This window comes from Mesorhizobium sp. M1365, from assembly GCF_040317865.1.
In the GTDB taxonomy this organism is placed as follows: domain Bacteria; phylum Pseudomonadota; class Alphaproteobacteria; order Rhizobiales; family Rhizobiaceae; genus Mesorhizobium.
Genome location: NZ_JAMYLG010000026.1, coordinates 1 through 54,813 on the forward strand (window position 1 = coordinate 1; position 54,813 = coordinate 54,813).

General features: G+C 60.1%; 56 protein-coding genes and 8 pseudogenes (1 of these 64 only partly in view). 37 read left to right on the forward strand and 27 right to left on the reverse strand.

Annotated features, from left to right (window positions below; translation table 11 throughout):
- Nucleotides 1-148 precede the first annotated feature (148 nt).
- Both istB and NKH04_RS22965 read right to left on the reverse strand, forming a co-directional pair.
- Nucleotides 149-922 carry an IS21-like element helper ATPase IstB gene (gene istB / locus NKH04_RS22960; RefSeq protein ID WP_353045021.1) on the reverse strand — a complete coding sequence of 258 codons (774 nt, stop codon included), beginning with the start codon at nt 920-922 and terminating at the stop codon, nt 149-151.
- 16 nt (nt 923-938) lie between these two features.
- A pseudogene (locus NKH04_RS22965) lies at nt 939-1,673 on the reverse strand (Mu transposase domain-containing protein); the annotation flags it as partial.
- A 586-nt stretch (nt 1,674-2,259) separates the two neighbouring features.
- Here NKH04_RS22965 and NKH04_RS22970 point away from each other — a divergent pair.
- Complete coding sequence (locus NKH04_RS22970) at nt 2,260-2,520, forward strand: hypothetical protein (RefSeq protein ID WP_352542276.1); 261 nt, start codon at nt 2,260-2,262, stop codon at nt 2,518-2,520.
- A 277-nt stretch (nt 2,521-2,797) separates the two neighbouring features.
- Here NKH04_RS22970 and NKH04_RS22975 read toward each other — a convergent pair whose 3' ends face one another.
- Entirely contained in the window at nt 2,798-2,974 is a 177-nt protein-coding gene (locus NKH04_RS22975) for a DUF982 domain-containing protein (protein WP_352542277.1), read from the reverse strand.
- 564 nt (nt 2,975-3,538) lie between these two features.
- Here NKH04_RS22975 and NKH04_RS22980 point away from each other — a divergent pair.
- Complete coding sequence (locus tag NKH04_RS22980; protein ID WP_352922206.1) at nt 3,539-3,772, forward strand: hypothetical protein; 234 nt, start codon at nt 3,539-3,541, stop codon at nt 3,770-3,772.
- A gap of 52 nt (nt 3,773-3,824) precedes the next feature.
- Nucleotides 3,825-4,079: a DUF982 domain-containing protein gene (locus NKH04_RS22985; RefSeq protein ID WP_352542334.1), complete on the forward strand. Its 255-nt coding sequence runs from the start codon at nt 3,825-3,827 to the stop codon at nt 4,077-4,079.
- 351 nt (nt 4,080-4,430) lie between these two features.
- Here NKH04_RS22985 and NKH04_RS22990 read toward each other — a convergent pair whose 3' ends face one another.
- Nucleotides 4,431-4,886 carry a Ros/MucR family transcriptional regulator gene (locus NKH04_RS22990; protein WP_352816273.1) on the reverse strand — a complete coding sequence of 152 codons (456 nt, stop codon included), beginning with the start codon at nt 4,884-4,886 and terminating at the stop codon, nt 4,431-4,433.
- Nucleotides 4,887-5,226: 340 nt separating this feature from the next.
- Between NKH04_RS22990 and NKH04_RS33260 the strand changes: the two are divergent.
- Nucleotides 5,227-5,492, forward strand: a pseudogene (locus NKH04_RS33260) (hypothetical protein).
- Nucleotides 5,493-5,569: 77 nt separating this feature from the next.
- On the opposite strand, the gene NKH04_RS22995 reads toward NKH04_RS33260, so the two are convergent.
- The 7 genes from NKH04_RS22995 to NKH04_RS23025 form a co-directional block, all read right to left on the reverse strand.
- The gene (locus tag NKH04_RS22995; RefSeq protein WP_352542280.1) at nt 5,570-5,812 is read right to left on the reverse strand and encodes a DUF982 domain-containing protein; all 243 of its coding nucleotides are present in this window, start codon (nt 5,810-5,812) and stop codon (nt 5,570-5,572) included.
- A gap of 76 nt (nt 5,813-5,888) precedes the next feature.
- Nucleotides 5,889-6,134, reverse strand: a complete 246-nt coding sequence (locus NKH04_RS23000; RefSeq protein WP_353045022.1) for a DUF982 domain-containing protein — start codon at nt 6,132-6,134, stop codon at nt 5,889-5,891.
- Nucleotides 6,135-6,320: 186 nt separating this feature from the next.
- Nucleotides 6,321-6,539, reverse strand: a complete 219-nt coding sequence (locus NKH04_RS23005) for a hypothetical protein (RefSeq protein ID WP_352542282.1) — start codon at nt 6,537-6,539, stop codon at nt 6,321-6,323.
- 277 nt (nt 6,540-6,816) lie between these two features.
- Nucleotides 6,817-7,011, reverse strand: coding sequence for a hypothetical protein (locus NKH04_RS23010; RefSeq protein ID WP_352542283.1), 195 nt, complete (start codon nt 7,009-7,011; stop codon nt 6,817-6,819).
- A gap of 154 nt (nt 7,012-7,165) precedes the next feature.
- Nucleotides 7,166-7,462 carry a DUF982 domain-containing protein gene (locus tag NKH04_RS23015; RefSeq protein WP_352542284.1) on the reverse strand — a complete coding sequence of 99 codons (297 nt, stop codon included), beginning with the start codon at nt 7,460-7,462 and terminating at the stop codon, nt 7,166-7,168.
- Nucleotides 7,459-7,692 carry a hypothetical protein gene (locus NKH04_RS23020; protein WP_353045023.1) on the reverse strand — a complete coding sequence of 78 codons (234 nt, stop codon included), beginning with the start codon at nt 7,690-7,692 and terminating at the stop codon, nt 7,459-7,461. Before NKH04_RS23020 ends, NKH04_RS23015 begins: the two co-directional genes overlap by 4 nt.
- Nucleotides 7,693-7,763: 71 nt before the next feature.
- Nucleotides 7,764-8,024 carry a hypothetical protein gene (locus NKH04_RS23025; protein WP_352542286.1) on the reverse strand — a complete coding sequence of 87 codons (261 nt, stop codon included), beginning with the start codon at nt 8,022-8,024 and terminating at the stop codon, nt 7,764-7,766.
- Between the two features lie 166 nt (nt 8,025-8,190).
- Here NKH04_RS23025 and NKH04_RS23030 point away from each other — a divergent pair, with 166 nt between their 5' ends.
- Nucleotides 8,191-8,454 carry a DUF6894 family protein gene (locus NKH04_RS23030; protein ID WP_352542287.1) on the forward strand — a complete coding sequence of 88 codons (264 nt, stop codon included), beginning with the start codon at nt 8,191-8,193 and terminating at the stop codon, nt 8,452-8,454.
- A gap of 179 nt (nt 8,455-8,633) precedes the next feature.
- Here NKH04_RS23030 and NKH04_RS23035 read toward each other — a convergent pair whose 3' ends face one another.
- The 3 genes and pseudogenes from NKH04_RS23035 to NKH04_RS23045 all read right to left on the reverse strand — a co-directional run bounded on the left by NKH04_RS23035 (nt 8,634) and on the right by NKH04_RS23045 (nt 10,251).
- Nucleotides 8,634-9,350: a thiamine pyrophosphate-dependent enzyme gene (locus NKH04_RS23035; protein WP_353045024.1), complete on the reverse strand. Its 717-nt coding sequence runs from the start codon at nt 9,348-9,350 to the stop codon at nt 8,634-8,636.
- Between the two features lie 167 nt (nt 9,351-9,517).
- A pseudogene (locus NKH04_RS23040) lies at nt 9,518-9,784 on the reverse strand (thiamine pyrophosphate-binding protein); the annotation flags it as partial.
- Nucleotides 9,703-10,251, reverse strand: a complete 549-nt coding sequence (locus NKH04_RS23045) for a thiamine pyrophosphate-binding protein (RefSeq protein ID WP_353045025.1) — start codon at nt 10,249-10,251, stop codon at nt 9,703-9,705. The gene NKH04_RS23045 and the pseudogene NKH04_RS23040, both read right to left, overlap by 82 nt.
- Before the next feature lie 616 nt (nt 10,252-10,867).
- Between NKH04_RS23045 and NKH04_RS23050 the strand changes: the two genes are divergently transcribed.
- Together NKH04_RS23050 and NKH04_RS23055 are read left to right on the forward strand one after the other, a co-directional pair.
- Nucleotides 10,868-11,257, forward strand: coding sequence for a hypothetical protein (locus NKH04_RS23050; RefSeq protein ID WP_352816267.1), 390 nt, complete (start codon nt 10,868-10,870; stop codon nt 11,255-11,257).
- A gap of 186 nt (nt 11,258-11,443) precedes the next feature.
- Nucleotides 11,444-11,575 (forward strand): hypothetical protein, encoded by a 132-nt coding sequence (locus NKH04_RS23055; protein WP_352816265.1) that lies wholly within the window; start codon nt 11,444-11,446, stop codon nt 11,573-11,575.
- Between the two features lie 463 nt (nt 11,576-12,038).
- Here NKH04_RS23055 and NKH04_RS23060 read toward each other — a convergent pair whose 3' ends face one another.
- The 3 genes from NKH04_RS23060 to NKH04_RS23070 form a co-directional block, all read right to left on the reverse strand.
- Entirely contained in the window at nt 12,039-13,064 is a 1,026-nt protein-coding gene (locus NKH04_RS23060; protein WP_352542291.1) for an ABC transporter permease, read from the reverse strand.
- A 23-nt stretch (nt 13,065-13,087) separates the two neighbouring features.
- The gene (locus NKH04_RS23065; RefSeq protein WP_352816263.1) at nt 13,088-14,626 is read right to left on the reverse strand and encodes a sugar ABC transporter ATP-binding protein; all 1,539 of its coding nucleotides are present in this window, start codon (nt 14,624-14,626) and stop codon (nt 13,088-13,090) included.
- A gap of 73 nt (nt 14,627-14,699) precedes the next feature.
- Nucleotides 14,700-15,629 (reverse strand): sugar ABC transporter substrate-binding protein, encoded by a 930-nt coding sequence (locus NKH04_RS23070; protein ID WP_352542293.1) that lies wholly within the window; start codon nt 15,627-15,629, stop codon nt 14,700-14,702.
- 464 nt (nt 15,630-16,093) lie between these two features.
- Here NKH04_RS23070 and NKH04_RS23075 point away from each other — a divergent pair, with 464 nt between their 5' ends.
- The 14 genes from NKH04_RS23075 to NKH04_RS23140 all read left to right on the forward strand — a co-directional run bounded on the left by NKH04_RS23075 (nt 16,094) and on the right by NKH04_RS23140 (nt 32,812).
- Nucleotides 16,094-17,212, forward strand: coding sequence for a LacI family DNA-binding transcriptional regulator (locus NKH04_RS23075; protein WP_352816259.1), 1,119 nt, complete (start codon nt 16,094-16,096; stop codon nt 17,210-17,212).
- An 80-nt stretch (nt 17,213-17,292) separates the two neighbouring features.
- The gene (locus tag NKH04_RS23080; RefSeq protein ID WP_352816257.1) at nt 17,293-19,395 is read left to right on the forward strand and encodes a hydantoinase/oxoprolinase family protein; all 2,103 of its coding nucleotides are present in this window, start codon (nt 17,293-17,295) and stop codon (nt 19,393-19,395) included.
- Between the two features lie 14 nt (nt 19,396-19,409).
- Entirely contained in the window at nt 19,410-21,224 is a 1,815-nt protein-coding gene (locus NKH04_RS23085; RefSeq protein WP_352542296.1) for a hydantoinase B/oxoprolinase family protein, read from the forward strand.
- A 75-nt stretch (nt 21,225-21,299) separates the two neighbouring features.
- Complete coding sequence (locus tag NKH04_RS23090; protein WP_352542297.1) at nt 21,300-22,208, forward strand: aminotransferase class IV; 909 nt, start codon at nt 21,300-21,302, stop codon at nt 22,206-22,208.
- An 18-nt stretch (nt 22,209-22,226) separates the two neighbouring features.
- A complete protein-coding gene (locus tag NKH04_RS23095; RefSeq protein ID WP_352542335.1) occupies nt 22,227-22,991 on the forward strand; it encodes an SDR family oxidoreductase in 765 nt (254 codons plus the stop codon).
- 71 nt (nt 22,992-23,062) lie between these two features.
- Nucleotides 23,063-23,809, forward strand: a complete 747-nt coding sequence (locus NKH04_RS23100; protein WP_353045026.1) for an SDR family NAD(P)-dependent oxidoreductase — start codon at nt 23,063-23,065, stop codon at nt 23,807-23,809.
- 861 nt (nt 23,810-24,670) lie between these two features.
- Entirely contained in the window at nt 24,671-24,904 is a 234-nt protein-coding gene (locus NKH04_RS23105) for a DUF6894 family protein (protein ID WP_352542299.1), read from the forward strand.
- Nucleotides 24,905-25,140: 236 nt separating this feature from the next.
- A complete protein-coding gene (locus tag NKH04_RS23110; protein ID WP_352542300.1) occupies nt 25,141-26,355 on the forward strand; it encodes an ROK family transcriptional regulator in 1,215 nt (404 codons plus the stop codon).
- Complete coding sequence (locus NKH04_RS23115; protein ID WP_352542301.1) at nt 26,352-27,611, forward strand: M20 family metallopeptidase; 1,260 nt, start codon at nt 26,352-26,354, stop codon at nt 27,609-27,611. Before NKH04_RS23110 ends, NKH04_RS23115 begins: the two co-directional genes overlap by 4 nt.
- Before the next feature lie 33 nt (nt 27,612-27,644).
- Nucleotides 27,645-28,706, forward strand: a complete 1,062-nt coding sequence (locus NKH04_RS23120; protein ID WP_353045027.1) for a substrate-binding domain-containing protein — start codon at nt 27,645-27,647, stop codon at nt 28,704-28,706.
- A 60-nt stretch (nt 28,707-28,766) separates the two neighbouring features.
- Entirely contained in the window at nt 28,767-29,828 is a 1,062-nt protein-coding gene (locus NKH04_RS23125; protein WP_352542302.1) for a substrate-binding domain-containing protein, read from the forward strand.
- Nucleotides 29,829-29,863: 35 nt separating this feature from the next.
- A complete protein-coding gene (locus NKH04_RS23130; protein ID WP_352542303.1) occupies nt 29,864-30,838 on the forward strand; it encodes an ABC transporter permease in 975 nt (324 codons plus the stop codon).
- A 12-nt stretch (nt 30,839-30,850) separates the two neighbouring features.
- Nucleotides 30,851-32,050 (forward strand): alanine racemase, encoded by a 1,200-nt coding sequence (locus tag NKH04_RS23135; RefSeq protein ID WP_352542304.1) that lies wholly within the window; start codon nt 30,851-30,853, stop codon nt 32,048-32,050.
- A gap of 9 nt (nt 32,051-32,059) precedes the next feature.
- Nucleotides 32,060-32,812: an ATP-binding cassette domain-containing protein gene (locus NKH04_RS23140; protein WP_352458022.1), complete on the forward strand. Its 753-nt coding sequence runs from the start codon at nt 32,060-32,062 to the stop codon at nt 32,810-32,812.
- A gap of 104 nt (nt 32,813-32,916) precedes the next feature.
- Here NKH04_RS23140 and NKH04_RS23145 read toward each other — a convergent pair whose 3' ends face one another.
- Nucleotides 32,917-35,307, reverse strand: a complete 2,391-nt coding sequence (locus NKH04_RS23145) for a thiamine pyrophosphate-binding protein (RefSeq protein WP_352542305.1) — start codon at nt 35,305-35,307, stop codon at nt 32,917-32,919.
- Nucleotides 35,308-35,435: 128 nt separating this feature from the next.
- On the opposite strand from NKH04_RS23145, the gene NKH04_RS23150 reads away from it, so the two are divergent.
- Complete coding sequence (locus tag NKH04_RS23150; RefSeq protein ID WP_352542306.1) at nt 35,436-35,909, forward strand: Lrp/AsnC family transcriptional regulator; 474 nt, start codon at nt 35,436-35,438, stop codon at nt 35,907-35,909.
- A 134-nt stretch (nt 35,910-36,043) separates the two neighbouring features.
- On the opposite strand, the gene NKH04_RS23155 is transcribed toward NKH04_RS23150, so the two are convergent.
- On the reverse strand, nt 36,044-36,244 hold the full coding sequence (locus tag NKH04_RS23155; RefSeq protein WP_352816249.1) for a hypothetical protein: 201 nt from the start codon (nt 36,242-36,244) through the stop codon (nt 36,044-36,046).
- 145 nt (nt 36,245-36,389) lie between these two features.
- On the opposite strand from NKH04_RS23155, the gene NKH04_RS23160 reads away from it, so the two are divergent.
- Nucleotides 36,390-36,659: a carboxymuconolactone decarboxylase family protein gene (locus NKH04_RS23160; RefSeq protein ID WP_352996976.1), complete on the forward strand. Its 270-nt coding sequence runs from the start codon at nt 36,390-36,392 to the stop codon at nt 36,657-36,659.
- 418 nt (nt 36,660-37,077) lie between these two features.
- On the opposite strand, the pseudogene NKH04_RS23165 reads toward NKH04_RS23160, so the two are convergent.
- Nucleotides 37,078-37,492: pseudogene (locus tag NKH04_RS23165) on the reverse strand (ATP-binding protein); the annotation flags it as partial.
- A gap of 69 nt (nt 37,493-37,561) precedes the next feature.
- Here NKH04_RS23165 and NKH04_RS23170 point away from each other — a divergent pair.
- The 3 genes from NKH04_RS23170 to NKH04_RS23180 all read left to right on the forward strand — a co-directional run bounded on the left by NKH04_RS23170 (nt 37,562) and on the right by NKH04_RS23180 (nt 40,007).
- Entirely contained in the window at nt 37,562-37,858 is a 297-nt protein-coding gene (locus NKH04_RS23170) for a hypothetical protein (protein WP_352542307.1), read from the forward strand.
- Nucleotides 37,848-38,438 (forward strand): type II toxin-antitoxin system VapC family toxin, encoded by a 591-nt coding sequence (locus tag NKH04_RS23175; RefSeq protein WP_353045028.1) that lies wholly within the window; start codon nt 37,848-37,850, stop codon nt 38,436-38,438. Before NKH04_RS23170 ends, NKH04_RS23175 begins: the two co-directional genes overlap by 11 nt.
- Before the next feature lie 696 nt (nt 38,439-39,134).
- A complete protein-coding gene (locus NKH04_RS23180) occupies nt 39,135-40,007 on the forward strand; it encodes a ferritin-like domain-containing protein (protein ID WP_352542310.1) in 873 nt (290 codons plus the stop codon).
- Nucleotides 40,008-40,375: 368 nt separating this feature from the next.
- Here NKH04_RS23180 and soxR read toward each other — a convergent pair whose 3' ends face one another.
- Nucleotides 40,376-40,801 carry a redox-sensitive transcriptional activator SoxR gene (gene soxR, locus NKH04_RS23185; protein ID WP_502895522.1) on the reverse strand — a complete coding sequence of 142 codons (426 nt, stop codon included), beginning with the start codon at nt 40,799-40,801 and terminating at the stop codon, nt 40,376-40,378.
- A gap of 94 nt (nt 40,802-40,895) precedes the next feature.
- On the opposite strand from soxR, the gene NKH04_RS23190 reads away from it, so the two are divergent.
- From NKH04_RS23190 to NKH04_RS23200, 3 genes and pseudogenes are all read left to right on the forward strand, one after another.
- Entirely contained in the window at nt 40,896-41,618 is a 723-nt protein-coding gene (locus NKH04_RS23190; RefSeq protein WP_352542311.1) for an SDR family NAD(P)-dependent oxidoreductase, read from the forward strand.
- Nucleotides 41,615-42,739 carry an S-adenosylmethionine:tRNA ribosyltransferase-isomerase gene (locus NKH04_RS23195; RefSeq protein WP_353045029.1) on the forward strand — a complete coding sequence of 375 codons (1,125 nt, stop codon included), beginning with the start codon at nt 41,615-41,617 and terminating at the stop codon, nt 42,737-42,739. Before NKH04_RS23190 ends, NKH04_RS23195 begins: the two co-directional genes overlap by 4 nt.
- Nucleotides 42,673-42,944 (forward strand): annotated as a pseudogene (locus NKH04_RS23200) (type IV secretory system conjugative DNA transfer family protein); the annotation flags it as partial. The gene NKH04_RS23195 and the pseudogene NKH04_RS23200, both read left to right, overlap by 67 nt.
- Nucleotides 42,945-43,167: 223 nt before the next feature.
- Here NKH04_RS23200 and NKH04_RS23205 read toward each other — a convergent pair.
- Nucleotides 43,168-43,818: pseudogene (locus tag NKH04_RS23205) on the reverse strand (OB-fold nucleic acid binding domain-containing protein); the annotation flags it as partial.
- Here NKH04_RS23205 and NKH04_RS23210 point away from each other — a divergent pair.
- From NKH04_RS23210 to NKH04_RS23225, 4 genes and pseudogenes are all read left to right on the forward strand, one after another.
- Nucleotides 43,819-43,932: pseudogene (locus NKH04_RS23210) on the forward strand (elongation factor P); the annotation flags it as partial.
- 232 nt (nt 43,933-44,164) lie between these two features.
- Nucleotides 44,165-45,205, forward strand: coding sequence for a glycosyltransferase family 2 protein (locus tag NKH04_RS23215; RefSeq protein WP_353045030.1), 1,041 nt, complete (start codon nt 44,165-44,167; stop codon nt 45,203-45,205).
- Complete coding sequence (locus NKH04_RS23220; RefSeq protein WP_352996920.1) at nt 45,180-45,872, forward strand: class I SAM-dependent methyltransferase; 693 nt, start codon at nt 45,180-45,182, stop codon at nt 45,870-45,872. Before NKH04_RS23215 ends, NKH04_RS23220 begins: the two co-directional genes overlap by 26 nt.
- Nucleotides 45,850-46,305, forward strand: coding sequence for a GtrA family protein (locus tag NKH04_RS23225; protein ID WP_352542315.1), 456 nt, complete (start codon nt 45,850-45,852; stop codon nt 46,303-46,305). Before NKH04_RS23220 ends, NKH04_RS23225 begins: the two co-directional genes overlap by 23 nt.
- On the opposite strand, the gene NKH04_RS23230 is transcribed toward NKH04_RS23225, so the two are convergent.
- The 3 genes and pseudogenes from NKH04_RS23230 to NKH04_RS23245 all read right to left on the reverse strand — a co-directional run.
- Complete coding sequence (locus NKH04_RS23230; RefSeq protein ID WP_353045031.1) at nt 46,302-46,844, reverse strand: hypothetical protein; 543 nt, start codon at nt 46,842-46,844, stop codon at nt 46,302-46,304. The genes NKH04_RS23225 and NKH04_RS23230 overlap by 4 nt on opposite strands.
- A 76-nt stretch (nt 46,845-46,920) precedes the next feature.
- Complete coding sequence (locus NKH04_RS23235; RefSeq protein WP_353045032.1) at nt 46,921-47,808, reverse strand: hypothetical protein; 888 nt, start codon at nt 47,806-47,808, stop codon at nt 46,921-46,923.
- 466 nt (nt 47,809-48,274) lie between these two features.
- Nucleotides 48,275-48,394 (reverse strand): annotated as a pseudogene (locus NKH04_RS23245) (phosphatidate cytidylyltransferase); the annotation flags it as partial.
- A gap of 334 nt (nt 48,395-48,728) precedes the next feature.
- Here NKH04_RS23245 and NKH04_RS23255 point away from each other — a divergent pair.
- From NKH04_RS23255 to NKH04_RS23265, 3 genes are read left to right on the forward strand one after another with little or no spacing between them, the layout of a single operon-like run.
- The gene (locus NKH04_RS23255) at nt 48,729-48,929 is read left to right on the forward strand and encodes a hypothetical protein (RefSeq protein WP_353045033.1); all 201 of its coding nucleotides are present in this window, start codon (nt 48,729-48,731) and stop codon (nt 48,927-48,929) included.
- A complete protein-coding gene (locus tag NKH04_RS23260; protein ID WP_353045034.1) occupies nt 48,916-49,335 on the forward strand; it encodes a hypothetical protein in 420 nt (139 codons plus the stop codon). Before NKH04_RS23255 ends, NKH04_RS23260 begins: the two co-directional genes overlap by 14 nt.
- Nucleotides 49,325-49,813 (forward strand): hypothetical protein, encoded by a 489-nt coding sequence (locus NKH04_RS23265; RefSeq protein ID WP_352503494.1) that lies wholly within the window; start codon nt 49,325-49,327, stop codon nt 49,811-49,813. Before NKH04_RS23260 ends, NKH04_RS23265 begins: the two co-directional genes overlap by 11 nt.
- A gap of 221 nt (nt 49,814-50,034) precedes the next feature.
- Here NKH04_RS23265 and NKH04_RS23270 read toward each other — a convergent pair whose 3' ends face one another.
- Complete coding sequence (locus tag NKH04_RS23270) at nt 50,035-53,460, reverse strand: acyl-[ACP]--phospholipid O-acyltransferase (protein WP_353045042.1); 3,426 nt, start codon at nt 53,458-53,460, stop codon at nt 50,035-50,037.
- An 894-nt stretch (nt 53,461-54,354) separates the two neighbouring features.
- Complete coding sequence (locus NKH04_RS23275; protein ID WP_352816230.1) at nt 54,355-54,702, reverse strand: hypothetical protein; 348 nt, start codon at nt 54,700-54,702, stop codon at nt 54,355-54,357.
- A 103-nt stretch (nt 54,703-54,805) separates the two neighbouring features.
- On the opposite strand from NKH04_RS23275, the gene NKH04_RS23280 reads away from it, so the two are divergent.
- A protein-coding gene (locus tag NKH04_RS23280) for a hypothetical protein (protein ID WP_353045035.1) crosses the window boundary here: on the forward strand, nt 54,806-54,813 show its beginning. Its footprint extends 268 nt past the window's final position; 8 of the gene's 276 nt are visible here — the first part of the coding sequence; its start codon is at nt 54,806-54,808; its stop codon lies off the right edge, out of view.

Genomic DNA, 54,813 nt, shown 5'->3' on the forward strand with positions numbered 1-54,813 from the left:
CACTTTGGAAGCATGCGGGCTACTTGCCGTCGTGTTGTCCTTTATTATTACCGTTCTGTTGGTTGGTCTCATCCTTGGCTGAACCATGCCCTTGCCACCGGCGACACTATGCCCGGCAATTGGCGAAGGTTGTGGCCAGTTCGAAGGATTAACCATTCGTGCTAAGCGTTTTGGCGCCGGTCAAGAGCGGCGGTGTTTTTTGCTTTCTCATGCTGTCGCCTTCGAGGGTGACGCGATGGGCGTTGTGGACGATCCGGTCGAGAATGGCGTCGGCGATTGTCGGCTCGCCGATCATGGCATGCCACTGGGCGATTGGCAGTTGCGCGGTGATCAGCGTCGATTTCCGGCGGTAGCGTTCCTCGAAGATTTCCAGCAGATCGAGACGCGGCTGGTCGGTCAGGCTGTGGGTGCCCCAGTCGTCAAGGATGAGCAGTTGCACCCGAGCCAGCTTGTCGATGAGACGGGGAAAGCGGCCGTCCAGACGCGCCAGGGCGAGATCCTCAAACAGACGTGGCATGCGCAGGTAGAGCACGGAATGATCGAGCCGGGCGGCCTGACGTCCGAAGGCGCAGGCCAGCCAGGTCTTTCCGGTGCCGGTCTGCCCGGTGATGATGAGGTTCTCATGCGCCTTCAGCCAGGCGCCATGGGCGAGCGATAGCGTATTGCGCCGGTCGAGCCCGCGATGTGCGGCGAAGTCGATGTTCTCGATGCAGGCGTCGACAAAGCGCAGCCTGGCAACGGCGAGATGGTTGGTCACACGCTTGTCGGCACGCCTGGCGGCTTCACGATCGAGCATCAGGCCAAGCCACTCGTCGCGACTGAGATCGTCGGCGTTGCTCTGGTCGGCCAGGTCCCGATAGGCGGCGGCCATTCCGCCAAGGCCGAGAGCCTGCATCTGGTCGAGGGTTGGATGTGTCAGCATGGTTGGTTTCCTTCCTTCACTGATAATAGGAGCCGCCGCGGATGTTGGTGTGCGATGGCGTGGGTTTGGCCGGCTCGGCCGCGGGCGGCACGCGGTCGAGGCCGGATTTGAGGATGGCGTTGACGGAGGAGTAGGTGATCGCATTGATGGCCAGCGCCCGCTCGCAGGCCGCCTCGAGCCGATCCCGCTCGTAGCGACGGGCCAGCGAGAGGATGCCAAACGCGGAACGGTATCCCTGCTCGGGATGGGGACGGTCGCGCATCATCCGCTCGACCAGGATGGCGGTGTTGGCGCCGATCCCGGCTGCCTGCCGGATCAGGTTCGCCGGCGTCGTGTTGGCATAGCGCTGATGCGCCTTGGGCATGTGCTCGTTGACGGTGACATGGCCGCAGCGCTGCGAGCGGCGGACATGGCTGGCGACGCGCTTGTGATCATGGAAGAGCTCGACCACCCGGTGGGTGAGCCGCACATCCACGCGCCGCCCGATCAGCGCGTGCGGCACCGAGTAGAAGGTCCTGTCGATCTCGACATGGTAGTCGGGATGCACCTTGGCCGATTTCCACTCCGCATATTCGAACGGCGCCGGCGGCAGCGGCGCCAGAGCCGACCGCTCGATCTCCTCGAACAGTTCGCGGCGGCTTTTGCCGACATGGCGCATGGGGCGGTTGTTGAGATCCTCCAGCAACCCCGCGATTGCGGCGTTGAGATCGCCGAGACTGAAGAAGCGCCGGTTGCGCAGCCGGGCCAGGACCCTGCTCATGCGTCAGGCGCAGGATTGATCGTAGGTCTTTCACTGTCGTTCGTCTCGCTTGCTTCCGTCTTGGCATGGCCCCTCTCAACCCGATGATGAGAGGGCAAAATGCCAGAACGGCGCTCCCGAGAACCGACCGTTATCCGCCCTGAAAACTGTCTGGGAATTAGCGGAATCACGGTCCCGTAATTACTGAAATCGCTGTCCGCGAATTAGCGGAATGGGTGTCCGCGAATTTCTGAAACACGCAATCCGCCAGCAATCGGCGCCCACCGACGCGTGGACTACCGAGATCAAAGGGACGGATGCGGAGGGCAAGCGTGTCGAGGACAACGCGTGAACAGTCGCTCCCGATTTATTCCTGGCCTTTTCTGTACTCAATCTCTGAAGCCACCCACCCTGCCGGTTGCCGCCACCGATGCACATGCCAGCGTGCCAATGCGCACGACCGAGTGCGCTGGTGTAGCGAAGCTTGCGCAGCTACCGCGTGCTCATGCACCACAGCCTAAGCCTCATGCTAATCACCCAGCCGGTTGAGTGGAGCAGGTACAAACGTCCGCCTGTAGAATGTCCTTCTTGCCTATTATTGCAGACGCTCTACCTCGTCCCGATGATTTGGGCTGCCGCTGGAAGGTTCTGCGATGCCGGCGAAGTCGCCAATCCACCGCCGATGCACGACTTGGTCATTCTGCGGCTGGTCAAAGAAACGGGGATCACCGTCGAACAGGCGCGCGATCTCATCAACCTATTGGGCAACCTCAACTGGGACTCGCTCTTGCGAGAAGCCCGATTCCTTACCAGCGCCGCTGAGGCGATAGGCACTCAGTCACGGATATTGAAATATTGAAAGCGCCACAAAATCCGCTAATCTCAACTGGGGTCGCCTTTGCTTGCCACGGGGTGACCACCTAGCCTAACCCCGCTCCGGCCAAAGGGTCCCCCGCCCTCGCCCCAACGCCGGAGCGGGGCTTTGGTTACCCTGGGCCTTGTCAGGCGCATCGTGGTCCTTGCCACGATGGCCAGTAGCCACGGAGTCGGTGCGGTACTTCATTGTCGCTCAACGTCGGCATTACGATTTCGATTGTCGCGCTAAGGTGGGGATCGTGCCTCAAGCGTCCGTCCCGTCAAGGATCACCCGCGACCAGCATCTTTTTCTCGATGGCGGCAGCCTTGAAACCGATGCGGGCGTCGTCGGGTGATAGCTCGCCGGCTAGTGCCGCCATGCACACCCTTTCCGCTTTATTCCATTTAGGACCGCGCTTGGTCCATCTGACCACCGCCAAGCTTACCACCTCGACCATCTGACTATCTTGTCGTTGGCAAGTTGGGGACGTCTATGACTGCACTGATTTTTCGCGTTTTTATTCGTGGTGATGGTCACCTGCCTGGCTGCGGCTTGACGCTTGACGTTGCCCAGTTTCTATCCATTTTGAGTTCGTTTCCGGCGTGGGTTGTGCCCTGCTGGGCGGGTGAAGCGATTCGAACGCCCAGCTTGCGCGTGCTGTCTTTGTCAACCGCAGAGTATGCTTCCGGTGCTCCAGTCACTGGAGCACAACGGCTGGACGCATCGCTTCTGAGCCATCAGGGCGTCTCCTGCATGGTTGTGGAGCGCCATTCGCCAACATCAGGATGCCGATCCTTGTCTTGGGCATGAAAGCCACGTAGGCGCCGAACCCGTTTGTGGAGCCGGTTTTGTTGAAAGGTTTCGGCTCCGAAGGAATCTCCACCGGCGTAGTTGCGTCGCGGCATTGCCCTCCGTGATCATCGTGCCAGAGTGACCGAGCTCAGACAGATATGAGATTCTTGCAGTTGAGGAGGGGTTCTCCGCAACTCGGGTTGCGAAGCTCAAATCATAGGAGAACCACATGCAGGTTTTTCGCCTGCCCGGTCATCTTATACGCAACGCCGGGCGGGCGTCGCGGCTTCTCGGCGCGAAGACCCCAACTATCGAAGCTGAGAGAAGACGCAACGCGGTGGCGCGCGATGCTCAGGTGGCTGAAGGGTCTTTGTCGCTCTTGATCGCTCTGCTTCAACTCCGGCCCAAGCCGGTCGCCGCTAGAGCGCGGATTGTTCACGGTCGACTACTTGCCGAAGTTTGATGTGGCGCAAAGGATCACCGGAAGCTAACATATCTTGTTCTTGGAGGCTGTCGTGCGTACGAGACGTTTCAGAAAGCCCGTCGTCGTTCAACCCGGCCGGATCGATCGCGACAGAGTTGTTGCATCAGTATCCGACGCGGCCGAAGTTCTATTGAGGGATTGGCCGAGGCCGGCGGGCAAGTCGCGGCTCGCCGCAATCGAAGCATGCCTTGCCGTAATCCGTGGAGAAAAACCACCAAGGATAGCGCGCCAGGCGTTCATCGCTGCGGCCAAGGAGGCCAGGATACTGCTCGGGGAAGAAATTTAGGCTTGCCCAGCACCCGTATGGGCATGCCCTTGAAGCACGGAGCGCTGCTGGATTCAGCGGCTTTGTTGCTTAGTGGCATCGAGCAGAGTGTGACGTATCGATGTAGTGCGATTTTGTCGATATGATTTGATTGTCTGTCGAGGGCGACGATGTATCGGCTCGACTTGTCGATCGCACATTGATCGACCTCCCCTGCCCCGTCAGGATACGAGGACGTGAAGACGCAAGCCGTGCAGAAGCTTGTGTTGTGGCGTGAGCGGCGCTTACTGAACCGCGAAGCCAGGCAGCTCATTCTCAGCCAGGCCACCTAGACCATCTAGACCTAATGGCATGGCCCGAATTCGTGCACTGTCAGGCTTTGGCCTTGCGCTTTGCTGGTGCTTTCTTTGGCGGCGTTTTGTCAACCGCCTTGCGGCCGAGACCGGCAGCTTTGGCAAGTGCAGACCGCTGAGCCGCATAGCTGGGCGCTACCATAGGATAGTCCCACGCCAAACCCCACTTGGCTCTGTACTCATCAGGTGTCATGCCAAGCAAGCCCAGGTGGCGCTTCATCGACTTGAACTTGCGCCCGTTCTCAAGGCTTATAATGTGATCGGGAAAGATCGACTTCTTAGGATTTACCGCGGGCGTCAGTATTGGCGATGCTGCAGCGACCGGCTCAGCCAGGCCAGACAACGCAGAATTAACACTGGCGATCAAATTCGGCAGATCCGCCACGGGCGTTGCGTTGCTCTGGACATAGGCTGCGACGATATCTGCTGTCATCCCTAGCAGATCAGCCCTTCGCTGCCCAATTGCTTCATCCATCAAAATCGTTCCCTTGTTGATCTCCGGCGTTCCTATTTGGAAAATTCGGCCTGCGCAATTGCAAACAATGATTATTTGACGCTAGATTACTCCAAGGCCGACTGTGCTGGTCATCGCCTGCGACACGCGTGTGTGCGGCCGATTCCCTTCAGGTGTAGCACCCTCATTCACCCGAATGCGATCAGCAGATCGTTGGCTGAGGCAGCAACGCTTTTTTCTCCCCACCTAGTTGGTGCGTGAGGACGATGATCCCGCATTTACTCTATGTCGAGTCGGCGCTTGTTTCGCCTGTCACTTTCATGCCCTCTGCTTAGGCTTCACCAATCCGAAAGGCACCAACATGTCAGACAGCTTCCTTCTTCAGCAGAAGGCCCCCAAGCTGATTGTCGTCACCGCCTTCGAGCCGCGATGAGAGCGGCGACTTCCAGGCAGCCTATGGGCCAGCCGAGCAGCAGACCGAAGACCGAGCGATAAGGACCGCCAAAGCTCTGGCGACGAAACATGCCGATGTCATTGCGTGGTCGCGTGATGCTAACCCGGCGCTGGACGAATACGGCGAGCCGACGACGCTCTTTGGTTCGGAACGACGTGCCCGACATGGAGTGACGATTAGGCCGGTATCCCCAAGGCTCCCCTGAACTTCTCCTCAGGGTGTAGCCGAGGGGCACAGGGACACAGGAGACCTAACCAGAGGAGCGTAACACCCCCTCCTCCTTGGCAGCAGCCTCGAAAGCCTGACGGACCTCTTCCGGAATCACACGGTCCTGGAGGGCTTCTATGCATAGTTGCACAGCCTTCCTCCACTTAGGTCCCATCCTGGTCCACTTCATAAGTTCCTCGGCGGCATCCTCGACATTGTTGCACGCGTAGGTGGCCCCACGTCGGTCGGTGACGTACACCGGAGGGGAGAACCAATGGGTTGCCATTGGGTGGAAATTGGAGGGGACTCCCTCAGTAACCAGCTTCCGATCGCGAGTTTTGATAAACTTTCAATCACCAGCTCTAATCTGAGGACCGTAACGTCCCCTCCTCTTTTGCAGCAGCCAGGAATGCCTTACGAGCCTCCTCAGGTTCCATCTCGTCGAATATCACGGCCATACAAACGCGCACCGCGAGGTGCCACCAAGGGCCATGCTTGGTCCACTTCATCAGCTCCTCGCCGGCCGTCTCGGCGTTGTTGACGTTGCGGATGATCCCGGGACGCTCGGTCTTGACCGGGACCGGAGGGTTGAACCAGTGGCGAGCCATGCGGTCACTCTTTGTCGACCTTATCAAGTTCCTCCAGCAAATACCTTTGCTCAGCCGGCAGTTCCCGTTGTACAGGCAGATTCAGCAGGTTGCGAAGGTAATTGCGGATTACCTCTGACCGTTGGAATTGGCGCAGGGCGGCGCGCCTCCGTCGCCATGCCACAGTGACTGAAGTTTGGCTGACAGCTACTCGCGACCGTCGAAAGCCACGTAGAGGCCCATGGCCGTTGCTGCCTCGACTATCGCCTCGGTTAATTCTTCGTCGGAGGCTACCAAATAAGGCGCAGCCTCCCGCGCTTCGCGTAGCGCCACTTTGATCGAGACCGTGTCGCCACGGTCCGCCCTGTTGAGGAGTACGTTGATTGCTTGCCCTAAAAGCGGACCTACCCTTTGCGCGACGCTCATCCAGCCCTCCCCAGGCACACGCCGAAGTGGACTTTACTCCCTGCCTGAGCGACATCAAGGCCATGTACGAGTCGTACAAATTGGCACGGTGCTAGGCCGCAACAGTCAGCATTTTTTAGCTGGAGTTTCTGATCGGATGATCGGGTAATTGGCTCGCGCGAAAACCCCCGTACCCCTCTCGACCTATAGAGCGCGCCCCGATTCGCCTTTCGTCCCAACCTGGGTGCTGTCGGTCCTGCCGTAGACTGGAGGGGACAACCAATGGCTTGCCATGCGGCTATTCACGAAGATCGAACCCGACAAACAGGCCAAAGGCTGGGGCAACATTGACAATAAGCTCCACCAACTCGCAGTCAGTTTCCGCCAGATGTGGCCCGTCTCGGCGCACCGCTGCAATAGTGTCTTTTATGGAGATGATTTGGCCGCGACGGGCCTGTAGGATCAGCTGTTCAACAAGCTCATGTGCAGTCATTATGTCGGGTCGGCGGTTTCGTCAAAAACTTCATACGAGGCCTCCCACCTCGGCGAGAACCCAAGCGGCCATCTTATGGGTCACTCCACGGAAAAATCAATCTTCAAATCATACGAAATAAAGGACTGAATATTGGGAGAAATTTCAGCCCCTCCTACGGGGAAAGACACATCTTGGCTTCCTTAGCGGCAGCCTCGAAGGCCTTTCGTACCACCTGAGGGTCAATCGGATCGCCCTCCAGATCTGACAGGCAGAGGGTCACCGCCTTTTGCCAGCGAGGTCCTCTGCGGGTCCACCTCTTGAGCTGCTCAAGGGCTGCCTTGGCATTGTTGCAGCCACGCCTGTCGCCGGTTTCAGTCTTCACGAACACCGGAGGGACGAACCAATGGGTTGCCATGGGGGTAAGTAGGGCGGCACGAACCCGCCGACCATCCGAATCATGGTGGGTCATGCTCGGTCCCTTCTCGGCAGGGAGCGGGCAACAAACCGAAGGTGTTCGTAGAGAACGGCCTCGTCGAACTCGCCGTCCGAGAAAAGTGCCATTGCGCTCACGCTCAGGCGCTCCGCCTGCTCGCTTCCTACTGGAATGTCTTGCTCGGCGCATACACGATCAAAGACCTGCTTCAACAGAACCAGGTCGCCAGGATAGGCCGTACCACTAGTTGAGCTGCTGCTGGTCATAGGCTGTCACCATTGGGGCGGACGCGCGGTGGGCTCTCCTGCCAGAGCCGAATGCCCGAGCCCCTAAACCTTCAAGTCGCGCGACTCAGAGCAGATGAAACTACAGCCGCTTCCGTTCCCGGCAGTTCGAACAGCATGGGCAGGTGGCGACACTCGGCTTCGTCCACGATCAGCTCCTCGATAGTCGCGATGGAAAGATGGCTTTTGAGGCGCAGCCGGACAACCGCCGCCAGTTTGTGAACGGGCACTGGCACCGCCCCCGCGTGATCGTCTAGCAGACTATTGACCTCAGCAACTACCTTCGGATCGACGGCGTGGGGCAATGGCAGCATAAGAGCGCTCCTTTCGGAAGTAATTCTAAGCCGATCGCGGCGATGAGTCTTGGCGCGTACGTTTTTAACCAAATGTCGCGGACATTGGAGGTCAGTCCACGGTTGTTATCGGTCGGCGTGATTTAGAGCGACAAAGGCCTGCTGACCAACCAATTGCTAGGCAAGCGTGAACCATTCCCGCCATGGTGTGTTTGTAGGAATGCCTCGCTTTTTCTTCTTCACCGACACCGGCCAAGTCTTCCCAGACCTGGAAGGCACATATCTGCCCAACCTCGAAGCTGCAAACCAAGAGGCGGTAAGAGCCTTGGTCGAAATCACCAAAGATAAGCTGCCGGATGGTCTCTATCGAGAGTTTGTGATGAAGGTACGCGACGAAAGCGGCCACAGGTTCGCAGAGGCAATGCTCAAGTTTGAGCTGCGGGAGCGCTAGACGTCTTCAAAATGCTTTCGGCCTGGGACAAGTCTGAAATAGTAGCTGCTCGATTGAATGAGCGCCGCGCGCGCGCAGACATCGAAGACCTTCGGCAGACCATCGACGAAACCCGCCGTGTAATCGCAGCTTCGCGTAAGCTGTTGGACCGGCTAGCCGAAGACCACCCGGCCATCTTGTCAGTAAGCAGCTCCTGCCGGCCTACCAAGGCGCGTTGACGTTGCGGGGCGTCCTGTAGGGTCAGTTCCGAAAATGCAGCCCAGGGCCGGTTTCAGCTTGTCGGCGCTCTCGACGCGCCAGGAGTCGATGCCGAAGCTCTTGGCAATTTCAGCGAATTGCGGCGAGTAGGCGCCGCCATTGCCCATATTGAATTCGCTGGCGGCATGGCGGCCGAGGATCTTTCGCTGTCCGCTGCGGATCGCCATGTAGCCGGAATTGTTTTGCACGACGACGATGATCGGGATGTTGTGCATCGCTGCCACCGCCATCTCTTGCATCGACATCATGAAGTCGCCGTCACCGAGGATGACGCAGACCTTTCGGTCCGGGCAGGCAAGCTTGGCGCCGAGGGCAGCCGGCAGCGCCCAACCCATCGAGGAGTAGCTGCCGGAGGTGATGTGCGTGCGTGGCTCGTAAACCGGATAGCTCTGTTTCACGACGCCTTGCGTGTTGCCTGAGCCGACGAGAAGAATGTCCTCGCGACCCATGATTTCGCGAAGTTCCTTCAGCGGACGCTGCATCGTGAAAAGGGAACTGGTTGCTGTCGCGACGTGCGGGAGCTGCGTTTCCCAATCAGTCTTCTCACGAGCGACCGCGTTGTGGAATGCTTCCCGCCGGGCAAGTGCCTTGTTTGACTGCTCGGACGAAATGGTATCGATGATATCGGCAAGCGCCATCTTGGCGTCGGCAACAAGTCCGACCGCCGTCGGGCAGTTCTTGCCAATCTCCTGATGGTCGATGTCGATATGGACAAGCTTCGCCGGCGGGATAGAGAAACTAACGCCTTTGCGCCAACTGGACGCCGATCGGTGAAGCGGCAGCCGACGGAAACAATGAGGTCCGCCCCGGCAGCGATATTGTTGCCGGCCGAAGTTCCCGTCTGGCCTACTGCTCCTGCGTAAAGGACATGACCTTCCGGGAAGGCACTCTTGCCGTTCCAGGTCGTGACAACCACGGCGCCGGTCTTTTCGGCCAGCTTCCTCACTTCCGGTGCTGCTTCCGCCGTGATGGCGCCGCCGCCAACCACGATCACCGGACGCTCGGCCGAAAGCAACGCCGTGGCGGCAGCCTCGACTGCCCGCTGGTCAGGTCGGGCGCGGCCCATCGCCATGCAACGTCGTGGATGTCCACCTCGGCTGCTTCCGACTGGATATCCATCGGCACTTCGACATGCACCGGACCCGGATGACCGCTGAGCATGCCGTTGAAGGCTCGATGCATTATAAAGGGCAACTCATCAACGCGACCAGCCTCGAAAGATCGTTTGACGGCGCCGCTGGCGATCTGCGGGAAAAAATTGGTGCGGTGACGATCGAGCTCCTGCATGACCCCGTGGCCTCGCATATGCGTCGCCGGCCCGCCTGTGAAGAGCGGGACCGCCGTCGAGTCGGCGTAGGCCGTTGCGAGGCCGATGATGGTGTTGGCGGCGCCGGGGCCAATCGAAGTCATCGCCGCCATCGGCTTGTCCGAGGCGCGCCAGTAACCATCGGCCATATTCACCGCGCATTGCTCGTGCATCACCTGGATAACCGGGATTTCGCTGCCCTTATGCAAGAGGCCTCGAGCATCGCCCAGCATCCGTGCGCGGGGATGGCTGCCACATATTTTATGCCGTACTTCTTCAACGCAGTCGCGATGACCTGGCCGCCAGTAAGCTTCATGCCTGCAGGACTCCCCTCGCCAGCGGTCTGCCGTGGCACGTCTTCACGCGCAGGCATGCATTTGCTCCGCTCTTTTGTGATTTGCCTTCCATGTGCACGACCATTCCTCTGGTAGGTCGGCCCGGATCGGCTGAATGCCCTGCGATATGACTTCGCCGACAGACAACTCGCAATTTCTCAATGATTTCTAATGTGACGCAATCTGAAGCGCCCAGTGCGTAAGATGCTGTCGGTGCATGCTGACCCGCGTTCGGCGACGGTGCCCGGTTTCCGCAACGAAATCGGATCGGCCGCTTGAATTTCGACGCCAGACCCTCTGTCCGCTGTTGGATCGACGACTCAGCCGGTGTCGCGGATGGTGCAATACCGGCCGGCGACGCGAGTATTGCGTCAGATCGCGCTGATCGAAGCGCGCCTGCGAAATTGCGGATGCCCCCTCTTTCTGTCCTGTTGACCGTCAGTCGTTGCGCCTTTTTCGCGACTGCCATCGCAGGACGGCATCGCCCCATGGTCCCGAGAGATGTGGGAATCGAATGAGTATTCATCGGGGTAGCGGCCTGCTGCAGCATCGACCTCTGAATTTCACGGACGATTTTGTCGCCGCCGATTTCTTTGAAAATGGCTCCGGCCTGCACATCGAAAGCGGCATAGTCGTCAACCTGTCGAGCACCCGGCTGGCCCTCGATGATGCGATCAAGACTTCAATTGCGCCGTGGCGCTCGGCCATGCTGTCGAAGGCGATGATCGAACAGAGCGGCCGGATCGAAAATTTGCAAGACAGTCGACCTGAGTGGTGTCATGTTCCGCGGCTGGGACTGGCTCGGCAACCGCATCCGGTCTTTCCCGCGCCAGATTCCGCTCTTCATCTCACCGCAGCACACGGTCGGCGAAGTCGAGCTCGACCCGCTGTTCTTTTCCGGTGAGATCGCCGTGGAACGGCAATTGCAGCGCTTCGTGCTCAAACTAACCTCTGGTGGTCACCCGCTGGAACCGACTGGTTCATTCACCACAACCCTCCCTTCCTCGAGGTCCACACGCAGATATTGGGAACCGGCCGCATGCAGAAATTCCGGGAGAAAGACCAGGCAACGCTTTATTGAGATGTCCCCATGGTGCCGGGCTTTGCCTATGAGGCGTTTTGCCGGGTCAGCGGAACGAACCAGTGGCAATATCCGTGGCATCGCTATTTCGCCGACGCCGACGCGGTTTGGTTGGCTATCGAACTGCACCCGATCAGCTGAGTTGATCGTTATGGTGAGCGACTGTGGGCAGTTCTTGCCGTGGGCTCGAATCGTCCAGTCAATGGTAGAAAATGTCCAACCGCATCAGATCGTTCACTGACTCGGCAACTGCCCTCAGGGTCGCCCCGCGCCTCCCCGATGCTCTGGCAGCGGCCCGTTTTGTAAGATCCGACGCACGGCTCGCCCCATGCTTGTCGACGAGGCGACGAGCAAAGTCGTGAACCCTGGCCAAATATCGCCACCTTTGAGATATGCATTCGACTAATGAGCCGACGTCAAAATGCTGCAGTTCCAAACTGTGTAGCGCTTTGATTTGCATTTTCGATCTCCATCGATGGAATTTTTGAGAATTGACCTAAAGTCCTTTTGTGCTTGCGGAACCTCCTTGCCTTGGTGGGTTTCATCTGAACGGCTTTTTATTGTACCTTTTTGGAAATAGACGCCCTTCGACCGCGAGCTCGATCTAGGAGCGCTTCTGCCGATTCCGGTAGACATCAATGGTCACGGCCGTGACGATGATCAGGCCCTTGACGATTTCCTGATAGTAGGCGTCGACCCGCAAAAACGTGAATCCTGACGACATCACGCCCAGGATCACCACGCCGATTACGGTGCCCCCTATCCGGCCGACCCCGCCGGCAAGCGACGTTCCGCCGATCACGGCTGCGGCAATCGCATCGAGCTCATACATGTATCCCATGCCGGATTGAGCCGTCTGCGCGCGCGCTGCGGTGACGATGCCGGCGAGCCCGGCAAGCATTCCGGCGATCGCGTAGACCTTAACCAGATGCCTTTCGACATCTATGCCGGAGACCCGCGCTGCCTGGACGTTCGCGCCGATCGCATAGGTGTACTTGCCGTACCGGGTGTAGCGAAGCGCAACATGGAAAATTGTTGCGACGACTATGAAGACAAACACCGGCCAGGCAGCCGAGCCGATGGCGGTGAATTGATCGGTCAGCCCCGAAATGGGCTGGCCCTTTGTATACCATTTCGAAATACCCCGAGCCGAAACCATCATTCCGAGCGTTGCGATGAACGGCGGGATGCGGGCATAGGCAACAAAAACGCCGTTGGTTATGCCTGCAATCAAACCGATCAAGACACCAACGGCGATCGGGACGATCGCCGGCAAACCGGTCAGTGATGGATAGAGAGCTTTCGACCATTCCGCGGATTGCGCAAACCCAGCCGCCATCATCGCACTTGCCGCCACGACGGACCCCGAAGAAAGGTCGATGCCGCCGGTAATGATGACCTGCGTCACGCCGATTGCGATGATCCCCACCACGGACACCTGGAGGATGGTGATCGTGAGGCGTTGCGGATTCCAGACGAAACTCTGCCCGATCAAAAGCCAGCCGCACACCTCGCAGAGAAGAACGATCCCCACCAGGACCAGGAAGATATTGAGCTCCTGAGGTTTTCGCCAACCGTCAAAGCTGCCACGGTAATCAGGAATGGCGGCGGCTGTTGTGTCTTTTCCCATCGTGCAGTTCCTCTATTCCTCGCTTATTTCGAAGCGAGTTCCATTATTTTGACCTGCGTCGCCTCATCTCGGTCCAGAACGCCGGTGATCTTTCCTTCATGCATCACCATGACCCGATCGCTCATTCCAAGGATCTCCGGCATCTCCGAGGAGATCAGAATGACGCCCGCGCCCGCGCTGGCGAGTGATGAGACAAGGGCGTGAATCTCAGCTTTGGCAGCAACGTCAATGCCGCGTGTCGGCTCGTCCAGGATTAGGATGCCCGGTTTGGTCAAAAGCCAGCGTCCGATCAGCACCTTCTGCTGATTGCCGCCCGATAGGTTTTCGACCGTGGTGTGGATTCCGGAGCTCTTGACGCGCAACGCCTTGCTCATCTCGTTGCATGCCGCGGCAATCACCTTGGCTTGGACGAAACCGGCTTTGACGAATTGGCTTTGAAGAGCCGCAATCTGCATGTTCTCGAGAATGTCGAGGACGAGAAAACAGCCGCTTTGTTTTCTGTCTTCTGTCAGGAAGGCCATTCCATTGGCGATCGCATCGCGTGGCGATTTCAAATCGACGCGTTGCCCCCTTATCCGTGTCTCGCCGCTGGTGGCGGGCGTCACCCCGAAGATCGTCTCGGCAACGTTGGACCGCCCCGACCCGATCAAGCCGGCGAGGCCCAGTATCTCGCCCGCCCGCAGATCGAAAGAGACCCCCGAGAAGACGCCGCGCAAAGTGAGGTCCCGAACCGAAAGTAAAACATCATCGGTCGGAACATTCTTCTTCGGAAACAGTGTTGAGATGTCTCTGCCAACCATCATGTGGATGATCTCATCCCTGCAGGTGGCCGCCGCCGCGTGGGTGCCGATATATTTGCCGTCACGAAAAACGGAGATCTCGTCTGATATTTCGAAGATCTCGTGCATCTTGTGTGAGATATAGACGATGCCGATGCCCTGGTTTCTCAGGTCGCCTATTATCTCGAAGAGGTGGGCCGACTCGCGCTCTGTCAGTGCCGAGGTGGGCTCGTCCATGATGAGGACGCGCGAGCGATAGGAAACCGCTTTCGCGATTTCCACCATCTGCCTGTTGGCAATCGACAGATGGCGAACTTCCGCCTCTGGATTCAGGTTGATTTTCAACTCCGCCAGAAGATCATAAGATAGGCGATTCATGCGCCGATGGTCGATGATCCCAAATCGGTTGCGCGGCTCTCGGCCTATCCAGATGTTCTCCGCGACCGTCATCGAGGGCATCAGGTTCAACTCCTGATGGATCATGCCGACACCCTGCGCCAGCGCATCGAGAGGCGTTTTGAACTGAGCGGAAACGCCATCGAGGAGGATCTCTCCCGCATCGGGTTGATATATCCCTGCCAGGATCTTCATCAGGCTGGATTTGCCCGCGCCGTTCTCACCCATCAGTGCATGGACGGTACCCCGTCTGAGTTGAAAGCTCACGTCGTCGAGAGCCACTACGCCCGGAAACGACTTGCTGATCCCGGTCACGCTCAGCAGGCAGGGCTGACGCTTGTCCTCAAGACAAGGTGGGGTTGAGGTAGCGGCGACTGTGGTCTGCATCGAAGTCGTCCCAAATCCAGATCGAACGGAACAGTTCGCGCGCCGATCGTCGACCGGCGCGCGATGCTGGCGATCAATTCCTTTTCAGGTATTTGTCCATGTTGTCCTTGGTGACGAGTTCGAGCGTGGTGAAGACCTTCTTGTCGGTCTTCTCGCCTCGCGCCAGCTTCAGAACTGTGTCGAGCGCGCCTTTTCCTTGGCTGATGGCGTCCTGGAAAACGGTCACCTTGAGGTCGCCTGATTTCATGGCTGTCAGGGCGTCCTGCGTTGCATCGATGCCGGCAACGACATAATCGCCGGTTGATCCCCCGCTTGCCTTGATGGCCTGAAGCGCACCCAGTGCCATCTCGTCGTTGTTAGCAATGACAGCGTTGAAGTTGAGACCAGCTGACATCCAGTTTGTGGTCAGGTCGAGCGCCTGCGTGCGAGACCAGGTCGCCGTCTGCTCTTCGACGATTTCGATGCCCTTGCATTCGTCGGACTTGAAGACCTCGTGCACCGCCTCGGTGCGGCCACGCGCAACCAGCGTTCCGAGTTCACCCATCAGAATCACGGCCTTGCCCTTGCCATCCAGCAAACGACAGACCTCGCGCGCCTCCAGGCTGCCTGCCTGGATCTGGTCCGAGCCGACGAACGCCTGCTTCTCCGGCAACTGATCGACGTTGGAAGGCTGATTGTTGGCGAAGACCAGAGGGATTCCGGCTTTGTCGGCCGTCTTGGACATCGCGACGCCGGCATCGGCCTCTACCGGGATCACGATCATCCCATCGACCTTGGCGGCAATAAAGTTTTCGATCTGGCTTTGCTGCCGGGCGATGTCGCCCTGCGCATCCTCGATCAACAACGTCACATTCCCAAGGTCTTTGGCGTGTGCCTCCAGGCCGCTGCGAAGAATCGCAAGAAAATTGTCGTCGAACCGCTGCATGCTGAAGCCGATCGTTTCGGCGTGAGCAGGGACACCGAGTAACGTTAGACAAGCGGCAGCTAGCAAAATCTTTTTCATGTTCCGTCTCCGTCGGTTTTTGATGATTGAAAGTTTGTCATTGCCGACTTCGCCCCGGTACCCGTCGGACTAGCGGCGGCATCGCAAAAAACGATCGTGCAAGTTTCAGGCGTCGCGTTGCCCTTTGCCAAACATGTTCGGCGCCGTTCAGCCTGCTGCGAAGCTCTTCGGCTTGCTTACAGTAGGTAAAACGATACACTAGATTTTTTTCATCTGTCAACTGCCACTTGAGGAGTTTGCCTCCCATCAGAGTCAGGTGATTCCTGCAAACCCCATAATACCAGCGGCATTACCTCCGATAGCCTCAGATCGACCCTCGATTGACACAGACGATTTTTAGTGTACCGTTTTACCGACTTTCTCGATCGCACAGCTGCGGGGCCGGACTCGCGACCATCGAGGTTTCGTTCTCCTTCGGGAGTCGTAGAATGAGGGTCTCTGGGACCTTGGGAGATTTGAACGTCATGCCGCCGAAGAGTGGATCGCCCACAGATGCTGCGGACCGCGCCACCATTCAGGACGTTGCGAAAGCGGCGAGCGTATCGGTGAGCAGCGTCTCGAATTACATGAACAATCGATTCCATCGGCTCGGGACGGAGACCCGGACGCGGATTGCGACGGCAATTGCCGAGCTTGACTTCCGACCAAACCAGGCAGCGCGCCAACTAAAGACTGGCAAGGCCCGGGTAATCGCCCTGGTCGTGCCCAGCATTGTCAACCCGTTCAATGGCCAAATGGTGTTCTCGATAGAACAGGCTGCGGTGAAGGCGGGTTACAGGGTTCATCTGTGCAACACCATGCGCGATCCGAAGCTCGAGAAAGAGTTTTTGGACAATCTGGCTGCCATCGGCGTTGCCGACCTCATCACCATTGCACCCCTGAACACCAGGCGCGGTTACTACTCGGCGTGGAGCGATCTTTCGATCGTTGCCGTGGACGCCAACAGGCTCGATTTGAAGCTTGCTCGGCTCGATACGGTCAATCTCGATCATGAGGCGGCAATCGGGATGGCTGTGGAGCATCTGTTTGCTCTCGGTCATCGGCGGATAGCCTATGTGACCGATCCCCTCATCACCCACAGCCGGGTGATGAGGTTGTCCGGTTTCAAGAAAGCAATGAAGGATCACGAACTCGACGACAGTCAGGCTGTCGTGCTCGAGCGTCACCAGAGCGCACTTGATATCGCAGACGCTCAGATGGTCGAGGTCGGTCGTGATGCCGCTTCCGATGTGGCGGCGCTGTCGCCCAGGCCCACGGCCATTATCGCGTTCAACGACATGATCGCGTTGGGCCTGCTGGCGACTTTCCGTTCCGCCGGCATTGCCGTTCCAAAGGACATGTCGATTATTGGCGTGGACGATGCCTGGATCAGCCAGCTGTCATTTCCTGCACTGACGACCATACGTCAGCCTATCGAGGCGATGGCCAGCGCTGCCGTCGAGCGTGTTCTCAAACCGAATGCGGAGCCGGCCAACGCCGGCTCCGACGCGATTTTTCTGCCCGAACTCGTCATTCGAGACACATGTGCGAAGCCACAGGAAGATGCCGCCACGCATGTCCGGAAACGACACTTAGAACAGTAGCGCCAAACAGCGCCCTTCTGCCAACAACCCCAGAATATCCGGCCGGATACATCCGCGCTGGCACGAAAGAGGCTTGCCTTATGAATACCCACGCCACCCAGATCAAACCAAGCGCAAATCATATCAGGATGGCGTGCGACACCGGCGGTACTTTCACCGACCTTGTCGTTGAAGATGGCAACGAGATAAGGCTGTTCAAAGCATCGACGACGCCTGATGACCCAGTGCGCGGCGTGCTCGATGCCTTGGATCTCGCTGCCAGGCACTACAGAATGAGACTCGGAGATTTCCTGAGCCGTGGCGCCATGTTCGTCCACGGCACCACCCGGGCTATCAACGCGATCATCACCGGCAAGACGGCGAAAACAGCCTTCATCACGACCAAAGGTCATCGTGACATCCTGGTCATGCGCGAGGGCGGGCGCATTGAGCCTTTCAACTTTACGGTCGCCTACCCTGAACCCTATGTGCCTCGGCGGTATACGTTCGAAGTGGATGAACGCGTCGATGCTCGCGGCAAGATCGTCGAGGGACTACACGAAACCGACTTCATCGCGACAATCAAAAAACTGCAGGCGCTGAAAATCGAAGCCGTTGGCGTTTGCCTTCTGTGGTCGGTTGTCAACCCGGTTCATGAGCGGCGTATCGCAGAACTGCTTAAGGAGCATCTACCGGATGTTCCATACACGCTCTCGCATCAGTTGAATCCAACCCTGCGCGAGTATCGTCGAGCTTCCGCGACCGTCATTGACGCCTCGCTGAAACCGCTGATGTTTAAGTATCTCGATGGCTTGACCAACAGGTTGCAAGACGCCGGTTTCAACGGTCGAACACTGATGATTACCTCAAGTGGCGGCATCATGGATGCGACGGCAGTTGCACGGGCTCCGATCCACTCGATCAATTCGGGACCGGCGATGGCGCCCGTCGCCGGCCGCTACTACGCAGAGCGCGATTTTGGCAATGCCATCGCGATTGTCGCGGACACGGGTGGGACCACCTTTGATGTCAGCCTGGTGCGTGACGGGCGCATCCCCTGGAGCCGCGAAACATGGATTGGCCAGCGCACACGTGGCCATATGACCGGCTTTCCATCTGTCGATATCAAGAGTATCGGCGCCGGAGGCGGCTCGATCGCATGGGTCGACAATGGCGGAATTCTGCAGGTCGGTCCGCAGAGCGCGGGCTCGACGCCGGGGCCCGTCGCTTACGGCCGCGGAGGAACCGAGCCCACCGTCACGGACTGCGCCTTGATCCTGGGTTATATCGATCCGGACTTCTTCCTGGGCGGCGCCATGGTCCTCGACCGGGAGGGGGCGACCCGGCAATTGCAATTGAAAGTCGCCGAACCGCTCGGCATCAAAGTTGAGGAAGCCGCTGCCGCTGTGTTGAGGCTTTCAACCGAAAAGATGGTCGGAGCGATCGAGGAGATCACGGTCAATCAGGGCATTGATCCCCGCTCGGCCGTCATGATCGGCGGCGGCGGCGCCGCAGGACTTAATGCAGTCGCAGTTGCCAGGCGCCTTCAATGCGCTGGTGTCCTCATTCCCGAAGCAGGTGCCGTAATGAGCGCGGCCGGGGCCCTGATGTCGGAGCTTTCGTCGGACTATGCGCAACTGCAGTTTACAACCAGCGACAGATTTGCGGCTGACAAGATCAACGAGGTTCTGGCAGAGCTACGGAAGCGATGCCTTGAGTTCGCGGAAGGGCCCGGCGCCGGGGCACTCGACTGCCACATCGAGTATTCCGTAGAGGCGCGGTATCCGCATCAGATCTGGGAAATCGACGTTCCTCTCCCGCTTGATCAGGTGAAGAGCGAAGGCGATTTGAAGCAGGTCACGGATGCGTTCCATGACACCCACCAGCGTATTTTCGAGATCAGCGACCGCAATTCCAATGTCGAATTCGTGACCTGGCGCGCCAAGGTCAGATGCAGACTGACTGATCGGGCCACCGGCACGCTCCCTCCTGAGGGTGATTTTGCCGGTGGTCGCGCAAAGCGGCCGGTTTACTTCACCGAACTCGGCTGGAGCGACGTCTCGGTTCATCGCTACGAAGCCATGCAGCCGGGCGAACCGGTTGCCGGCCCGGCCATCATCGAATCGTCGTTCACCACCGTCGTGGTCGATCCGGGCACAGTCGCAGAACGCACGGCCAGCGGTGGCCTGCGTGTGACATTCTAAGGAGGCGCTTACCCATGTCTGAGCAAGTTTTGAAAAAGGCGCCTGACGGCGTTCAGATGGCGATGATTTCCAGCCGTATGGAGACCATCGCACGCAAGATGCAAAACACGCTTTTCCGAACCGCCCGCTCCGGTATCCTCAACACGGCCCATGATTTCTCATGTGTTGTTCTGACTGCTGACTGCAAGCTTCTGGCGGCTGCGGAAAGTCTGCCGAACCACACGCTCATCGGCCCTGATTTGATGTGCCGGGCGGTCCTCAAACACCATCCGATGCTCAAGCGCGGCGACTGTTTCCTTCACAACAGTCCATACGAGGGAAACTCCCACGCGGCCGACCACTGCATGATCGTCCCGGTCATCGACGACGAAGGCATCCTGCGCTTCTTCGTGCTGGCCAAAGCACATCAGGCGGACTGCGGTAATTCCCGCCCTTCCAGCTATCTGGCGGACGTGAAGGATCTGTATGAAGAGGGTGCCCTGATTTTTTCTGCGACGAAGATACAGGAAGACTACAAGACCAACGACGACATCGTGCGCATGTGTCAGGCCCGCATCCGGGTTCCGGACCAATGGTGGGGCGATTTTCTTGCGAGCCTTGGATCCGTCCGCATCGGCGAACGCGAACTGCTCAACCTCGGCCGCGAGATCGGCTGGCATATGCTTGAAGGCTATGCCGACCGCTGGTTTGACTATTCCGAACAAAAGATGATTGAGGCAATCAGGAGATTGTCTTCAGGACATGTCGTTTTGGTGTCTGCTCACGACCCGTTCCCCGGTATCCCGGAGGGCATTCCCGTCAAGGTGGACGTTGAAGTTGATACGCACGAGGCCAGGATCATTGTCGATCTGCGCGATAATCCCGATTGCCAGCCCTGTGGCCTCAATCTTACTGAGGCAACCGCCAAAAGCGCAGCGATGATCGGGATTTTCAACGGCATCCTCGATCACCGCGTTACCGCCAATGCGGGCAGCTTTCGACGAATTGACATTCGGGTTCGCGAAAATTGTTGCGTCGGCATACCGAGGCATCCGGCCTCTTGCTCGGTGGCGACCACCAATCTCGCCGACCATGTCACCAATCCGGTACAGCGCGCAATAGCCGAGCTTTCGGCTGGCTTTGGGCAAGCCGCGACCGGTCCAATCCAACCACCAGGAATGGGTGTCATCTCCGGGCGCGATCCCTACAACAATGACGAGCCCTTCATCAATCAAGTCCACATCGGCATTAGCGGTGGCGCCGGCACGCCGGTCACCGACGGCTTTCTGACCATGATCCATGCCGGCAACGCGGGCATGTGCCATATCGACAGTGTCGAAGTCGATGAGCTCCACCATCCAATCATCGTCTACGATCGCCATATTCTCGACGACAGCGAGGGAGCGGGCACGTTTCGCGGCGCGCCGTCGGTCTACAGTGAGTACGGCCCGTGGGGCGGAAACTCATTGACGGTCCTCTATACCGCAGATGGTACCATCACGCCTGCCGCAGGCGCTCGCGGCGGTGGCCCCGGCGGTCTGTCCAGAGCGGCAATGCGCAAGGCCGATGGTTCGGTCGTCGATCTTCCCCCCTGCTACGGGGTCACTCTGCAGCCGGGTGAGCACATGGTCTCTCACTCCGCAGGCGGCGGTGGATATGGTTCTCCACGGGAACGCGATCCCGCGCGCGTGCTGCACGATCTTGCAGAAGGGTGGATCAGCGTGCAGCGCGCACGAGACATCTACGGAGTAGCCGTCAAGGGATCTCCCGAAGACGACAATCTTCAATTGGACATCGTCCAAACACGCATCCTGCGCGCCAGCCGGAGCGAACTGGCGGTGGCCGTTTAGCCCGGCCGATACGCCGGGTGTTTCTTGTCAGGCTGCCCGACAACGGGCACGATTTTCAGGTCAAGGAGAACTACGATGACAGACGTCGATTGGTCCGCTGGCGCGGCCTACATTGATGGTGAATTCATGCCTCTCAAGGATGCCAAGCTCGGTATCACCGAATGGGGCTACCGCCGGTCCGACGTTACCTACGATGTCGCGGGCGTCTACTACGGCGCATTCTTCCGGCTCGACGATCATGTCAAACGCTTTCGCACCTCGATGACGAAATTGCGGATGAATCCGAAGGAAAGCGACGAAGAGATCAAGAATATTCTCGCCGAACTGGTGCGGCGTACCGGGTTGCGCGAGGCTTATGTGGCGATGGACTGTGTCCGCTCCCGCCCGCCGCGCGGCGTGCCGCTTCATCCCATAAACGGCCGCAGTTATTTGATTTGCCATGTCATGCCTTGGGTGTGGGTATTCACCCCCGAGCAGCAGGAACGCGGCGTGCACGCAATGATCGCGTCCCCCCAACGAATTGCGCCGGAATCACTCGACCCGACAATCAAGAATTTCCATTGGGGCGACCTGACGCGCGGGAATTTCGAGGCGCACGATCAAGGCGCCGAAACCTGCATTTTACTGGATCGTGATGGAAACGTCACGGAAGGACCGGGCTTCAATGTCTTCGCCGTCATAGATGGCAAGGTCATCACGCCTAAACGCGGTGCGCTGGAAGGTATCACTCGAAGAACAGTTCTGGAACTGTGCGACGAGTTTGGAATTCGCTGTGAGGTCCGGGATCTCTGCCGCGACGAATTCGAAGCCGCCGACGAAATCTTTTTCTCGACTACGGCTGGCGGCATTATGCCGGTAAGCCGTCTTGGAAAAAGGATCCTGGGGAACGACCGACCGGGTCCGATTTCCGCGCGGCTGAGAACAGCTTTTTGGGACAAGCGGAAGGACGGCTGGCATGCGACGCCAGTGTCTTACGCTTCCTGATCGAAGAGCGAAATGCAGATGCGATGGCTTTTCGACCTCAACGGCAAGATTGCCCTGGTTACAGGCTCGGGCCAGGGCATTGGCCTGGCGCTTGCCCGTGGCCTGGCGGAGTGTGGTGCCCTGGTTGTCCTGAACGGTCGTCGTGAACAGTTGTTGAAGGACGCTGCCACAGACCTGCTCAAGGACGGTCTGTCGGTGGAGGTGGCGGCCTTCGACGTCACGGATGCCCTGTCTGCGCGACACGGGGTCGAGCGGATTGAGACCTCGATCGGTTCGATTGACATTCTCATCAACAATGCCGGCATCCAGCATCGATCAGCATTGGAGGATTTCCCGGAAGAGAAATGGGACGATCTTGTTCGAACCAATCTCTCCAGCATTTTCTATGTGAGCAAAGCCGTCGCCAAAGGCATGATAGGCCGCGGTCGCGGAAAGATCATCAACATCGCCTCTGTTCAGAGCGAATTGGCTCGTCCGGGTATCGCGCCCTACACGGCGACAAAAGGGGCTGTCAGAAATCTGACTCGAGGCATGTGTGCGGATTGGGCAAAACATGGTTTGCAGATCAATGCCATCGCGCCTGGCTATTTCAAGACGCCGCTCAACGAAGCACTTGGTCGGGACCCCGAGTTCTCCACGTGGCTGGAACGGCGCACGCCGGCCGGTCGATGGGGCAATGTTGAAGAACTCATCGGGGCTGCAGTGTTTTTCGCCAGCGACGCCTCCTCATTCGTCAACGGGCACACGCTCTACGTGGACGGTGGCATGACAGTGACGGTGTGAATGACTGGCCATGCTTGGGGCAAGCATGTCCTTTCGCTTCTCCATCATCCACAAAGTGGACGCGGATTCTCATGCAGGGAAGACATTCTCGAAGAAACTCAGCCTGCTACCCTTCGCTCAAGGGCAAGGTCATCTTTGTCACCGGAGGCTGCTCTGGTATTGGCGCAGCGCTGGTCCAAGGATTTTCCTGGCAAGGAGCTAAGGTAGCCTTCGTGGATATCGAGAAATCTTTGGCTGAGGCGCTTGTGACGTCCCTGTGCGAGCACGTATTTCCCCCGGTGTTCATCGAATGTGACATCCGCAATATCAATGCGCTCCAGATGACGATAGAGCGCATCAGGAGAGACCTCGGTGATATTTCAGTTCTCATCAACTATGTCGCCAATGACAGACGCGACAACAGGATGGCAGTCAACCTGCGGCCGATGTTCTTCGCTGCACAGGCTATTATCCCGCAGATGAAGCGTCTCGGAGGCGGGTCGATCATCAACTTTGGATCGTTGAGCGCGCGTACAGCGTCGAACATCCCCACATACATGACCGCCAAGGCTGGCGTGCACGGCCTGACAAAGGGGCTGGCTCGAGAACTTGGTCCTTTCAACATCCGGGTCAACACGCTTCTTCCGGGATGGGTGATGACGGAGAAACAGAGGCGCGCACATCCGACTCTGGAAGGAGAAGCCCAGATTGACGCGATACAGTCCATTCGAGCGCGCATTCGGCCCGAAGATATTGCAGCGATGGCACTGTTCCTGGCCAGTGATGATAGTGCGCTCTGTTCGTCGCAAGAATTCGTCGCAAATGGCGGATGGACCTAGCCCTCTGCGCGGCGACTTCACGGTTCCAGTGTTACAAATCTGACAGGCTGAATTGCCGCAAATCGGCATCAGAAAGGCTGAAGGGCCTTTGCGAGACTGGCTCCGGCCCGCACTAAATCGTCGAGGCGGTTTGTTGGCGTATCGTGCTCGAGCACGAGACAGTCGATCTCGCTGATCTTGCACCCGATAGGCCCTTGTCATTGAGCACCATGATTTCGCCGACGATGATGGCGTTCTCGACGTCTACCGTTTTTTGGCACTACGGGCGACGTCGCGGTATTTCGACGTCCAGTCGACGTCGCGGCGGGTGGAGATGCGAACGCCGCCGGCGTCTATAACAATCTGGAGCGATAGCCGTCGAACTTGACCTCGTGAGACCACCCGTCGTCCTTCGGGCGGCTTGGCGACGAGCTTGCGTTCCATCGGCGGAATGAACCGAGCGGGCCGGAGCCGGCACTTACAATTTACGCACTTCTTCGATTCTAGGCGACCTGATTATATTAGCCAGAACTAACAAAGATGATTCCGCACGTCGCTAGCAACAAAACGTTCAGCATCGCGTTGCAAATGAGCCAAGCCTTTGGAGGCACAAAATGGGCGACGACAACAGCAAGCGAGACTTCAGTGACCGCAACCGTGTCGGCGGATGAGTAGCTACGAGGTCGAATATTTCGCGCGGGAAACGGCGCTTCGCCGAGCCAGGTGAGCAAGCGATCAAGGCCTACGGCAAATAATCGCACTCGCCTGACCCAAGCCGCCAAGTCTTTACTCGATGCGAATGAGGCGTCGCGGCGGGGGCGTCTCACATAGACGAGGACATTTCCGACCGAAACCGACCAACTGAAATCGGCGTTATCGGCAATGCCGCGATATTTTTTCGACTTCGCAGATGCGAACGAACTGTACCCCGACGATCAAGGTACCGATCTGCCGGACGTCGAATCCGCCAGGCTCGAGGCAGCAAAGGCTCTGGCGGCGATAGTAAAAGACAAGGCGGACGGATCTAGCCGCGACTTTACGATGATCGTTCGCACCGAGACGGGCCAGGTTTTGCTACACGCTAGGATCAAATTCGAAATAGAGATGGCGCATTAGGGGCGGGGCGTCATAGAAAATACGAACGAGCGACCGTGTACCCTGCCAATCGTAGTAGCGAGAGCACATACAAAACCAAGACCAACGCACCCACAGACCTGCTTTTCAGCGGGACGTTAGATCGCCAGCGCTGCTGTTTTTCCCCGGTGTACAAACCCCCTTTTTGAGCGGCCAGTTGACGGCCGTCGAAAATGATTATTAAGTTCGGTCATAGAACGAATTAATCGGAGCTGCTGTTGAACGACCTGCCCCGCATTTCTCGTCAGTTCTCGCAGCGCTCCGTCATGGAGGCGATCGTGCAAGGTGGGCCGATCTCGCGCGCTTCGATCGCAAAGCAGACCGGCTTGTCCAAGCAGACAATCTCCGAGATCGTCAGGACACTCGAGCAGGAAGGCTGGGTGCAGGAGACAGGGCGCACGAGCGGACATGTCGGACGCACGGCTGTCACTTACGAACTCGTATTTGACGCGGCCTACATCGCGGCCGTCGACCTCGGCGGCGCCAAAGTCCGGGTCGCGCTCACCGATCTTGCCTGCCAGATATTCGCGGAGGAAACGGCGCCGACCGATCCTCGGGGCGGACAGTTCATCGTCGACCAGATCGTGGATCTAGCGCTTCAGGCGGCCGAGAGGCACCGAATCTCGCGCACAAAGATAAGGCTGGCGGTGATTGGTGTTCCCGGTGCACCCGACAAGAAGACGGGCCGCGTCCTGCTTGCCCCGAATATTGCCGGCTTTGGCACGATGAATGTCGTTGGCGCTTTCGAGCACGCATTCGGATTTCATGTGGTGATCGAGAACGATGTCAATCTGGCGGTGCTCGGCGAAAACTGGCAGGGGTGCGGCCGGGGTATCGACAACCTCGCCTTCATTGCGCTGGGTACCGGTATCGGCAGCGGCCTCATGGTTGGAGGCAATCTGGTGCGGGGCGCCAGCAATGCAGCCGGCGAGATGGGCTTTTTGCCGATTGGCGCCGATCCATTCGCGCCGACATCGTTGCGCGCCGGCGCTTTCGAGCGCGTGGTCGCAACCAGCGCCATGGTTGAACGCTACGCAACGCTGACGGGCAACATCGTCAACGTGCCGACGATTTTCCACTGTGCATCCGCTGGAGACAGGCATGCCGCGACGGTACTTGACGAAACCGCGCGCTACCTCGCACAAGGCATTGTGGCCATAGCGGCAATTGCCAATCCGCAAAAGGTCGTCCTAGGCGGCTCGATCGGGCTGCGGCCGGAAATCCTGTTGCGCGTTAGGGACCTGCTGCCGCGCTGCTTCCCCTACCCTATCGCCGTTGAGGCCAGCGAACTCGGGTCGCGGGCAGCGCTCATCGGCGCTGCCGCGATCGGGCTCGGCCAGTTGCACAACACACTGTTCGGCGTCGACGCGCCCGACGGACGCATTTCGCTTCCCCCAGCCAGTTCGGCCGTGCTGCGCGAGGCCACGCTATGACCGCCTCAAAGGACATCACCACCCGCTTGCGCGCCGCCCTCGATTGGGACGCAGCGGTTGAGCTTCTGCAGGGGGCAATCGGCCGCGAAAGCATAACCGGTCACGAAGAAAATTTTGTCGCCTTCCTTGAAGACCGCATGCGCGTGCTTGGCTTGAGCGAAATTCGGCGTGCGGAATTCGCGCCCGGCCGGCCCAACGTCTGGGGTGAGCGCAAAGGTGCCGGCGCCGGCAAGCGGCTGCTCTTCATCGGCCACACCGATACGGTCCATGTCGAGGGCTGGCGCGAGCACTGGGCTGGCACCGCCAGGCAGGATCCGTTTGCCGCGCCAATGATCGACGGGCAGATCTGGGGCCGCGGCGCCGGCGACCTCAAGGCCGGCATCTGCTCCGCGCTGTCGGCACTCTCTCTGCTCGACACCGCCGACATCCAACTGGCCGGCGACGTTGCCTTTGCCTTCGTCGGCGACGAGGAGAGCGGCCAGCCTGGAACCGGCGTCTCCGCCGGCATCAAGGACTTCGTCGGCCGCATCGAGAAAGGCGAAGTCGTGGCGCCCGATTTCGTCGTCTATGTGGAGCCTACCCGCCTTTCGGTTTATCCGGCCCAAATTGGCTTCTTCATTACCGACATCACCATCACCGGACGATCAGCCTATTTCGGCGTACCCGAACTCGGCAAGGATGCCTTGCGTGCAAGCCACGCCGTCATGAGCGCGCTGTGGAAGCATTCGGAAGATGTTGCAACAAGAGCCGAGCACCCGCTGATCGGGCGTGGCTTCCTGCTGATCACCGGGCTTGCGGGCGGCGGCTACATCGCGGTGCCCGAACGCTGCACGTTGTCGCTGATCCGCAAGCTGTTGCCGGGCGAGTCGCTGGACGAGGCCGCCGCCGAAATCGAGGCAGTGGTGCGCGGCGCCGTCACCGATCCCGAAATCATGTTGGCGTTCGCCTATCCGGCCGGTCGCGATCATCCGCTCGGGGGTAACGCCGCCGAGATTGCACCTGACAGGCCGGAGGTCGGCGCTCTTGCTGCCGCCATGGCCCGATCGATGGCTGGTCGCGGCGCCATCGAAGGCGCGCCATTCTGGTCAGAGTCATCATTTTTCACCAACCGGCTCGGCATCCCCGCCGTGTACTGCGCGCCAGGCGACATTCGCAACTGCCACACCTTCAACGAACACGTCGATGTCGAGGAATATCTGGCCGGCGTCGTCGGCTTCGCCCGGTTCATGGTGGAGTATTGCGGCGTTACGGAATGAAGGACAACTGAGAGCGAAAATGGGAGAACTATCATGCTGATAGACAGACTTGTTGCTACAGCACTTGCAGGTAGCCTGATGCTCATGGCCGGTGGAGCCGGCGCACAGACAGTGGGACCGAGCGGCGAGACGGCGACACCCAGCGCCGAGGTTAGATTGTCGGATGCAGACCTGGCCGCAGTAAAGGAGAAGGGCTACAAGGCCGCGCTGCTGTGGCACACCTCCTCCGACTTCACCAATGCGGTCACGTCCGGTGCCAAGGATGAATTTGCCCGTGCCGGCATTCAAATCGTCGCCACCACCGACGCGGGCTTTGACGCCGCGCGCCAGCGCAGCGACATCGAAACCGCGCTCGCGGCGAAGCCAAACGTCATCCTGTCACTGCCCCTCGATCCGGTCACTTCGGCCGAGGCGTTCCGTCAGGCGCTCACCGACGGCACCAAGCTGGTATTCCTTTCCAATCTGCCGAAAGGCTACAAGCACGGAACCGACTATGCAGCCATCGTCACTGACGACCTGTTCCAGATGGGCAAGCAGGCGGCCGATGCACTGGCCAAGGCGCTCGATGGCAAGGGCAAGGTCGGCTACATCTTCCACGACGCCAGTTACTATGTGACGAACCAGCGCGACCAGGCTTTCAAGACAACGATCGAGAAGGATTATCCCGGCATCAAGATCGTCGCCGAGCAGGGGATCTCCGATCCGGCGCGGGCAGAAGAGCTGGCCAGCGCGATGCTCGTGCAGCATCCCGATCTTGACGGCATCTACGTCACCTGGGCCGAACCGGCCGACGGCGTGCTGTCGGCCTTGCGGGCAAGCGGAAACACCAAGACCAAGATTGTCACGCTCGACCTCGCCGAACCGGTGGCGCTCGATATGGTCAAGGGCGGCAATGTGACCGCACTGGTGGCCGACAAGGCCTATGAGCTCGGCCGCGCCATGGCCGCTGTCGGCGTCAAGGCGCTGCTCGGCCAGGAGACCCCGGCCTTCGTCGTTGCCCCGGCGCTTACCGTGACCAAGCAGAACGTTGCGCAGGGCTGGAACGATTCGTTGAACCGCGACGCGCCGCAATCGGTGCTCGACGCGGCCAAATGACAGGGCAATGCCCGGCGGCCAATCAGGGCCGCCGACATCATAAAAACAAGGGGAACCGACATGCGCATAGCAATTGGAATGTTGTCGGCACTGGTAGCACTCGTCGCTGCCAACGCCTTCGCAGCCGAGGGCACCACCACGGGACCGAACGGGGAAAAGCCGACGCCGGCAAAGAGCGTCGTGCTCACACCAGCTGAGGAGCAGCAGATCAAGGACGGCAAATACACCGCCGCGCTGGTCTGGCATGAGATGAGCGAATACACCAACGCGGTGAACAGCGGCGCCCAGGACGAGTTGAAGCGGCTCGGCATCACGGTCGTCGCTCAGACCGACGCCGGCTTTGATGCGGCCCGTCAGAAATCCGACGTCGAGACAGTACTCGCCAAAAGGCCCTCTATTATACTGTCCCTACCGGTCGATCCCGCAAGTGCGGCCACCGTCTATGATCCTGCGCGCCAGGCCGGCGTGAAATTGGGATTCGTCGACAATTCGCCGGCAGGCTACGTTCACGACAAGGATTATGTGACCATCGTTTCGGACGACCTTTTCCAGATGGGCAACAAGGCCGGGATCGCAATGGCCGACGCGCTCGGCAAGCAGGGCAAGGTCGGCTACATCTTTCACGATGCCGATTTCTACGTCACCAACCAGCGTGACGGAGCATTCAAGCACACGATCGAGCAGGACTATCCCGACATGAAGATCGTGGCCGAGGCCGGAATGGCCGACCCCGCGCGCAGCGAGGAAATCGCGCAGGCGATGATCACACAGCACCCGGACCTCGACGGTATCTATGTCACCTGGGCTGAGCCGGCGCTTAGCGTGCTGTCCACTTTGCGGGCGGCCGGCAACAGCCACACCAAGATCGTCACGCTCGACCTGAACGAACCGGCGGCACTGGACATGGTGAAAGGCGGCAACGTTGCGGCACTCATCGCAGACGAAGCCTACGACATCGGCGTGACGCTGGCGCGCGCCACGGCCGCCTCGTTGATCGGCAAGAAAGCCGCGCCGTTCATCGTGGTCGATTCCCTCGCCGTCACCAAGGACACTGTCAAGGACGGGTGGAAGCGGTCCCTCAACAAGGACGTGCCCGCGACCATCGCGGCCGCCATGAAATAGCGGCGGACAATGGCGCCCCGCCGGAGGAAGTGAGAATGTCGAGTGTCAACACCAGCCCCGGCCGGGCAGCGAGCTTGGTCAGCCGCTTCAACCTGCAGCAATATGTCGTCTATCTCGGATTTCTGGCGATCTTTCTGTTCTTCGCGATCGTACTGAAGGACAGCGGTTTTCTGACGGTCCGCAACCTGTCGAACATCGTGCTGCAGACGGCACCCGTGACGATCATGGCGATCGGCCTTGTCTTTGTCATGTCGGCTGGCGAGATTGATCTTTCGATAGGTTCGATCGTTGCCGTGGCAGCCCTTGCCGCCGCGGTGGCGATAAACGCCTACGGCTTGGTGGCTGGGGTGCTGGCCGGCCTCGGCGCCGGCCTGCTGATCGGCCTTCTCAACGGCGCCCTCGTGGCTTACGTCAAGTTGCCTTCATTCCTGGTAACGCTGGCGACGCTCGGGCTGTTTGCCGGCGTATCTCGCTCGATGACCGATTTGCGGTCGATCCCGGTCACCAACGACGCCTTCACCGGTTTCTTCGGCTCGGGTTCTTTGCTGGGTGTTCCGTCTTTGATCTGGTGGACGGTAATTGCCGTTGCGATCGCGCATCTCATCTTTCGCGAGACGCGCTTCGGCGCCCATGTGCTGGCCACCGGCGACAACAGCCGTGCCGCCAGTGTTTCCGGCATCAGCGTGGCGCAGATAAGGCTTGCCGTTCTGACCACAAGCGGCGGGCTCGCCGGCCTTGCCGGGCTGCTCTATGCGGGCCGGCTGCAGGCTGCGAAATACACGCTCGGCGAAACCGACCTTATGACGGTGATAGCGGCCGTCATTGTCGGCGGAACCCTGCTTAACGGCGGCAAGGGATCGATTGTCGGTGCGCTGGTGGGCTCGCTGATGATGGGCATGCTGAACAACGGCCTCATCCTGATGGGCCTGTCCGTCTCCGACCAGATGATCGTGCGCGGCTTGATCATTCTTGCGGCCGTCGCCGTATCGCTGCGCGAAAAGTCCCGTTGAAGGAGTTTTGTCATGTTCCTCGATGTTCTGCGGCGCCGCAATCCGAGCTTTATAGAAAGCGCCATGCGCCTGCACCAGGAAGGAAAGCTGCCGGCTAATTCCTATGTGCTCGACCTCGATGCCGTCGAAAGCAATGCCCGGGTCCTGAAGCGCGAGGCCGACCGGTTCGGCCTGAAGATTTTCGCCATGACCAAGCAGGTCGGCCGCGCCAGTTCGTTCTGCCATGCGCTCAAGCGTGGTGGCATCGATCAGGCCGTCGCCGTCGACATGGCCTGCGCGCGGGCAACGCACAGAGCAGGCCTGAGGCTCGGTCATCTTGGCCACCTGCAGCAGATCGCAAGGCACGAGGCCAATGCGGCGGCCAAAACGTTCAGGCCGGACTATTGGACCGTCTTCAACGACACCAAGGCTGAAGAAGCCGCTGCCGGCGCAAGGCTCGCCGGGTACACGCAAAACCTGCTTGCCCGCATCCGCGCCGATGGTGACGTTTTCTACCGCGGCCACGAAGGTGGTTTTGAGGCGGCTGATATCGCCGCGGTCGCCGAAAAACTGGATGGTCTCGACGGCGGACGGTTCGCTGGCATCACCACCTTCCCGGCGCTGTTGTTCGACCAGACCACGCGAACGGTCCTGCCGACACACAATCTGGCGACACTGGGCAGAGCTGCCGAAGCGCTCGCCAAGTCCGGTCGCAGCGACATAGAGGTGAACGCGCCCGGCACAACGTCGAGTGTCCTGCTTGGCGCGCTGGCCGAAGCCGGCGCCACGCAATGTGAACCGGGCAATGGCTTGGCCGGCACCACTGCGCTGCACGTCATGGAAGATCTGCCGGAGCTCCCTGCCGTTTTGTATTTGACCGAGATCTCGCATTTGTCTGGCGGCAAAGCCTACTGCCTGGGTGGCGGCTTCTATATCGATCCGATCTTTCCGGACTATGAGGTGAAGGCAATCGTGTCCGCAGAACCCACCACGGCCGCCGCCGCGCTCAGAAGCGTCGAGGTGCCGCCGCCTGCGGCAATCGACTATTACGCAATGATTGACGCTAGCGGCGCCAATGCGCCACGCTCCGGCGACACGGCGGTGTTCGGCTTTCGCGGCCAGGCGTTCGTGACCCGCGCCTACGTGGTCGGCATCTCCGGTGTCTCAAAGGGGGCGCCCCAAGTCGAAACGATCGAAAACGGTTTTGGCGAAACCGCTGCCTGGCCTGTCTAGGAGCAAGTGATGAACGCGACCACGACCGGCACGCCCCCTGTTTTGCAGCTGCGCGACATCCGCAAGAATTTCGGCGGCCTCACGGCAATCGAAAATTTCTCGCTCGAGCTCTATCCCGGCGAGATAGTGGCGTTGGTCGGCGATAACGGTGCCGGCAAGTCGACGCTGGTCAAGATCGTGACGGGGGTGCATGCTCCGACATCCGGGACGATCATCATCGAGGGGCAGGCGGTGGCAATGTCGAGCGCCACCATGGCGCGCGCCCACGGAATTGAGGTGGTCTATCAGGACTTGGCGCTCGCCGATCAGCAGACCGTCTACATGAATATGTTTCTTGGCCGCGAGCCGGTGAACCGCTTCGGCCTGCTCGACCGACGCCGGATGATCGACGACACCGAAAAGCTGGTGAAGGATCTCGACGTTCGCATCCCATCGGCTCACGCCACCATCCGCGATCTTTCGGGCGGCCAGCGCCAGGGCGTGGCGATCGCGCGCGCCACGCACTGGGCAAGCAAGCTGATCCTGCTCGACGAGCCAACCGCCGCGCTCGGCGTTGCCGAGACCGCCAAGGTCGAGACGATTGTTCTGTCGCTGAAGCAGCGCAATATCGGCGTGCTGATCATCAGCCACAGCCTCGACCAGGTGTTCAGGCTCTCAGATCGGATCTGTGTTCTGCGACGTGGCAAACAGATCGGCGTGCGCAAGACCAGCGAGACCGACAAGAACGAGATCGTCGCCATGATCACCGGGCTTCAGCACTAGCCCGGTCCGACAGAGGCGCGCCGTTCAGATATTGCGTTACCCGAGCAGCGAGTGGCATGATTTCAGATCCACGATCAGGCCTCGGCCACAGAATGTCGTCAGCATCAATCCAGCGCGCGCAGATGGCGGATGGGGCGCCCACCAGCAATCCGGTCGGCGGCTGTGGCTATGGAATTGGCGTCGATGCCGAAGTGGCGGTAAAGGTCGCCGATAGTCCCTGACTGGCCAAAATGCTCGACGCCGAGACTGCGCGTGCGATGGCCGTACACCGAACCCAGCCAGCCGAGTACCGCCGGATGACCGTCGGTGACGGAGATGATGGTGCAATGCGCAGGGAGATCGGCAAACAGCCTTTCGATATGACTCCTGGCGTGAACGAGGCCGCGTTCGCGCGCGCGACTTGCCGCTGTCCAGCCTGCGTTCAAGCGATCGGCCGAAGTCACGGCCAAAAGACCGACGTCGCGACGGTCCTCTGCCATCATGCCGATAGCTTCGATGGCCTCCGGCGCAACCGCGCCGGTATAGGCAACAATCACTTCGGCATTGGGACCCGGAGCCCGCAGCCAGTAGCCCCCGTCGATGATGTCCTGCTCGAGCTGTGGCATCATGGGACGAATGATCTGCTCGACCGGGCGCGTCGAGAGCCGCAGATAGACCGAGCCGCCGGTCTCGTCGCGCAGCCAGGTGCGCTCCGACTGCACGGCGTCGCCGTCGCGCTGCATATAATCCAGCGCAAAGCGCATGATGACGCCCAACTCGTCGACGAAGGCCGGCTCGTAAGCCGCAAGCCCGTCTTGCGCTATGCCGATCAACGGTGTGGCGATCGACTGATGCGCCCCACCTTCCGGCGCCAATGTGACCCCGGATGGCGTCGCGACCAGCAGGAAGCGCGCATCCTGATAGCAGGCGTAATTGAGCGCATCGAGACCGCGCTGGACGAACGGATCGTAGAGCGTGCCGATCGGCAGCAGCCGTTTGCCGAAAATCGAATGCGACAGCCCAAGTGCCGACAGCAGGATGAACAGATTGTTCTCGGCGATACCCAGTTCGATGTGCTGGCCGGAGGGGCCGAATTCCCATTTCTGCGCCGAGGCGATGCGTTCGCTGCGGAAAGTGTCCGCAAGTGACTGACGCGCGAACAGGCCGCGCCGGTTGACCCAGGGACCGAGATTGGTCGAGACCGTGACATCGGGCGATGCCGTGACGATCGCGTCGGCGAGCGGCCCGCCAGCACGCGCAATCTCGTCCAGAATTCTGCCGAAGCCGACCTGCGTGGAGACGCTGCCTTTGGCTTCCGCAACGAGACGACCGGGGACCACGATGCGCTGGGCGTGCCGGCGCCGCTGGCCCTTTGCCGCGAACGGAACGGCGTCGAGGAACCGTTGCAGCTCCAGATCTCCAACAGCCAATCCCTCGAAGGCGTCCCACTCCCGCCCGTCGCCGACCGACATCGAGGCACGAAGGACCGCCATCTGATCCCTGGTCATCAAGCCGGCGTGGTTGTCCTTGTGGCCGGCGAGCGGCAGGCCGAAGCCCTTGATCGTATATGCAATGAAGCATGTCGGTCGATCGTTGCCGCGTGCCGTCCCGAAGGCCTCGATCAGGCATGGCAGGTCGTGGCCGCCGAGATTGGTCATCAGCGCGGCGAGCTCGGCATCGGAGCGCCGGTCGAGAAGCGATGCCAGGCCCGGCTTGTCTCCGATGTCGGCGACCAGGCGCTTGCGCCAGGCGCCGCCGCCTTGAAACGTCAGCGCCGCATAGAGCTGGTTCGGGCAGGCCTCGATCCAGGCCTTTAGCGCCTCGCCGCCGGGTTCGGTGAAGGAGGCTTCGAGCAGCGAGCCATATTTCAGGATCACGACGTTCCAGCCGAAATTCCGGAAAATGTTTTCGAAGCGTTCCCAAAGGCCTTCGCGAACCACGGCATCGAGGCTCTGTCGGTTGTAGTCGACGATCCACCAGCAGTTGCGCAGGCCGTGTTTCCACCCTTCGAGCAGCGCCTCGAAGATGTTGCCTTCGTCCATCTCGGCATCGCCGATCAGCGCCACCATGCGGCCCTCGGGCATGCTTTCGTCGCGGGCGCCGAGATAATCCTGCACAAGCGAGGCAAACAGTGTCTGCGCGACGCCGAGGCCAACTGAGCCGGTGGAGAAATCGACGTCGTCGACATCCTTGGTCCGCGACGGATAGCTTTGCGCGCCACCGAAGGCGCGAAACCCTTCGAGCTTCTCCCTCGTCTGATTGCCCAGAAGATACTGGATGGCGTGAAACACTGGCGAGGCATGCGGCTTCACCGCGACCCGGTCGTGTGGCCTCAGCACCGAGAAATAGAGCGCGGTCATGATCGTCACCAGCGACGCCGAGGATGCCTGGTGTCCGCCAACCTTCAAGCCGTCCGTATTTTCCCGCAGGTGATTGGCGTTATGGATCATCCATGTCGACAGCCAGAGCACCTTTTTCTCCAGTGCCGAAAGTGCCTCCAGTTTTTGTTTGTCCATGCTGCAAGACTCCCGGTTGCGATGTCTCAATCCTAGGGCTGAGCAAAAGCCAATTGTCGCTAAACTTGCATGAGATTGGCAGCCGCGTTAGCTGGTTGTGCCAATATCAGCCAATGGAGTACCGTTCGATGCCAAAAGGTCGACTGGACAATATCGACCGAAAGATCATTGCCGCGCTGCAGGTCGATGGCAGGATGACGGCGCAGCAGCTTGCCGAGCGGGTCGGCCTTTCGGCCTCGCCCTGCGCCCGCCGGGTCCGCCTGATGGAGGATATGGGGGTGATCACCGGCTATGCCGCACTGATCGACCAGGATATGGTCGATCTGCCGATCTCGGTGTTTGCCTCGATCAAGCTTGAGCGCCAGCGCGAGAGCGAGCTGAACCGGTTCAACGCGGCAATCGCGCGCTGGCCGGAGGTGGTCGATTGCTATCTGATGACTGGCCAGCGCGATTATTTGCTGCGTGTGGTGGTGCGCGACCTGCACGCCTATGAGCGCTTCCTGAAGGAAAAGCTGACGCGGCTCGATGGCGTCTCCTCGATCGAGTCCAGCTTCGCGCTTGCCCAGATCAAGCGATCGAACCGGTTGCCGGTAGAGCCATGATTTTTTGGACGGACCCGCGTGTCGCAGGTCTTGCAGCAAGTGGGCAATATGGGTTCGGCACGCCTCAATACTGACTGTGATTTCTGGTATTTCCGCCGGCTGCAATTGGAGCTTATGCGTCATGATTGCGGCGATTAGATAAAGAATTTTTGTTGCGCCTGGCGAGCATCGTCTGCCTTCCGGCGCATCAGCCGCCGCCGCGCGGATTGCTCAAGAACCTGGCTGACCGCCAAAGCCAACCAGGCTGCAATGGCGCGGGACGTCCACCATTTGGCGGTCCTGTTCCGGGAAAACCGGTCAGAGGCGATCAGAAAAGCGCCGGTGCCGCTCGACATAGCGCGCCATGGCACTGGAGGGGTCTGCAGATTTTGCGCAACGAAGAACGCCGTCTTTCCGGTGCGACGGCGGAACGTCAACCCGGAAGGGACAAGGACAATGCGAGTTGAACCCAAGAAAACGAAACAGGCAGCTTCTGACGCTATGAATGCGCTTTGGGCGCTTGAACACGCGATCCGCAACTGTTGCCTCGAACCGAGTCTGATCGCGCTCGTAAGGATGCACGCATCCCAGATCAATGGCTGCGCCTACTGCATTCATATGCACACAAGGACGCTCGCGCGCTCGGCGAGACGGAAGAGCGGGCTCTATCTGCTCGATGGCTGGCGCAGGGCAGATTCGCTGTACAGCGAGCGCGAACGCCGCCCTCGCCTGGACAGCGGCCCTTTAGTGACGAAGAGCTCGCCCAGCTGACCTTTCTCACCGGCACCACCAATCTCTGGGACCGTCTCGCTGTCGGCTTCCGATTGGTCCACCCGGAACGCACGAGGCCTACCGACATCAGCCAGGCGCGTTCCTCGTTTGAGCCGGCGAGCGCCAAAGCCCTCTTCATTGCAAACCATTTTCGTCAGGAAAAGGAACTCCAGGAGGAGAGCTGAAATGATTTCAAATCCGCGCCAGCGGGGCATCGCTCATTTTGAACGGCTTTTCGGCGCCGGAGCCGTCCAGGCTTCGCACGGGCTGCCCAGCTTGGAGCTTTCGACTTGCCGGCGGAGGATGGGAATGCGTTCCCCGACGCCGGGCACTCGCCGTCCTTTCGCGGTGTGTTTCTGACGGCCCGGCCGTTTACTTCAGTTTGCAGCCTCAACTCATCCCACGCCGCAGCAGCCAACTACGTGAGCTCGTGAATTGTAACGCCGGGAACAACAGTCTTGGCGATCTCGCACAGGTGCTGGTGATGCGTCAGATAAATCACCTGGCCAGCGCTTGCCATCTGACCAAACAACCTGAAAACCTCCTCGGACCGGAAATGGTCGAAGGTCATGATCTCGTCGGCAATGAATGGCACAGAGGGGTCGAAACTGGGCGAACTCGTAATATCCGGCAAGCCGCAGGGCCAGCTAGAGCTGAAAACGCGCACCCTTTGAGAGCGCGTCGGCGACCTTGGACTGCCCGTCGCGCTGCAATGCGATGAGGACTTCTCCGCCCTTCACGGGTTGGGTCGCAAGCCCCGAATACTGACCGCGCGCGATAAGTGCGAAAGCATCAGATGTCCGTTTGATCATGCCGGAGCGATGGTCCCGACGGCCAGCGGCTACTAAGCCTTGCCTATGCGTTCAACGCAATCTATATTCTGTTCAACACAGGAGGTTCTCATGGCTGCGCAGACACGGACGGCTGCAGAAAGCGAAGCAACGGTCGCATCGACCCGCAATAAACTTGTACTGGAGCAAGCGAAAGCCGCCGGCCTCCTCGGCGCCGCGAAGAATACCCGTCTTTCGGCGCGGGTGCCCGCGGAGTTGATCGAGGCGGCCAAGAAGCGCGCCCATGTCACCTCGGACACGGAGCTGTTGGAACTGGCGCTGTCGCGCCTGGCCCTCGAAGATGACTTTGGCGCCCGCCTGGTCGGACGTAAGGGCAGTATCCCGGCGGACATAGATCTTGGGGTTTGATCTTTCCGAAACGCTCCGATCGCTAAAGCCCCAAAAGCACGACGGAACGCTGAAGCGCAGGGCCGACGACGATCTCCCATGGGTTGCTGACGAACCTGCGATCGGGGGACCGCTGTTTCTGGATACGAGCGTCTATCTGGATGTCCTGCAGGGACGATCGCCGGTTGAAGTCGATACGCTGCTTACCTATCGCCGATGCCACCATTCCGCTGCCTGCCTGTCTGAGCTGACCCAAGCCTTTGGTCGGCTGGACCCTAAGCATGCATCCACAAAAGCTGTCCTCGAGACGATTGAAGCCACGGTAGAGGACATTCCGGACTACCGACTTCATGCACCGGACGATGCGATCTGGGGACAGGCCGGGGTCTTGGCTGGCTTGCTCTTCCGGCTGAGCAATCTGCCCAAGAGGGAGGGGCACGAGCGGCGCTTCCTAAATGACGCCCTCGTGTTCCTGCAGGCGCGTCAGTTGGGTGCGAGCGTGCTGACCGGCAACGTCCGCGATTTTGATTTCCTCACCCAGGTTCTGCCGACGGGACGGATCATCCTCTATCGAGCTCGGCCGGAACGGCGGTCATCATGAACGTCACGGTTGGTCCTCCTGTCGATATTCTTCACGAACTGGAACAGCTGGATCGGGGGCCGGCGACTGAGGTCAATCATCTGCAGAATACGCCGGCCTTTCTGGGTTTTGTGAAGCTGGGTCAAACTCGATACCCACATTAGATCCGGCTCTATTTGGCGGTTTTCGCTTGCCTTGGCGGCCCGCCAGCTAGGCTTGCCTGTCTCGTCCGTGGCCAGGGTTCCGGTTTGGCGGCGAGTGCAACCGGGATCGCGGACCGGCTTGATAACGCGACGAAAAGTACAGCGTCGAGGCGACTGCACCTCTGCCCGCTTTATCTGGCATCACACCCGGCAATCTCGTTCGGTCCAAACCAAGTGCAGCGCTTTTCTGCGATCGAGCTTGAGCAGCTTTTTGATGTTCCGCAGCTTCACCGCGCGAATGAAAAGTGGTCGTTCGATAGCGGACGTTTCTCCCAGTTCCGACGCGGGCGTAGCTTATCCGGCTCATAATGTGTCACCTCAATGTCTAGACTCGAGGCTTGGTCACAAATAGTCGATGCCAGCTCCGACGTTACGCGCCCAAAAAGCCATTGATCCGGAGCACGACCCCTGCAAAGTCCGACCTTTACAGGAACATTTCGCCTATGGCGGAGTTGGGCGCGTTGCCCGCGATAAGGTGCCAACGGTGGTCCCGGCGGACTTTTGGGAGGAAGCCATGATACGTGCCATCCCTTCACTCCACCTTTCCCGTCGCCGCGCATTGCAATTTGGGCTGGGAGCCAGCCTCGCCGCCACGACGGGCCTGGCGCCGGTTTCTCGCGCCTATGCCAAGGAGGAAGTGCAGGACGAGGACATTTTCCGCTTTGCGCTCAACCTGGAATACATGGAGGCCGAATATTATCTTCGCGGCACCACCGGAAAAGGCATCGACGCCGCCGATGCCGGTTCCAAACCCGGCGATGTCGTCGGCGGAAAGAAAGTGTCCTTCGAGACACCCGCCATCGGCGAATTCATGCAGGAGGTTGCTGAAAACGAACTCGCGCATGTCCGGTTCTACCGCAAGACGCTTGCAAAGAACGCAGTCGACAGGCCGGCCATCGATTTCGATGCGGGGTTCAAGGCGGTCGCGGAGGCAGCGGGCCTCGGGCGGGACTTCGATCCCTTCGGCAACGAAACGAACTTCGTTCTCGGCGGCATGCTGTTCGAGGATGTCGGCGTCACCGCCTATGCCGGTGCTGCGACGGTTCTGAAGGACAAGGACTTCCTCGCAGCCGCCGCCGGCATATTGGCGGTCGAGGCCTATCACATGGGAATGGCGCGCTCCACTCTATACCGGAAGGGAGAGAAAGCCTGGAAGGCCGCCAACGCCGTCTCCGATGCACGAGACAAGATCGACGGGCCGGAAGACAAGGACCAGGGCATCCAGGTGAATGGCAAGGCCAATTTCGTTCCTTCGACGCCCGACGCGATCGCGTTCACCAGGACGCCGCAGGAAGTGCTGCGGATCGTCTATCTCACCGACAAGGACGGAGTGAGCAAGGGCGGCTTCTATCCGGAAGGGATGAACGGGACCCTGAAGAGCACCTGAGTCGCTCGCGACAGGCGATCGGATCGCCGGAAGAGATGCAGCGGGCCTGCGGGCGGCACTGCTGGTACGGCTGCGCGACGATCACGAATCAAATCCGCCGCAGGAGTCTTACGCTCCCGGTTTGTCCATCCTAACGATGCCAACCCCGGCGGAGCGGGAGCCTTCCATCGCGTCGATTTTGAGCAGCTCTTGTTCTGACCCTTTGTTGACCGCGGTTTTGAGACAAATGCAGGAGCTGTCCGGTTCAGCGCGATTCCTGAATTGACATCAGGGCCGCCGCGCCCTGACCTTACCGGGGCCGCAGCGTCTCGCACTTGGCGAAGTCTTGCGCTGCCGAGTTCTGCAATAGGGACAGGCAGGCTGTCAACTCACCCCAGCCAATACCTCGGCCCCGGCCCCTTGCGTCCTGCCATATCGGCAGGGTTCGCAAGGCTACACCGGTCCATCGACAGGCAGCCGCAACCGATGCACTCGGTAAGCCCCGACCTCAGGCGCTGCAACTCGGCGATGCGCTGGTCGATGCGCTTGGTCCACTGGCCCGACAACCGCGACCAGTCCCGACGCGACGGCACGCGATCGGCCGGCAACTTGGCCAGCTCGGCGCCGATCTCCTCAAGTGTCAGCCCAATTCGCTGCGCGAAGACGATGAAGGCGATCCGGCGCAGCACGGATCGCGGGTAGCGTCTGTGTCCCGAGCCGGCCCGCTCGGACGCGATCAGCCCGCGCTCCTCGTAGAAGCGCAGGGCCGATGAGGCGACGCCGCTGCGCCGTGACACGTCGGTGATGGTCAGCATGGAATCCATGCATGAACCAAAGCACAATTCCCGCTTGACTTCAAGTTAACTTTAACTTGTAGCAAGAGGCGTACGGATTAAGGGAGCACTGGCAATGCAGACGAATATCGAACTTCAGGGACTTCGCGTGGCGGTCACGGGCGGCACGTCCGGTCTCGGACTGGCGCTTGTGCGGCAGCTTGCCGCACAGGATGCGTGCGTCGCCTTCGTCGCCCGCACCGCCGCGAACGTCGCACGCATCGCTGACGAGACGGGCGCGCACGGCGTTGTCGGCGACGTCGGCAAGAAGGAGGACACCTACTCGATCGCGCTACAGGTAACCGCGAGCCTCGGCGGGCTCGACGTCCTGATCAACAATGCCTCGAGCCTCGGCCCTGTCCCTCTGGCGCTCCTCGCCGATACTGAGTGCGAGGAGCTGGAAACAGCGCTCGCCGTCAACCTGGTCGGCGCGTTCCGGCTGACGAAGGCTCTTTTCGGTGCGCTTGCGGCGTCCGCGCGCGGCGGCCGTGGCGCGATGGCGATCAACATTTCCAGCGACGCCGCGGTGAACGCCTATCCCGGCTGGGGAGCATACGGCGCGAGCAAGGCCGCTCTTGCCCATCTGACGGCGATTTGGGACGAGGAGGCGAAAGCAGACGGCATCCGGCTCCTCGCACTTGACCCCGGCGATATGGACACCCCACTGCACGCGCTCGCGATCCCTGATGCTGATCCGGCGACCTTGAAGCGCCCCGAGGAGGCAGCTGCCGAGATCATCGAAAAGATGCTCGACGCGTTGCCGGTCCGCTCTACGCGTCTCGCCGGAGCACATGCATGATTGCCGCCGATCGTCCCGATCAGCGCTCCGCCAGGCTGTTCGTCGTCGAGGCGGACGGCACGATGCGCGACCTGCCGCGAGCTGGACTCGCGACGCTGTTCAACCCCGGCGATCTGGTCGTCGCCAATGACGCCGCGACCTTGCCTGCCAGCTTGCACGGCACGCATGTCCCAAGCGGTGAGGCGATCGAGATCCGCCTGGCGGGCTGGCTATCACTTCCCGATCCAACCCGTTTCGTGGCGATTGCCTTCGGCTCGGGCGATCACCGCACGCGCACGGAAGACCGGCTGCCTCCACCTCCGCTGTCACCAGGCGATCGCCTCCGGCTCGGCTCGCTTGACGCCGTCGTCGAGCGCCTTCTCGACCATCCACGCCTTCTCGAATTGCACTTCCCAGGCAATCGCGCAGCGGTGCTTGCAGGACTGGCGCAGCACGGCCGGCCGATCCAATACGCGCATGTTCCCGAGCCGTTGGCACTGTGGGATGTTTGGACGAAGATTGCAGCCGGGCCGGTCGCGTTCGAGGCGCCATCGGCAGGCTTCGCGCTCGACTGGCGCACGCTCCAAGCCTGGCGTCGGCACGACATTGGCTTTGCAACACTCACGCATGCTGCGGGCGTCTCTTCTGCCGGCGATCCCGCGCTCGACTCGCGCCTTCCCTTCGACGAGCCATACCGCATCCCTGGGCGCACCGCGGCGCAGGTCGCGTGGGCGAAGCTGCGCGGCGGCCGCATCATTGCCATCGGCACGAGCGTAGTGCGCGCACTTGAGGCAGCTGCCAATCCCGGCGGCAATGTGCGTGCCGGAAATGGCATTGCGACAGGGCGCATCGCGCGGGGCACGCGGCTTCGCGTGGTCGATGCGGTTCTCACGGGCGTCCACCAGCCCGGCGAAAGCCATTTCGAGCTCTTGCGCGCCTTTGCCGACGATGCTCTGCTCGCCAAGGCCTCCGCAGCCTTCATCGCGTATCGATACCGCGCGCATGAATTCGGCGATTCCATGCTGCTCAATCGCCAACCGCTGCTTCTATCGCGCGAACGGAACCGTGCCGAGGTGCTCCCGAGATGCGCGCCATGCGCAACTATGCGGGCCATCGGCTCTCGCCCTGGCTTGGCCATCTGATGGTGTCGCGCTCCGAGACCGCCAGACCGCTGCTAACCCGGGCGAGATCATGCAGCTCCCGCCCGCCGACGAGATCGTCATGGTGGCGGGCACGCCGCCGATCCGCGCGAAGAAGGCGCGCTACGAGGATCGCCGTTTCAAGGACCGGCTCATGGCGCCGCCGGTGCTTGCCAGGCCGGCACAGCCGGGCACGGACGACTGGAGCCCGGCTGCCGCTTCGGGCCAGGCCGGCGAGCATCGTGTGATCTCGTGAAGCCAATCGGCGCCGTCGGGCGCTTCGTCGACCAGGCGCGTCAGCTGAGGCTCGATCCATTTCGGCGGATGCGTTTTATTCGGCTGAGGGATCCACCGTCTTCCGCGTCAATTGAGATAAAGCGCCGTCATGCGGGCCAGACTACCACATGATGACGGTATATCCGCTGCAGCTTCTATCGGAAATTCCGCGTCTTCACCTTGATGCCGTCGATGTGCTCGTATGGATCGACGATGTTTCGGCCCTTCGACAGGCTCCGCGGATCGACACTCGGCGCGCCGTGATGGGCTTCGTCACCGCGGCCATGCGGCACGGGAAACGGCGTCTCGCGGTTTCCCAGGCTGGCCAGCTCGGGCGACAGGTCGGTCAACTGATGGGAGACGAGATGCACCACCTCCCCTTCCCGCTGGATGCGGCCGCGCACGCCGAGCATGGCCGACGAAAGAAGCACGCGACGGAATTTCTCGAATACCTTGACCCAGACGACGACGTTGGCGGCGCCCGTCTCATCCTCCACGGTGAGGAACATGAGGCCTTTGGCCGAGCCTGGCCGTTGCCGGACCAGAACCAGGCCGGCAGCCTCGAGCCAGCTTCTGTCTCGCGCCTGCATGGTCTCCTGACAGGTCACGATGCTGCGCCGGCGAAGATCGGCACGCAGAAACGACGCCGGATGGCTGCGCAAGGTCAGCCCAACATGGCCATAATCCTCGACAACGTCGCGGCCGGCCGTCATGGGCCTGAACGCAACAACAGGCTGGTGGATCTCAGGCAAAGTCTTCTTCTCACGGCAAGCAGCGGCCGCAAACAGCGGCAGAGGTTCGTCGCGAAACCGGCAACGCTGTCCAACGGCGTGCGCACCCTGGTACCGCTATACATCAGCACCGGCACCCGCGTCGTGGTGATGACTGCGGATGGCGCCTACGTGGAGCGCGCGAAGGAGGGCGTGCAGCGATCTTCAGGGCGGTCAAACAGCTTTGTGCTGGCGTATCGCCAGACGAACCTCGCTGGCGACCTATCGAGTTCGCGCCTCGGTGCGGACGCTCATCTCTCACTGAGAACCGGCATTCAATCAAGAACTAGCTAAATTAGCACTTTCTTGCACACCTTTGGAACTTTGTAGCTTTCGTTACATTTTCAACCGCATGCGAGACTCTGTGGTCCACGGCCCTGGAATGACGGTGAACAGATCACCGCCTCGCTACTCGCTCGTCCTGCCCATATACAATGAAGAACAGGTGCTGCCTCGGCTGATCGAGCGGATCAGTTCGCTTATCGACCGGCTGGACGGCGAGACCGAGGCCATCTTCGTCGATGACGGAAGCCTTGATGGAAGCGTCGAATACCTCCAAAAAGTGGTTGCCGCCGAGCCGCGCTTTCGGCTGATCGAATTTTCCCGCAATTTCGGCCACCAAGTGGCGATTACCGCCGGTATGGACGCCGCTGCGGGCGATGCCGTCATCGTCATGGATGCCGACCTGCAGGATCCGCCGGAAGTCGTTCTCGATCTGGTGGCCAAGTGGAAGGAAGGCTTCGAGATCGTCTATGCCCGCCGGGTCAAGCGCGAGGGCGAATCCTGGTTCAAGCGCTTTACGGCAAGTCTTTTCTATCGCCTGCTGGAGAAAATGACGTCGGTCGATATTCCGCGCGACGTCGGCGACTTCCGCCTGGTCGGCCGCAAGCCGCTAGAAACCTTCAAGCGCATGCCCGAACATGACCGCTTCGTCAGGGGCATGTTCGGCTGGATGGGCTTCAAGCAAACGACCGTGCCATTTGAGCGCCACGCGCGAACCCTGGGCCAGACCAAATACCCATTCTGGAAGATGGTGCACCTTGCGGTTCACGGCATCGTCAGTTTCTCCGAGAAGCCCTTACGCCTGGCGCTCTGGGGCGGATTGGGCATTTCCGCGCTTGCGGTGGTCTTTGGCGCCTATGCCATCTTTGCCTCGTTTTTTGAAACCGGCATCATTGCCGGGTGGACATCCACGGTGGTGATCGTGTCGCTCCTGTGCGGCATCAATCTTTTCATGACCGGTGTGGTCGGGCTCTACGTTGGCAGCATCCACGCCGAGGTGAAACGCCGCCCGCTTTATGTGATTAATCGGCTCACCGGCTTCGACGAGGCGATGCGTACCGTCTCTGGTAAGCGCCGCCTATCGTTTCACAAGCCCAGGAGTGGAGTCCCCGCCAATGGCCGAACTCTTCGACAGCTATAATTCCAACTATGGCGAGGCGGTCGAAGGGTCCATCCGATTTTCCGGACTCGGGCACGACTTCTTCCTTGTCGCCAAGGCGGACCTGCTGCGGCGTCTGGTGGTCGAGCGAAAGCTTCGGCGGGGTGGGGCGGCTGTAAGGGCGCTGGATATCGGCTGCGGCGTCGGTTCGCTCCACCCCTACCTCGACGGCGCTTTTGACAGCCTCGATGGCTGCGACGTGTCGGAGCAATCAATTTTGCGCGCTGGCCAGGACAATCCAGGTGTGACCTACCGGGCCTGCACGTCGCCGAGTCTGCCCTATGAGGATGGCGCGTTCGATCTGGCTTTCGCCAGTTGCGTCGTCCATCACGTTCCGCCCTCCTCCTGGTCCGATTTCTTGCTGGAATTGCGGCGTGTCGTGCGGCCAGGTGGCGTCGCATGCATCATCGAGCACAATCCCTATAATCCCCTGACGCGTCTTGCGGTGTTCCGGTGTCCGTTCGACCACGACGCGGTCCTCCTCAACGCTGCCAACGCAGCGTCCCTCTTTCGGGAGACCGGGTTCCGGGACATCCGATCCGAGCATTTCCTGCTGCTGCCGTCGGCAAGGCCTTTCGCCAGAAGAGTCGAGCGCGCGCTCGCGTCGCTGCCGCTTGGAGCGCAGTATGCCTGCAGTGCGCAAGTCTGAGGGCCCCTCGACCAGCGACGCCGGCCTGAAACTGCTGGTGCGTTTCGGGTCGGTCGGCATCGCTGCAACGATCCTATATGCAGTGATGGCCACCGCTTTGGTCGAATGGCAACGGTTCGGCCTCTCGCCGGTCGGTGCCTCGCTCGCAGCTTATACCGCTGCCGCCCTGTTTTCTTATCTCGCGCATAAGTTCGTGACCTTCGCGTCGAGCGGATCGCATCGATCGGAGGCTCCGCGTTTTCTCTTGCTGACGGCAACCGGCTTCGCGGTGGCTTACGCGGCGCCGGCGCTTTTGACTGCGAAACTCAGTCTGCCGCCGATCATTGCCATCCTGGTTACATGCTTGCTTGTTCCAGCGGTCAATCTCCTCATGCTCGACCGATGGGTTTTTGCGCAGCGAAGACGCGGCCGGCAGCGCGATCGCCCGCCCTAATCCGCATCAGTGGGATCGAGCCGGAGCGACAACAATTTGATGGAGCGCTTATAGATGTTGCTGGCGGCAGGAGTTTGCGGAATGCCGTCGAGGTAGTCGAAGGCGATGTCGAGTGTCTTGGCCTTGGCGAGGGCCGCCGGTGGAATGACGAACGATACCGTGCGTGGCTCTTTGCCGGACAGCGTCACCGCATGCACCCGAACGCCGTTCACCGAGATCACAACCCTTTGCGTGATCTGGGGCGGACGAATGACGGCGGCCATTTGCAGCGTGGCAGTCAGACCGTCGCGAAGCGGCGGTATGTCCAGGCGAAGCCGCGAGGTCTCGCCCAGCGAATGGGTGCCGTCGGCTACCGGCCCCGACCAGCCACAGACCATCATGCCGGTTGCCTTTTTGGCTCCGTCGGACCGGAACGACACCGTCTCGCCAAGTGTGTAGCTGCCGACCGCATCGCGATTGAGGCAGGTCGTCGTCCGGTCGATGTAATAGGCGCGATAGTCGGCATTGACGTCTGGATTGAGAGCAAGCGCAAGGATCATGATTTCTGTCCCGGCCAGAACCGCCGCCAGCGCGTAGCCACCAAATCTGGCCGCGCGCCGATACCGGCCCGAAATGTCAGACCAGGGCAAGATAACCCCCGATCCATGCGACGGTCATGAAATAGCAGGCGCCCAGGAAGAGACCCAGAGCCGCAAGAAAAGTCAGCTTCGACGCCGACAACAACGTCGTCAGCAACATTGTCAGAGGCGCAAGCCCAATGACGTATCTGACCATCGAGGCCAGGTTCGTGATCAGCGGCAGGATGATGCAGCAGGCGCAGAACAACGCGGCGCCATATTGCCTGCGAACCGCCAGAACCGCCGATAGCGCCAGTCCTATGAGTGCGGCGAGCGCGCTCCATTGCGGCGCCGTAGGCAGCCATCCAGTCGCCGGAACGGCCGAGAGTCCATCCCATATGAAGGCGAGCGGATTGCCCACCACCCGTCCAAACGCGCGCTGGACGTGCAGGAAGGCAAAGCCGTCCCCGACCGTCAGATAGAGGAACAGGATGTAGGCGAACAAGCCGGCAGGCGAGATGAGAATTGCAACGAGCAGATCCGGTCGGCCAAGCACCCAACGTGGGAAAGAAAGCGCCGATCCGCCCTTTGCGCGGTAATCCCTGAACATCTGAATGACGGTCGCAAATACAACAAGCACTCCGACGAGCCTGGTTGCCGACAGCAGAGCCGATGACAGCCCCGCGGTCAGATAGCTGGAGCGTTTGAGTGCCAGAAAAACGCACGACGTCACGAGCACGAAAAGAGGTTCGGTCAGGAAAGTCGTAAAATGAAAGGAGAACGGGCCGCTGAGCAGAAAGGCGCAATATAGCACATAAGCGCGCATGTTCTTCTCGAGCAGCGGCCACGCCACCAGACAGGCCGCGTAGCTGCACGCAACCGATGTGATCGACGCGAGCAGTATCGTCGGCAAAGGGAAAACAGACCGGATTGCCGCCACCAGCATCGGATAGAATGGAAAGAAGCCCCAGCGTCCGACATTGCTCTGGTTTGGAATGGGAAAGCGCTCATAACCGTGTTCGGAAATGTCGACATACCACGCGCAATCCCACCGGCAGAGCGCGTGGGCATAGGCTGCGAAGCCTGGTTCCGCCGAGATCGAGGCAAATGCCGCATAGCGAATGGCCAGTCCACCGACGACGAATAGCAGCGGCACCACCACGACCGCAATAAAGCGGCCACCGGCGTTCGGACGCGCGACAGCTTCGAGCGCCACAATCTGCCTCCACCCGTTCAAGTGACTGGCGCCACTCAAAGCTAGATGACGCGCGCCCGGGCGAATTCAAGGCATGCAACGCGGCTCAGATGGCGATAGAGCTACCACGCGCTTCTGAGCCAGACCAGCATCTCGCCGGGGTCGCGATCGTCCCAGGTAAAGTACGGCACGGCGGTGAGTTTCGCTTCCTCCACCGCGCCAGAAGATGCCGGCCGAACAGCTTGCCGAAGATAAATTGCAGTACGTCGCTGCCTTGCACGGTGATGATCAGGAAAGCGATCAGCAACAGGTTGCGGCCTTCGAAGCTTGGGCGATCCGGGTGAGGTGATCGATCATTCAACATAAGCGCGTTTCCGCTGAATCGGCGGCGGAAATTGGTCGAAGGTATCGCCCGGGTCCCAGAATCCAAAAACCTGGAGGACGCGAATGCCTTCTGGCGCAGCACCGCCAAGGCAATTCTCGTCAACTCCGGCAGGCACAAGCTGAGCGGCCGACATGCGGGCGCTTCTCTGAGTTTCAGTTCTCCTCGCGGGCCGCAGCTTAATAGCGGCCATTCGACAAAAGGAACAAAGTGCGGTGTCGCTGGTTGAGATTTGTTGAGACCAGAGCGGAGGCTTTCGCCGCTGTCTCATCCAGCGCAAGGATTCGCCGTGGGCATTCTCGAGAGCCTGAAGAAAGCTACCGAGCAGGCGACGGGTATCGCGCGACCGAGAAAGCAAGAACTCGCCGAATTCGTGAAGATGAAGAAGCCACTCGAATTTCGGTTCAAGGATGACGGCCTCGTGCCGAACCACCCCTTCTGGCCGTTTGTCGTCTATCGCGGCCGCCGTAAGGTCGGTGGAACAATTTGATTCCGCAGCCGTGCTGGAAGAGCTTTTCGAGTCCAATGGCTGGAGTAGCGGCTGGCGGGACGGCATCTACCACTACGTCCATTACCATTCCCGCAAAAATGAAGTGCTTGGGGTTTCGGGCGGAACCGGCAAGGTTCGGTTCGGGGGCAACAGGGGCCGTACATTGTCCTTGAAGGCCGACGACATGGCAGTTCTTCCGGCCGGCACCGGTCACCAATGTCTCTCCGAGTCTGCTGGTTTCCTGGTAGTCGGCGCTTATCCCGCATCCGACGCTTATGACGAATGCACGACAGCCCAGGAACATGAGCGGGCATTACGAGCGATTCCCAAGTTGGCCGTCAACGCAAGGATCCGGTCTATGGGAGCAAAGCGCCGCTGGTCTCAGTGTGGAAAAAATGAAGCTTGAAGATGAAGTCCGCCACGTTTCCGAAGACTTGGACGATGATGTACTGAGTGACGCTGTGCGGGCGCTGCATCGTCGGGTGAAGATCGTTCATGATTTCGATATCCCCTACATTGCTGGATACAGCAAAGATGGCAGGACGATTTATATCGATCGCCATATGCCTCGCACTATGGATTGGAAATCGGCCAAGGTCCGGCTTGCCCCATTTCTGCTAACGCACGAAATCGTTGAAAAGGCGCTCCTAGACGAACTCGGGCTTCATTATCTGCACGCGCATCAAATCGCCCTTCGAGCCGAACGCGATGCAGTGAAGGCGGCGGGTGTTGGCTGGTCCGCTTACCAGGCCTTCAACAAAAAGAACGAAAAACCGATCTCCGAAGAGAAGCTCAAGAAGATCCCCAAGGATCTTGACCTGACGCCCTACCGCGACATGAGTGACTTTTCAACGCTCGAGCGTCTGCTGAAGGCGCAACGATAGTCGGACAAGCCAATGGTCCTCGCTTGCCAGTTCTATGACCGCCGCCTCGACAGTTCAGCATCGACGAGCTCGCGGCACATGTGCAAATGAGCGCATCGACCCTGCACCATCGTTTTTCGCCAGCTGCAGCTCGTTCGCATGGCGCTGCGTGCACCGAACTTTCGCGGCGGTCCCGTGTTCTCAACCGAGATACACAAAAGCGACCCGTAAAAGCGAGCCGTTCAAGCCGCTTGGGTTTTCATGTCTTCGCCGCTCACCATTTTGGTCACAGCGGAGAAATCGAGCTTGCCTGAGCCGAGGACAGGCACTTTCGCAACGACGCGCACTTCGGCCGGCACCATCAGGTCCATGGCGCCGTTGGCCCTGGCGAAGGCCAGGAATTCGGCACGCGTGGCGTTGACAGCCTCGGTAATGAGGACCAGCTTTTCGCCCTTGCGCGCATCTGGCACGGCGGCGACTGCCGAGAGCGAGCCTTTCCACAATTCGCCCGCCAGTGCCTCGACGGCGGCCAGCGAAACCATCTCGCCACCGATCTTGGCAAAGCGCTTCGCGCGGCCTCGAATGGTGATGAAGCCGACGTCGTCGACGGCGACCACGTCACCGGTGTCATGCCAGCCGTCTTCGAGCGGCTCGAGCACGCCCGGCTTCTCGGTGCGCAGATAGCCCGCCATGACGTTGGGCCCCCGCACGAAAAGCCGTCCGCCATCCTCGACGCCAGGCACCGGGTCCAGGCGGTACTCCATACCCGGCATGATTTTGCCGACACTGCCGGAGCGGTTGTACATCGGCGTGTTGATGGAGATCACGGGCGCGGTTTCGGTCACGCCATAGCCTTCGAGGATGCGCAGGCCGAACTTTTCCATATAGGTCGCGCGCGTAGAAGCCTTGACCGGTTCCGCGCCGGCAAAGCAATAGCGCACTGAGCGGAAGTCGTAAGGGTGTGCCGTACGCGCATAGCCGCTGAGGAACGTATCGGTGCCGAAGATGATCGTCGCGTTCGATGCGTAGACCAACTCCGGCACGATGCGATAGTGCAGCGGGGAGGGATAGAAATAGACCGGCACGCCCGAAATCAGCGGCAGCACCGTACCTGCTGTCATGCCGAACGAGTGGAAGATCGGCAGCACGTTGAAGACCTTGTCGCCCGAATGGAAGTCGATACGCGAGGCGGCCTGGGCGGCATTAGCCAGGATATTGCGATGGGTGAGCACCACGCCCTTAGGCGTGCCTTCAGAACCTGAGGTGAACAGGATCACCGCCGGTTGGCCGGGCTTGCGGGCGACCCGGGGTGCATTTTTGCGCAAAAGGCCGAGCAGCTTGTCCTTGAGGCCAATGGTGGCCCTCAGATCATCAAGCCACACAATATCGACCGAGCGGCCGAGTTCCTCGACCACGGCGCCAAGTTTCGCTTGTTCGACAAAGGCGCGTGAAGTCAGCACGGTGCGCACCTCGGCGGCCTTGCAAGCGGAGAGGATGTTGGCCGCACCGGCAGTGAAGTTCATCATCGCCGGAACCTTGCCGGCGGACATGACGCCGAGCAGCGTCGCACAGGCGCCGTTCGCATTGGGCAGCATGATGCCGAGCGTCTGCTGGCCGGCATAGAGGTTCTTGAATTTCTCTCCAAGCACGGCGGCGGCTGTCAGCAGCTTGCCGTAGCTCAGCGAACCGGTGACGGGGTCCTGCACGGCCAGTTGCTTCATGCCGCGTTCGCTCGCCGTCTGGATGATCTTCTCCAGCACAGTCTTGTCGATGTCCTGGGTGCGGAAGACGAGATCCGACATGACCTGGTAGAGGGCAGCACCCGCCGCTGCGCGGCGCTTCCGGCCCTTGAGATCCGGCGGTACTTCAAGTTTGGCCGGTTCTAGTATCGTCACCCTGACCTTTGGGAACAGCTGGCGGCGCACATGCAGCGAACTCAGCCGCGAAAAATAGCTCTTCTCCAGGCCGTCGATGCGCACTGGCACGATCATCGAGCCGGTCTTGTCGGCCACCATGGCGCCACCGTCATAGACCTTCATTAGGCCGCCGGTCACGGTGATCCGGCCTTCGGGGAAGATGACAAGCGGATCGCCGCCTTGCACGGCCTTGATAAGCGTGCGGGTCGACATCGGCTTGGCCGGATTGAGCGGCAGGGCGCGCGCAAGTTTCATGAACGGCTTCATCCACCAGGCTTGGGCGATGGTGTAGTCGATGGCAAACACCGGCTCCTCATCCGTCAGCGTCAAAGCCAATGGGCCGTCGAGGAAACTGACATGGTTGAGCGCCAGGATGGGTGCCGGGCCGGCCGCCTTAAGGTTTTCCAGCCCCTCCACCTCCAGACGATGGAAGGCTCGGAACAGAATGGAAACGAAGTCGCGGAAGGCGTTGGTTGGCAGATATCTCAGCATCAGCCAGGCGGCGACCACGTTGAGTGCGGCGAGGCCGAACAGGATACCTCCAGTGGAGACGCCCACTGCTTGAATCGCGGCAACAAGTATGCCGCCCACCGTCATAAAGCCTGCATTGACGATGCTCACCGCGGCGACGACGCGAGCGCGACTGGCTTCGGGCGCCCAGGCTTGTACGGCGGCGAAGGTTGGTACGACAAGAAAGGCGCTGGCAATAGCCATGCCGGCAAGGTCGATCGCAACATGGACCGTGTTTGGCCTGGCGAAGAATATTGCGAGCGTTTCGGCCCCGATCGAAGGCTGCATGCTCCAGATGGTCCAGGCCAGGTCCAAGCCGAACAGTGCCATCAACGCAGTGCCAACCGGGGCTGGCAAGAGCACCATGCGGCCCTGCGACATCCATGCGGCTATGGCAGAGCCAATGGCGATCGAAACGGCGAACACCGCGAGATAGGCGGTGACCGCGATTTCTCCGCCACCGAGCGAATCCTTGACCAGTGTAGGCAGGATCGAAAGGACAATGGCCCCGATCAGCCAGAACCACGACGTCATCAGTCCGGCGCGCCAGATCCGCTTGTCGGCACGCAAACCGTTCACCTGTCGCCAGGTCGAGCGAAAGATGTTTTTGTCGATGACTAGGTCGGGAGCCGCAGAACCGGTGGACGGGATGTAGCGGCTGACAAACCAACAGGCCACGGCAAGGACCATCATGATCGGCCCGAACACCGAGACCCCAATGCCATCGGCCGAGACGACGCCTCCGGCGATAGTGCCGCCGAGGATGGCGGCGAAGGTTGCCGATTCGATCCAGGCATTGGCGCGGGGCAATTCCTTGCGCTCGAGGTGATCCGGCAGGATGCCGTACTTGATCGGTCCGAACAGTGCCGAGATGATGCCGAACATGAGCAACGCGATCATCAGCACCGGGATCGACGACAGGGTGATTCCAACGACAGCGACAGCCGCAGCGGCGATCTCGGTGAATTTCAGCCGACGGGCGATGAGCGCCTTGTCGAACCGGTCGGCGATCTCGCCACCAACGGCGGACAGGAGCAGGAAAGGAGCCATGAAGACGGCACCCGCCAGCGTAACCAGTGATGCAGCCTTGTCCGCCGCCAGGGTGAACAGAATAAGGAACACCAGCGTGTTCTTGAGGAAATTGTCGTTGAAGGCGGAAAGGAACTGCGTCCAGAAGAGAGGCGCAAAGCGCCGTGACGTCATCAGATGGCTAGTCGTATGGCCGTTCTTGGCGATTTCCATTGGGGCGGCTTCCATTGGGCAATACCCTTGAACATCGTGGTCGTATCGATCAGCGGTCTTGCGCGGTTTGAGCTTCTTGTAGTGCGAACGCGGTTACACTTCGTTACTGCGGCTCAAATCGATCAGCGGCTTTTGGGTTTGGGGCTTCTAGCCGGTTCATGAAGCGGCTCGCCTCTTCTGCGTCTCGCAGGGTCCTGGTGATGGTGATCGAGGTATGCACGAGCCTGGTCGCCGCCATCGGGCAGAACCCCTTGGCGGCAAAGGTTGCTCCATGAAATTGATGGCGCCGTCATTATCGAAGCGGCGATGGCGAAATTGGCATGGTGAATGTTTGCAGGCGCTTCAACCCTTGGGAGCATAGCTGTTGAAGGGCATCGATATTGTCTTTTGGTTTCAGGGTGAGGTTGCGCCGGCGTTTGTCTGTCTCCAGGCCGGATACAATCAAGCGGTCTTGCGACGGTCCGGACGAACGCAGCGTCAGCGCTGCTCCGCAGCAGCGGGCTGCAGACGGCGGTCGCCAGCCAGCTTGAGGCGCAGTTGCCGCAACCACTCGCCATCCTCTCCGAGCGGATCGCAGGACAGCTACGCGATTCTGAGCACTGCCAAATCGGCCTAAATTTCCACTGCCGAATGGACGATGAAACGCGTAAGCGAGTTTCCGGACCGGAAGCTATGCGTTGGGTTGCCCAAACGATGCAGAGGCGCTGCTGTTGGCGCGACAAGCTCGACCGCAGGTGCGGACGGCATAAGAATTTTGAAGAGGCCCGTGGTGACTGGGGATTGCGCCGGTATTGGCGACGCGCGAAGACTGGGTCGATATCTGGGCGAAGGCAGCCCCTGCGACGCAACTTCATACCGGAGAATGGAGGCCGCGCTGGGAGGTTGTTGCTTCGGCTACCAACTCAAAGTGATTGTCCGGGAGAGTTCGGCGATGTCGCCATAGATCATCGAACCTGTGACGAGAAAACATTTATCACCGAGGACTTCGAAGAGTGAGCTTGCCGCGGTACAAACCGGCAGGTTCTTCGAATTGGCGTGCGTGCCGAGGGTCGCGGTTTCGACCTTACGGTCGGTCGCGGTTTCGACCTTACGGTCCTTGGCTTCGGCACAGCCGACACCGATCGCGAGGATTGCGATAGCAATGAGAGTCGTCTTGCTCATATTTTGCCCCTGGAGCCAGCTCTTGTCGGGTAAGTCGCGCGATGCATCAAGTAGCACCGGCCCACGATCGGCTTCATCCATCGATTGGAGGAAGCGGGCTCATCCATAATTAGCAATATCTTGAGTAAGGCGCCGAGCGCACCAGACTCATGGAACGGCGCGCGGAATTTCCATTCGTGACGAGGTGGATCC

Excerpts from the sequence above, each read along its gene's own strand:
- NKH04_RS22995 (WP_352542280.1), bottom strand. The coding sequence starts at position 5,812 with ATGGCAACCCATTGGTTCTCCCCTCCGGTGTACGTCACCGACCGACGT.
- istB (WP_353045021.1), bottom strand. The coding sequence starts at position 922 with ATGCTGACACATCCAACCCTCGACCAGATGCAGGCTCTCGGCCTTGGC.
- NKH04_RS23090 (WP_352542297.1), top strand. The coding sequence starts at position 21,300 with ATGACAGACGTCGATTGGTCCGCTGGCGCGGCCTACATTGATGGTGAA.
- NKH04_RS23015 (WP_352542284.1), bottom strand. The coding sequence starts at position 7,462 with ATGACCCACCATGATTCGGATGGTCGGCGGGTTCGTGCCGCCCTACTT.
- NKH04_RS23235 (WP_353045032.1), bottom strand. The coding sequence starts at position 47,808 with ATGCTGGTGGCGGCAATCCGGTCTGTTTTCCCTTTGCCGACGATACTG.
- NKH04_RS23135 (WP_352542304.1), top strand. The coding sequence starts at position 30,851 with ATGTTCCTCGATGTTCTGCGGCGCCGCAATCCGAGCTTTATAGAAAGC.
- NKH04_RS23055 (WP_352816265.1), top strand. The coding sequence starts at position 11,444 with ATGGTGCCGGGCTTTGCCTATGAGGCGTTTTGCCGGGTCAGCGGAACG.
- NKH04_RS23190 (WP_352542311.1), top strand. The coding sequence starts at position 40,896 with ATGCAGACGAATATCGAACTTCAGGGACTTCGCGTGGCGGTCACGGGC.
- NKH04_RS23155 (WP_352816249.1), bottom strand. The coding sequence starts at position 36,244 with ATGTCGAGCGGCACCGGCGCTTTTCTGATCGCCTCTGACCGGTTTTCC.
- NKH04_RS23265 (WP_352503494.1), top strand. The coding sequence starts at position 49,325 with ATGAAGCTTGAAGATGAAGTCCGCCACGTTTCCGAAGACTTGGACGAT.
- NKH04_RS23050 (WP_352816267.1), top strand. The coding sequence starts at position 10,868 with ATGAGTATTCATCGGGGTAGCGGCCTGCTGCAGCATCGACCTCTGAAT.
- NKH04_RS23020 (WP_353045023.1), bottom strand. The coding sequence starts at position 7,692 with ATGACCAGCAGCAGCTCAACTAGTGGTACGGCCTATCCTGGCGACCTG.
- NKH04_RS23100 (WP_353045026.1), top strand. The coding sequence starts at position 23,063 with ATGCAGGGAAGACATTCTCGAAGAAACTCAGCCTGCTACCCTTCGCTC.
- NKH04_RS23140 (WP_352458022.1), top strand. The coding sequence starts at position 32,060 with ATGAACGCGACCACGACCGGCACGCCCCCTGTTTTGCAGCTGCGCGAC.
- NKH04_RS23010 (WP_352542283.1), bottom strand. The coding sequence starts at position 7,011 with ATGACTGCACATGAGCTTGTTGAACAGCTGATCCTACAGGCCCGTCGC.
- NKH04_RS23130 (WP_352542303.1), top strand. The coding sequence starts at position 29,864 with ATGTCGAGTGTCAACACCAGCCCCGGCCGGGCAGCGAGCTTGGTCAGC.
- NKH04_RS23145 (WP_352542305.1), bottom strand. The coding sequence starts at position 35,307 with ATGGACAAACAAAAACTGGAGGCACTTTCGGCACTGGAGAAAAAGGTG.
- NKH04_RS23120 (WP_353045027.1), top strand. The coding sequence starts at position 27,645 with ATGCTGATAGACAGACTTGTTGCTACAGCACTTGCAGGTAGCCTGATG.
- NKH04_RS23270 (WP_353045042.1), bottom strand. The coding sequence starts at position 53,460 with ATGGAAATCGCCAAGAACGGCCATACGACTAGCCATCTGATGACGTCA.
- NKH04_RS23065 (WP_352816263.1), bottom strand. The coding sequence starts at position 14,626 with ATGCAGACCACAGTCGCCGCTACCTCAACCCCACCTTGTCTTGAGGAC.
- NKH04_RS23085 (WP_352542296.1), top strand. The coding sequence starts at position 19,410 with ATGTCTGAGCAAGTTTTGAAAAAGGCGCCTGACGGCGTTCAGATGGCG.
- NKH04_RS23275 (WP_352816230.1), bottom strand. The coding sequence starts at position 54,702 with ATGGATGAAGCCGATCGTGGGCCGGTGCTACTTGATGCATCGCGCGAC.
- NKH04_RS23170 (WP_352542307.1), top strand. The coding sequence starts at position 37,562 with ATGGCTGCGCAGACACGGACGGCTGCAGAAAGCGAAGCAACGGTCGCA.
- NKH04_RS23230 (WP_353045031.1), bottom strand. The coding sequence starts at position 46,844 with ATGATCCTTGCGCTTGCTCTCAATCCAGACGTCAATGCCGACTATCGC.
- NKH04_RS23060 (WP_352542291.1), bottom strand. The coding sequence starts at position 13,064 with ATGGGAAAAGACACAACAGCCGCCGCCATTCCTGATTACCGTGGCAGC.
- NKH04_RS22980 (WP_352922206.1), top strand. The coding sequence starts at position 3,539 with ATGCAGGTTTTTCGCCTGCCCGGTCATCTTATACGCAACGCCGGGCGG.
- NKH04_RS22975 (WP_352542277.1), bottom strand. The coding sequence starts at position 2,974 with ATGGTCGAGGTGGTAAGCTTGGCGGTGGTCAGATGGACCAAGCGCGGT.
- NKH04_RS23045 (WP_353045025.1), bottom strand. The coding sequence starts at position 10,251 with ATGCTGGGCGATGCTCGAGGCCTCTTGCATAAGGGCAGCGAAATCCCG.
- NKH04_RS23005 (WP_352542282.1), bottom strand. The coding sequence starts at position 6,539 with ATGAGCGTCGCGCAAAGGGTAGGTCCGCTTTTAGGGCAAGCAATCAAC.
- soxR (WP_502895522.1), bottom strand. The coding sequence starts at position 40,801 with ATGCTGACCATCACCGACGTGTCACGGCGCAGCGGCGTCGCCTCATCG.
- NKH04_RS23105 (WP_352542299.1), top strand. The coding sequence starts at position 24,671 with ATGCCGCGATATTTTTTCGACTTCGCAGATGCGAACGAACTGTACCCC.
- NKH04_RS23225 (WP_352542315.1), top strand. The coding sequence starts at position 45,850 with ATGCCTGCAGTGCGCAAGTCTGAGGGCCCCTCGACCAGCGACGCCGGC.
- NKH04_RS23075 (WP_352816259.1), top strand. The coding sequence starts at position 16,094 with ATGCCGCCGAAGAGTGGATCGCCCACAGATGCTGCGGACCGCGCCACC.
- NKH04_RS23180 (WP_352542310.1), top strand. The coding sequence starts at position 39,135 with ATGATACGTGCCATCCCTTCACTCCACCTTTCCCGTCGCCGCGCATTG.
- NKH04_RS23095 (WP_352542335.1), top strand. The coding sequence starts at position 22,227 with ATGCGATGGCTTTTCGACCTCAACGGCAAGATTGCCCTGGTTACAGGC.
- NKH04_RS23080 (WP_352816257.1), top strand. The coding sequence starts at position 17,293 with ATGAATACCCACGCCACCCAGATCAAACCAAGCGCAAATCATATCAGG.
- NKH04_RS23115 (WP_352542301.1), top strand. The coding sequence starts at position 26,352 with ATGACCGCCTCAAAGGACATCACCACCCGCTTGCGCGCCGCCCTCGAT.
- NKH04_RS23125 (WP_352542302.1), top strand. The coding sequence starts at position 28,767 with ATGCGCATAGCAATTGGAATGTTGTCGGCACTGGTAGCACTCGTCGCT.
- NKH04_RS23070 (WP_352542293.1), bottom strand. The coding sequence starts at position 15,629 with ATGAAAAAGATTTTGCTAGCTGCCGCTTGTCTAACGTTACTCGGTGTC.
- NKH04_RS23220 (WP_352996920.1), top strand. The coding sequence starts at position 45,180 with ATGGCCGAACTCTTCGACAGCTATAATTCCAACTATGGCGAGGCGGTC.
- NKH04_RS23215 (WP_353045030.1), top strand. The coding sequence starts at position 44,165 with ATGACGGTGAACAGATCACCGCCTCGCTACTCGCTCGTCCTGCCCATA.
- NKH04_RS23160 (WP_352996976.1), top strand. The coding sequence starts at position 36,390 with ATGAATGCGCTTTGGGCGCTTGAACACGCGATCCGCAACTGTTGCCTC.
- NKH04_RS22990 (WP_352816273.1), bottom strand. The coding sequence starts at position 4,886 with ATGGATGAAGCAATTGGGCAGCGAAGGGCTGATCTGCTAGGGATGACA.
- NKH04_RS23035 (WP_353045024.1), bottom strand. The coding sequence starts at position 9,350 with ATGGCGCTTGCCGATATCATCGATACCATTTCGTCCGAGCAGTCAAAC.
- NKH04_RS23000 (WP_353045022.1), bottom strand. The coding sequence starts at position 6,134 with ATGGCTCGCCACTGGTTCAACCCTCCGGTCCCGGTCAAGACCGAGCGT.
- NKH04_RS23150 (WP_352542306.1), top strand. The coding sequence starts at position 35,436 with ATGCCAAAAGGTCGACTGGACAATATCGACCGAAAGATCATTGCCGCG.
- NKH04_RS23195 (WP_353045029.1), top strand. The coding sequence starts at position 41,615 with ATGATTGCCGCCGATCGTCCCGATCAGCGCTCCGCCAGGCTGTTCGTC.
- NKH04_RS23025 (WP_352542286.1), bottom strand. The coding sequence starts at position 8,024 with ATGCTGCCATTGCCCCACGCCGTCGATCCGAAGGTAGTTGCTGAGGTC.